This is a genomic window from Achromobacter sp. D10 (genome assembly GCF_035282245.1).
Lineage (GTDB): Bacteria > Pseudomonadota > Gammaproteobacteria > Burkholderiales > Burkholderiaceae_B > Achromobacter > Achromobacter insolitus.
The window spans coordinates 277,618-334,385 of sequence record NZ_JAYJLE010000004.1; the positions used below are offsets into that span (position 1 = coordinate 277,618).

Below are 56,768 nucleotides of genomic sequence, written 5' to 3' on the forward strand. Positions count from 1 at the left end.
GCAAATCTGCACAACGCGCGCCGCGCCCGGACTCCCATCGTCAACATCATCGGCGACCACGCCAGCTGGCATCTGGAGTGCGACGCGCCCCTGACATCGGATATCGAATCGCTGGCGCGCCCGGTGTCGGGGTGGGTGCGGCGCATCGCGTCTGCCCAGGACGCGGCTGGCGCCGCGCGCGCCGCCGTGCAGGCCAGCCTTGCCGACGGCGGGCAGGGCGCGACCCTGATCTTTCCGGCGGATTTCCAAGCCGAGAACGTAGCGCAGGAGCCGGCCGGCGCCGCTGCATGCGACGCCGTCCCGGGCTCGGATGAGTTCGATGCCGCCGCTGCATGGCAGCAGTTGCGCCGCGCGAAAAATCCGCTGTTCCTGCTGGGTGGGGGCGGGCCGTCCAGCGGCCTGGGTGGGCGAGCCCAAATCGCCGCCGCGCGCTTGTGCGGCCTATTGGGAGGCAAGGCGTATGCCGAGACCTTCCCCGCGAGGTCGGAGCGCGGCCGCGGCCTGCCGGATTTTGACCGGCTGCCGTATTTTCCCGAACCCGCGCGCGCCGCGCTGGACGCCGCCGATCTGGTGGTGCTGGTCGGCGCCTTGCCGCCGGTGACGTATTTCGGTTATGCCGGCCATCCCAGCCGGCTGGTGCCGCAAGAGCGCTTGCTGATGCTCGCCGCGCCTGGCCAGGACGCCGCGTCGAGGCTGGAAGCGCTGGCCGAATTGGCCGGGGCGCCGGCCGCCGGTTTTGCCCCGGCGGCGCTGCCCCAAGCCGCGCCGGGCGTCTTGACGCCGCAGTCCATTGCCGCCGTGGTGGCGCGGGCCTTGCCCGAAGACGCCATCGTGTCGGTCGAGGGCGGCACTTGCGGATATCCGCTATACGCGGCGTCCGCGGGCGCGGCGCGCCACACCGTGCTGACCAATACCGGCGGCGCAATCGGCCAGGGCTTGCCGGTTGCCATGGGCGCGGCAATCGCCTGCCCGGACCGCCGCGTCGTGGCGGTGCTTTCCGACGGCAGCACGCAATACACGATCCAGACGCTGTGGTCGCTGGCGCATGAAAACCTGCCGGTCACGGTGCTGATCGCCGCCAATCACCAGTACGCCATCCTGCGCAACGAGCTGCGCCGCGGCAATGCCGTGCTGGGGGAGCGCGCCGCTGAGCTTACCGCCCTGGACCGCCCGCGTATCGACTGGGTCGGGCTGGCCTCTAGCTATGGGGTGCAAGCCAGCCGCGCCGCCACCTCGGAAGAACTGGCCGCGCAGCTGGAATCGGCGCTGCGGCAGCCGGGACCTGTCCTGATCGAGATGGCGCTGTAGGCGCGGCGATCCATCCCTCTATATATAAGGAGCATTACAGAATGGACTTGCAACTCAAGGGGAAAGTGGCTGTGGTCACCGGCGGCAGCCTGGGCATCGGACGCGCGGTTACGGAGGCCCTGGCGGCCGAAGGCGTGCGGGTGGCGATCGTGGCGCGTCGCCAGGCGCAGCTGGACGAAGTGGCGGCTGAAATCACCCGGGCCACGGGCGTGGAGGTATTGGGCGTGGCGGCCGACGTGTCGGACACGAAGCAGGTCAACGCGATGATGCAACGCGTGGCGGAGCATTTTGGCCGCGTCGACATCCTGGTCAATGGCGCGGCCCACCCCGGCGGGCTGGTGCGCAGCGAGATCGACGAGGCGGATCCCGAGGGCCTGCTGGAGGACATCAATATCAAGGTGGTGGGCTACATGCGCTGCGCCAAAGCCGCTGCGCCGCACATGCGCCGTGGCGGCTTCGGGCGCATCGTCAACATTGGCGGCCTGACCGGACGCGGCAGCAAACAGCTGTCGGGCATGCGCAACGTGGCCATTTGCCATATGACGAAGACGCTGTCGGACCAGCTCGGTCCGCACGGCATTACGGTCAACGTGATCCATCCGGGCGTGGTCGAAACGCCCCACATCCATGAACTTTACGAAAAGGAAGCCGCCAGGCAGGGGCTGAGCGCCGCCCAGGTGGAGGCCAACTATGCCAAGGCCACACCCATACGCAGGGTGCTGCAGCCGGCGGAGATCGCCGATGCGGTGCTCTTCCTGGCGTCGCCGCGGGCAGGCGCCATTACCGGCGAGTCGCTGGGGGTGGACGGGGGCATCACGCGCGGCATCTTTCTTTGAAACGCTAACCCTCTTTTCGGGGAGTCTGGATATGCAAGGCACGATACTGGTCGGTACGGCCGGCCAAGGAATTCTGCGCAGCGTCGACGATGGCGCCACCTGGCACCGCCTGGGGCTCAAGGAAGCCATCGAGTTCGACGGCACGGTCCGCAGCCTGGCCGTGGACCCGGCAGACCCGCGCCGCGTGTTCGCCGGGGCCGACGCCGGCATGTGCATCAGCACCGACGGCGGCGCGCACTTCTCGCGGGTGGACAGCCCGATGAACGGCATGACCGTCTGGGCGATCGCCATCGACGCCAAGGATCCACGGCGCCTGTACGCGGGCACCGGCGCGCCGTCGCGCGCGGCCATGTTCCGGTCGGTGGATGGCGGCGCGAGCTGGGAGCGGCTGTCGCCCGAATTGCCGGAGTTTTGCCGCGGCGTGAACCGCCCGCGCATCCTGTCCGCCTGCGTGGACCCGGATGACAGCCGCGAGGTCTGGTTCGGCGTCGAGGAAGGCGGGCTGTGGCGCAGCCGCGATGGCGGCGACACCTGGACGCGCGAGGACGAGGAGGGCAACGCCGCGGCTATCTCCAACCCCGACATCCACTGCGTCGCGGTGCTGCCGGCCACGGCCGCAGCACCCAAGACCGCCATGGTGCTGACCGTGAACTCCGTCTACCTCAGCGAAGACGGCGGCCGGCGCTGGGACGGCGTGGCGTCCAAATCGCGTTTCGACGGCATGTACTACACCCGCTCGGTGCAGGCATTGCCAGACGATCCCGACACCGTGCTGCTGGCCATAGGCGACGGCACGCCGGGCACGCGCAGCAAGATCTACCGATCGTCCGACCGGGGCCGCAGTTGGCAGCCTGCGTTACTGCATACCGCGCCGAACTCCACGTTCTGGGCCTTCGGCGTGCACGCGGCGGACCCACGGCTGGCCTTCGCCGGCACCAAGTACGGTCATCTGTTCCGCTCCACGGACGGCGGACGCAGCTGGTTCAAGGAGTGGCGCGATTTCAGTGAAATCACCGCGGTGGCCTGGACGCCATACGCCGCGCCCGTGACCGCGCATCCCCAGTCCATCAACTGATACGCACTCCGAGACCGCCATGTCCACGATCACCACGCCCGCGCCGGCCGACCGCCGCCCGCGCATCGCCCGCACCCATCTGGCCCTGTTCGTGCGGGACCCTTACGCTTCGGCGCCCTGGTACGAATCCGTGCTGGGCATGCAGGAAACCGCGCGCGGCGAGCAGTGGGTGTTCCTGTCCTTCGGACGCAAGCACCACGACATCGCCCTGATCCGCGCGGCGGACGGGGAACCGGCCCGCGGCCCTATCAACATGCAGCACTACGGCCTGGAGATCGAGGGCGACGTGGATGAGCTGCGCCGCCTCTACGGCATGTTGCTGGCCAAGGGAGTGGACGTGGTGAAGATCACCGACCACAAAGTGGGCTACGGCCTGTACTTCACGGACCCCGACGGCCACCGCTTCGAGTTCTTCTGCGAAACCGTGCACGGCGACGAAGAGGGCAAGCGGGTCCTGCACGACCACAACGCGCCCAGCGTGCCCATGACGCTGGACCCGCTTTGAGCCCTCCGGGCGCCAACCGATTCCTGATTTCCCATTGACTGGAGCATTCATGAGCAACACCAACTTTGGCCCCTACCGCATCCGCAAATGGTATTTGCAGATCGACGACACCCTGGCCACGGAAACCGGCGAGCCGGCTGACGGCGAGCCGCTGCGCAGGATCGTCATCGCGGCGGCCCTGCACAACCCCTACGCGGGTCGCTTCGAGCGCGACCTGTCGGCCTACATCGAGCCTTCGGCCATGCTGGGTGAGGAGTTCGGGCGCCGCATCATCAAGGCAGCGGGAGGCCGCCCGCTGGAAAGCTACGGTAAAGCCTGCTTGGTCGGCACGGACGGCGAGTACGAACACGGCAACGCGCTGCTGACCACCGTGTTCGCCGAACCGGTGCGCGCGGCGCTGGGCGGCGGCAAGGCCTGGGTGCCTTCGACCGGCAAGCGCGGCGGTCCCGGCACCGCGATAGACATTCCGCTCGCGCACAAGGACGCGCTCTACGTCCGTTCGCATTACGACAGCGTGACAGCGCTGTTCGGCGACGCGCCCAATCGCGACGAGGTGCTGATTGCCTTTGCCTTCGCTACCCGCGGCCGTCTGCATGCGCGCCTGGGCGGCCTGAAAGCCAGCGAGATCGCCGGCAAAGACGGACTCTGCTGAAGGAAGCCGCCATGCAACGCCGCGACACCGACATCGCCGTCAATGGCATGAGCCTGCGCCTGACCGAATGGGGCCCCGGGGAGGGGCGCCCGCTGTTCATGCTGCACGGCATCCGTGGCTACGCCGAGACCTTCGCTGGCGTCGCGCAGGCGTTGCAGCCGGACTTCCGCGTCCTGGCCTATGACCAGCGTGGCCGTGGCGCCAGCAGCTGGGATCCAGGGCGCAATTACTACACCGACGCCTATGTCGACGACCTGGCCGGCGTGGCCGACGCGCTGCGCGTGGACAGCTTCGATTTGCTCGGCCATTCGATGGGAGGCATCGCGGCCATCGTCTTTGCCGCCAGATATCCGGCGCGCGTGCGGCGCCTGATCGTGGAGGACGCCGGGCCCGCGGCCTTCGAGGGCAGCGCGGGTGCTGCGCGCATCCAGCGCGAATTGCGGGAGACGCCGCAGTCCTTTACCGACCTGACCGCGGCGCGCGCGTACCTGCGCGCCTTGCGGCCCAGCGTTACCGAAGCCGCCCGCGAGGAAAGGTTGCGCCACATGCTGAAAGAGGATGGGGCGGGCGGCTGGACCTGGCGCCATGACCATGCGGGCATCGCCGCCACTCGCCTCAACCCGGACCCGGCGCGCGTGGTGGACCTGTGGCCGCAGGTCGCGGCCTTGGCCTGTCCGACCCTGGTCGTGCGCGGCGGGCGTTCCGATTACTTGCAGGCGCAGACCGCCCGCGAGATGGCGGCGCGCAACCCCAACGTGGAATGGATCGAGATCGAGGGCGCGGGCCACTACATCCACGACGACTGCCCGGCCGTTTTTGCACAGGCCGTCGGCGGCTTTCTGCGGGGCGCCTGAGGCGCAATCCGCGGAACGACAACAAGAATCCAAGGGAGAGCCGAGATGGCGCATATCGTAGAAGTGCCGGTGCTCGTGGTGGGCGCCGGACCGGTCGGCGTGACGCTGGCCAATCTGCTGGGCAACTATGGCGTGAATACGCTGGTGCTGGAGCGCAACCAGGACGTGCTGGATTATCCGCGCGCGGTGGGCCTGGACGATGAGGCCATGCGCACCTTCCAGAGCGCAGGCCTGGCCGACGACATGCTGCGCGACATGATCCAGAACGTGCCCATGCGCATGTACACGCGGACCAAGCGCTGCTATGCCGAGATTCTGCCCGCCACGCGCGAATTCGGCTGGTATCGCCGCAATCTGTTTTCCCAGCCCTTGGGCGAGCGCACGCTGCGCGCCGGCTTGCAGCGCTTTCCCCATGTGGCATTGGAACTGGGCACCGAACTGCTGGCGCTGGACCAGGACGAGCGCGGCGTCACGGCGCGGGTCCGCGAGGCCGGCGGGGCGGAGCGCGAGATCCGCGCCCAGTATCTGCTGGCCGCCGACGGCGGGCGCAGCACCGTGCGCGAGCGGCTGCTGCAGCTGCCGTTCGACGGCAATACCCATCCACGCAAATGGGTAGTCATCGAATGCGACCAGGATCCGCTGGACGCGCCTTACACCGCGCTGCACTGCGAGCCGCGCCGGCCCTACGTCTGCCTGCGCCTGCCGTACGGCCTGCGACGCTGGGAATTCATGTTGTTTCCGGGCGAGGACGGCGAGCAGATGCTGCGTCCGGAAAAAGTGCAGGAACTGCTGCGCCACCACGTGGCCGATCCGGCCCGGCTCAATGTCATCCGCGCCCGCGTCTATACCCACAATTCACGGGTTGCGCGTACTTTCGTATCGGGCCGTGTCTGCCTGGCGGGAGACGCCGCGCACCTGACCCCGCCCTGGATCGGACAGGGCCTGAACGCCGGCCTGCGCGATGCCTTCAACCTGGCCTGGAAGGTGGCCTGGATCGTGCAAGGCCGGCTGGCTCCGGCGGCCTTGCAGAGCTATCACGACGAACGTCACCGCCACGCGCGGGCCATGATCTCGCTGGCCGACATGTTCGGCGCCATGCTGTCGCAGACCAACCCCATCCTGGCAGCGTTGCGCGACACGTTTTTCCTGTCCATCCGGAATATTCCGAAGATCCGGGACTACGTGTTGCAGATGAAGTTCAAGCCCATGCCGCGCTACAGCAGCGGGGTGGTGGGGGACAGCGCGGAGAAGGTCCAGCGCGAGTGCATCGGCCGCATGTTCATCCAGCCGCTGGTCGAATGCGAAAACGGCGCCACCCTGCGCATGGACGAGGCGTTGGGCGCGGGCTTTGCCCTGATCGGCTGGCGCCGGGATCCGCGCGCCGGGCTGCCGCCGGCCTTGCGGGCGCAGCTGGACAAGCTGGGCTGCCGCTACGTCGCCGTGCAGCGCTCGCGTAGCGGCTGTCCTCCCGAGGATCTGCAGGCAGGCGCTTTGCCTGTGCTGCAAGACACTGAAAACGCCTTGCACTTCTGGTTCCAGCGTACCCGCGCCGACTGGGTCCTGGTGCGGCCGGACCGCTATGTCACCGCGTTGGGCCGGCGCGAAGACGCCGCAGATGCCCTGGGCCGCTTTGCCGCCCGTTTCGTGCCGGGCGCGACGCCAGGCGCGAGCCAGCCGGTGGCGCACCTTGCAGACGCGGTGCATACGGCAGGCGCCTTTCTGAACGGGGCGCAGCCATGAACGCGGCCGCCCACAGCGCAAGCCCCCAGGTGCGCAATGTGTTGTTCATCATGTGCGATCAGCTGCGCGCGGACCATCTGTCCTGCTATGGCGGCGCGGGCGCTTTGCGCACGCCCAATATCGACCGGTTGGCGCGCATGGGGGTGCAGTACGACCGGGCCTACGTCACTTCCGCGGTTTGCGGCCCGTCGCGCGCGTCCTATTACACCGGACGCTATCCCTTGTCGCACCGCGTGACGTGGAACCGGGTGCCGCATCCGGTGGACGAATGGTGCCTCGGCGAATACCTGGCCCAGGCCGGGTTGCCGCTGCACTTGCTGGGCAAGACGCACTTCGTGCCGGACCGTGACGGCTTGCGTGCAAAAGGCTATGCCCCCGAAGACGAGCAACGTTTCCTGCAGGGCGGATTCGTGCCCATCGAGCGCTACGACGGCCATTTCGAGCTGTCCAAGGACAGCCCGTACCGACGCTACCTGCGCGAACGCGGCTACGACAGCGAACGGCCGTGGGAAGACTATGTGGTGGGCAGCCAGGCGGCCGACGGCAGCATCGCCAGCGGCTGGTTGATGCGCAACGCGCCGCTGCCCGCCCGGGTGGATGCCGCCGATTCGGAAACGACCTACCTCACGGACCGCGCCCTGGATTTCATGCGGGGGCAGGGCGAAAAGCCCTGGGCGCTGCATCTGTCCTATATCAAGCCGCATTGGCCCTACAAGGCGCCGGCTCCCTACCACGCGATGTTCGGGCCCGAGGACTGCGTGCCGGTGGTGCGTACACAGGCGGAGCGGGACCATCCGCATCCGGTGCACGCGGCCTACCAGCGGCTGGAGGAGTCGGTCTCTTTCGCGCGCGATGAGGTCTGGCGCGGCATCCGTCCGGTCTACATGGGACTGGTCAGGCAGATCGACGACCAGGTCGGCCGGCTGCTGGATTTCCTGGAGCGTAGCGGCCGGCTCAAGGACACCTTGATCCTGTTCACCTCCGACCATGGCGATCACCTCGGCGACCACTGGCTGGGCGAGAAGGAGTATTTCTACGACAGCGCCATGCGCGTGCCCTGCCTGGTCTACGACCCTGCGTCCTCCGCCGACGCGACCCGTGGTACCCGCAGCGACGCCTTCGTGGAGTGCATCGATATCGTTCCCACGGTGCTGGAGGCGCTGGAGCTGCCGGCCGAGACGCACCGTATCGAGGGCCGCTCGTTGCTGCCCGGGATCCGCGGCGCGTCGGACACCGGGCCACCCGCGCGCGAATATGTGGTGGGCAGCCTGGACTACGCCTACCGCGAAGCGCGCCTCTTCCTGGGGCGCGGCGTGCGCGAATGCACGGGCCTGATGCTGCGCGACGAGCGCTACAAGTACCTGCACTGGCAAGGCTACCGGGGCCAGCTATTCGACTTGCGCGACGATCCGGGCGAGCTGCGCGACCTGGGCGCCGATCCGGGCATGGCGCCCGTGCTCGATCGCATGCGGTCCGCCTTGCTGGACTGGCACCAGGGTTTGAAGCGTCGCGCCAGCGAAACCGACGCGCAGGTGCGCGAGCGCACCCATGCACACGAACGGATGATGGGCATTCTGATCGGCCGCTGGTGAAGCGCGCTGGTCCTGATCTGGATTTCCAGCCGTGCGGGGTCTTCCGACTCCAGACGGCAAATCAGTCGCCGGACCTGACCGGAACGACACATACAAGGGGAAGTACCATGGGATCGCCGTACCGTTGTTGTTTTCAACCTGTATTGTGGGCCGCGCTCGCGCTGCTGCCGGCCGGGCAGGCTGCGGCCCAGGCCTGGCCGTCGGACACGGTGAAAATCGTGGTCCCGTATCCGCCAGGGACCGAGCCCGACGTGCTGGCGCGCGATCTGGGCAACCGCCTGTTCAAGGAAAGCGGCAAGACCGTGGTGGTCGAGAACCGCCCCGGCGCCAACGCCATCATCGGCAGCGACTACGTGGCAAAGGCAGCTGGCGACGGCAATACCTTGCTGATGGTGGACCGCCTGGCGCTGGAAACCAATCCCTTCCTGTACGCCAAGGTGCCATATCGGTGGCAGGAGGATTTCAAGCCCGTCACCGACCTGGGGCAGGTCCAGCTCTATGTCGCGGTCAGCAATGCCTTCCCGGCCAAGACGTACAGGGAATTCATCGACTACGCCCGCGCCAATCCGCAACGCATCAATGTGGGCACCGGCGGCCAGGGGCACGTGAATCACCTGGGCATGGCCATGCTGGCCAGCGCCGAGGGCGTGCAATTCACCTATGTCCCGTTCAAGGGCGTGGCGCCGGCCATGACCGCGACCATGGCCGGCGATGTGGACAGCGTGATGGCGGGCGGCCTGGCCGTGTCGGAGCAATACAAGGCGGGCAAGATCCGGGTGCTGGTGGCAGGGGCGGCGCAGCGGGCCGCCATGATGCCCGATGTGCCCACCTTGCAGGAGGCCGGCGGCAAGGCAGGCAGCATACCGTCCACGGTCTTTACCCTGTTTGCCCCGGGCAAGACACCGGACGCCCTGGTGGCGCAGATCAACCGGGCGGTGACGGCGGTCACCGCCGACCCGTCGTTCCGCAAGGCTTACGAGGCTCGCGGCCTGCTAGTGCGCGGATCCAGCCCCGAAGCGACCCTGGCCGCCATGAAAGAGGAGGCAGGCCGCTACGAAAGCCTGATCAAATCCGCTGGCATCAAGCCGGATTGACGCGGCTTGCGGGCGCGGCCCTCAGTCCGGAATGACGGCGGTCACGTCGATTTCCACCAGCCATTCCGGCCGGGCCAGCGCCGACACGATAATGCCGGTGGACACTGGAAACACGCCCTTGAGCCACCGGCCCACCACCTTGTAGACATCTTCGCGATAGCGCACGTCGACGAGGTACACGGTGAGCTTGCAGATGTGCGAGAGCTCGCTGCCGCATTCCTGCAGCAGCATGGCGACGTTGGCCATGGCTTTTTCGGCCTGGGCGGCGACATCGCCCACGCCGACCGATTCCCGGGTGTCCAGGTCCTGGCCGATCTGGCCACGCAGGAAAACGGTGTTGCCGGCGATCACGGCCTGGCACAGGTCGTTGTCCAGCCGTTGTTCGGGGTAGGTGTCGCGGGTATTGAATTTGCGGATGCGGGTGTGTGCCATGTTCGGGTCCTGGTCGTGGCGGATGGGTCTGCCGGCTATCGAGCCGTTCAGTGAGGAAGAATCTTGGAAAGAAAGCGGCGCGCCTGCGGGCTGGCCGCGTCGCGGAAGAAGCGGTCCGTCGGACTGTCCTCGATGATGGCGCCGTCTTCCATGAAGACCACGCGATTGGCCACGCGGCGCGCGAAGCCCATCTCGTGCGTGACGACCATCATCGTCATGCCTTCCTCGGCCAGCTCCACCATCACGTCCAGCACCTCATTAACCATCTCGGGGTCCAGCGCGGACGTCGGTTCGTCGAACAGCATGGCCATCGGATCCATCGACAGCGCGCGCGCGATCGCCACACGCTGTTGCTGGCCACCCGACAGCTGCCCGGGATGCCTGCCCGCATGGGCGGAAAGCCCGACGCGTTCGAGCAATGCGCCGGCCTTGGCGCGGGCGGAGCCGATGTCCCGGCCCAGCACGATCTGCTGCGCCAGGGTCAGGTTGCGCATGATGTCCAGGTGCGGAAACAGCTCGAAATGCTGGAACACCATGCCGACCTTGGTCCGCAGCTTGGGCAGGTCCGTGGCCCCGGTCACCGAGGCGCCATCGATCAGGATATCGCCTGCCTGGATGGGTTCCAGCGCGTTGACGGTCTTGATAAGGGTGGATTTGCCTGAGCCGGACGGCCCGCAGACCACGACGATCTCGCCACGGTTCACGCGCGTCGAGCATTGCTTGAGCACGTGGTGGCTGCCGTAGAACTTGTCCACGCCGCGGATTTCGATGATGGGGGCGGGCGCGTTCATTTGTCGTAGTGCCCCGCGCGGATGGACGCGCCGATCAGGTTCAGGATCAGCCGGCCCGCCGTGATGCAGGAAATCTGGTTCAGATCTTTCTCGGGCTGGATTTCGACGATGTCCATGCCCACCACGCGCCCCTTGCGTACCAGGCCGTGGATCAGCTTGCGTGCCTGCACGAAGGTGACGCCCCCGGGGGCGGGGCCGGCGACAGCCGGCATGGTGGCGGGATCCATGCCGTCGGCGTCGATGGTCAGGTAGTAGTTGCCGCCATCCGGAATGCGCGCCAGCACGGCATCCATGCCGATGTCATGCAGTTCGTAGGCGGTGACCAGTTCGGCGCCATAGGCGCGGGCCGCATCAAGTTCTTCCGGGCGGCCGCTGCCCTGGGCGCGCAGGCCGATCTGGATGATGCGGTCCACGTGCGGCATTTCCGAGGCGCGCCGGATGGGGCTGGACAGCCCGTCGCGCACGCCATTGACGTCGTCGCGCCAGTCCAGGTGGGCGTCTATGTGGACCAGCGTGATGGGGCCTTTCTGGTCCAGGCCGCGCAGGATGGGCGTGGTGATGCCGTGATCTCCGCCCAGCACGATGGGGACCGCGCCGGCGGCGGCGATGCGGCGCACCGCGGCTTCGGCGCGTTCGTAGTGTTCGCCTCGGGGCCGGGCCAGGTCGGGAATGATGTCGCCGCAATCCACGAAGCGGATGTCTTCGCGGCCTTGCAGCAGCGGCCCGTCGATGTCGAAGTCGTAATGGCCCGGGCGGCGCACCACGCGATCGGTCGCCTGGCGGATGGCCGTGGGCGCATTGGTCTGGTCATTGCTGAAATCCGCGGCGGAATAGGGTGATCCATAGGGCATGCCCAGGACGGCGATATCCGCCTGCAGGTTGTCCAGGTCCAGCGCCAGCGTGGAGTACAGCAGGGTCGGATGGCCGGTGCGGGGAGGGACCGTATAGGTGCTCATGTTCTCGTTTCCTTGGTGGAGGGAGGGTCAGGCCTGGCGCGCCTTGCGGCGGACCAGGGTTTCCAGGCGGCGGCCCGCGCCGGCCATCAGCACGCTGCACACCCAGTAGAGCAGGGCGGTAGTGCCGAGCACTTCGAGGTAGGCGAAGGTGTTGGCCGTGAGCAGGTTGCTCTGGTAAGTCATTTCCGGCAGGCTCATCACCGAGAAAATCGCCGAGTCCTTGAACATCATGATGACCAGGCTGGTGGTGGGCGGGATGAGGAAGCCGAACAGTTGGGGCACGACGATGTGGCGCTGCGTCTGCCAATAGGTCATGCCCAGGGACAGGGCCGCGCTGCTTTGGCCCCGTGGCACGCTCTTGAGCGCGGCGCGCAGCACTTCGCAGAAATAGCCGCCTGTGTAGAAGGCGGTGCAACCGATGGCGACCGACATGGCGGTGGCCGGAACCCCCAGTTTGGGCAGCCCGAAGAACGACAGGTAGACGAGGATCAGGTACGGAATGTTGCGCACCAGTTCCACGTAGGCCAGCGCCACGGGCCGCAGCAGCGTGCGGGATTGCGCTGCATACGCCGCGATCGTGCCGATCAGGATGCCCAGGGGAATGCCGATGAGGCTGACCAGGGCCGTGATCCGCAAGCCCTTGAGCAGGACCGGCAAGGACTGCCCGACGAGAGAGAAATCAATGGGCATTGGGCAGCATCCTCGACACGCGGCGCTCGCACAGGCGCGAGGCGGCCGACAGGCAGAAAAGAATGATGAAGTACACGGCGGCGGTGACCGTGAACACTTGCAGCGGCAGATCGCTTTGCAGGGTGGCGTTGCGCGCGACGGTGGCCAGTTCCGGAACCGCGATGATGGACATCAGGGACGATGCCTTGAGCAAAATGGTGAGTTCGCTCGTCAGCGGCGGGATGGCGCGGTAGAACACCTGCGGCAGCAGCACGTGCCGCCAGATCTGCCGGCTGCGCATGCCCAGGGCGCGGGCGGCCGCCACCTGGCCGGGCGACAGCGTGCCCAGCGCCCCTCGCAGGATCTCCACGATGTAGGCGCTGGTGTTACAGGCCAGCGCCCCGATCCCGGCCGCAAGCGGCGACACGGAGATACCCAGCAAGGGCGGCACCACGTAATAGGCGATCAGCATATGGATGAGCGCGGGCGTGCCGCGTATGGCGCTGACCCAGAGCATGACCAGCCCCCGCAATGCCGCGTAGGGAGACAGGCGCGCCAGCAGCAGCGCGACACCCAGGCCGATCCCGATGGCGAATGCCGCCACCGACGCCGCCAGGGTGATCGCCGTGCCCGAGACGACACCGTGCAGGAACGGCGCGAGGGCGCCGTTCTGATTCAACCATTCCAGCATGGGAGGTCCGCCTAGATGGCGCCGTCAGGCAGGTAGTTTGTGCGCGGCGTATCCATGGGGGCGCCGAACCACTTCTTCTGCAGTTCCAGCAATTGATTGCTGGCGCGCAGTTCGTCAAAGGTGTCATTGATGAATTGGCGGATCTCCAGGTCCTTGGGATTGGCCACCCAGGCCAGCAGCTTGGCCTGGCCGATTTCCCCGGCGATGCGGAAAGCGCCCGGCTGCTTGCGCATCTGGACGGCCGCAATGTTCGAAGGCATCAGCGCTACGTCCACGGTCTTGTTGGCCAGCGCGTTGGAGACGTCGGGATACGCCTGGAACAGCTTGGTGTCGGCGTAGCCCTTGCCGTTCTTCTCTTTCAAGCGCTTTTCGAACTCTTCGGCCACCGGCTGGGAGGACGATCCCATCTGCGTGCCGATGATCTTGCCGGCGATGTCCATGTCCTGCTTGATGGAGGCATCGTCCACCCGCACCATCAGCACCGAACGGACCACGCCCACGGGCTGCGTGAAGGCGAAGCGCCGGGCGCGTTCGGGGGTAATGCCCACGCTGGTGGCGACGAAGTCGAACTTGCGTGACATCAGCCCGGGCAACAGGCCCTGGAATGGCAGGTTCATCTGTTCCAGCTCGACGCCGAGCTTGGCCGCCATGAGTTGGAGCACATCGTGGCCATAACCCACGACCTTGCCGTTCTCGACGAACTCGAACGGTTCGTAGGCGGCCTCGGTGCCTACGGTCAGCTTGCCGCGCTTCTTGATGTCGGCCAGCGATCCGCCTTCGGCGAATGACAGCGAGGGCAGGGCCAACGCGGCTCCGGCTGCGAGCGTGGTCGCGACAAAACGCCTTCTGGACAGGTTCTGCATGATTTTTCCCTTGTATATCGTCATGGTTCCCGCACTGGGCCGGCAGGTCTGCGCTGACGGAGCGGCCGGGGTCTACGCCCCTTGGCGCCAGTGCTGGACCCACTGTATCCGTCGGGTTGGGTTGTGAAAAATGATTTTTTTAGTGGTATGGTTTCAAAAAACGATACCTTTCAAGAGCGAGCACTGTGTCCCGTCCAGCGTTCACCGAGCGCGATCTGCGTTCCCTGCGCATCTTCTGCGCCGTGGCCCAGGCCAACGGCTTCGCTGCCGCGGAAAAACAGCTGCATATGTCCAAGGCGTCCATCAGCCGGCATGTGCGCGAGGTCGAGGAAACCCTGGGGGTGCGGCTCTGCGACCGCGGCCCCTCGGGCTTCGAACTTACCCAGGCGGGCAAGGTGGCGCTTGAACTGGCGCGCGACGCGTTGAAATCGCTGGAGCGGATCCGCCCCGAGATTGACGCGATCCGGGGGGGGCTGTCAGGCACCTTGTCCATCGGCATGGTCGAGCACGTCATCACGGACGCCGACTGCCATATCCCCGAGGCGCTGGCGGCCATGCGGGCAGAGGCGCCCGACGTGAAGGTGGAACTGACCGTCATGACCTTCAACGAGCTGGACCAGGCGCTGCGCGAGCGCCGGGTGCAGGTCGCCATCCGGGGCATGTACCGGCGCGAAAGCGGTTTCAACTACCAGCGGCTTTTCATCGAACGGCACGAGATCTTCGTGGCGCGCGGCAGCGTGCGCCAGGCCCGGGACCTGCCCTTGATATACCGGTCGCACCCCTTCGTGCACGACGCGCTGGGCGCCTATGGATTCGCGCGCGGGCCGGAGGCCACCGGGCTGGAGGCCATCGCCATGCTGGTCTCGTCCGGCCATTGCGTGGGTTTGCTGCCTGCGCACTATGCCGATTCCGTCTCGCGCCGCCATGCCCTGACGCGTCTGCCGGGCGGGCCCATCTACGAAAACACCATTTGCGCGATTACCGAGGCGTCGCGCCCGGGATCGCGCGCCGTGGAACTGTTCCTGCGCCTGCTGGAGCGTTTCCACCCGGCGCAATAGCGGGGCGCGGCCCCCAGCCCATGCCCCGTGCCGGCAGGGGCGCTAAAATACCGGCTCGCGGCTTTTTGACTGGCCATTCCGGCATTCTTTATTCTTGCGCCCGGCGCATCCATAACGATGAAAAAACTGACAGCTGTACTCCTCGCTTCCGCAACCGCGCTGCTGACCGCCTGCGGCCCCAGCGACAATGCGCCCGCCGCCGCCGGCGCGCAGGCGCCTGCCGCCGCCAAGAAGGTCGTGGTCGGCCTGGACGACAACTTCCCGCCCATGGGTTTCCGCGACGCGAACAACCAGATCGTCGGTTTTGACATCGATATGGCCAAGGAAGCCAGCAAGCGCCTGGGCCTGGAAGTGGAATTCAAGCCCATCGACTGGAGCGCCAAGGAAGCCGAGCTCAACGGCAAGCGCGTCGACGTGCTGTGGAACGGCCTGACCATCACCGAAGAGCGCAAGAAGAACATCAGCTTCACCGCGCCCTACATGGCCAACCACCAGATCATCATCGTGGGCACGGAATCGCCCGTGAAGGCCAAGGCGGATCTGGCCGGCAAGGTCGTGGGCGCCCAGGACGGCAGCAGCGCCACCGACGCCATTGCCAAGGATCCGGTCGCGGCCCAGATCAAGGAAGTCAAGAAGTTCGGGGACAACGTCACCGCGCTGATGGACCTGGCCGCCGGCCGCCTGGACGCCATCGTCGTGGACGAAGTGGTGGGCCGTTACCTGATCAGCAAGCGCGCCGGTGAATACCGCGTGCTGGACGAGAACTTCGGCACGGAAGACTACGGCGTCGGCGTGCGCAAGGACGACACCGAACTGCTGGGCAAGCTGGACAAGACCCTGGATTCGATGAAGCAGGACGGCACCGCCGGCCGCATCGCCACCCAGTGGTTCGGCGCCAACATCATCAAGTAAGGGGGCAGCGGCGCCCGCGGCCGGCCGGCCCGGGCGCCCGGCCCTGTATTCCGCAGCCCGCCGAGGCGCCGACGCGCCAGGCGGGCTTACTCATGAATCGATCTTGCCTTGGCGCCTCTTGCAGGCCCTGACGGCGCGAACCCACCGCATGGACTACGTACTCTCCCTATTGGGACCCTTGGCGCAAGGCGCAAAAGTCACCTTGACGCTGTTTTTCATCACGTTGGCGCTGGCGGTCCCGCTGGGGCTGGTGCTGGCGCTGGTACGGATCTCGAAATGGCGGCTGGCAAGCAATCTGGTCAACGGCTACATCTGGCTCATGCGCGGCACGCCGTTGATGCTGCAGATGCTGTTCATCTACTTTGCGCTGCCGTTCGTGCCCGTCATCGGCGTGCGCCTGCCGGATTTCCCGGCAGCCGTAGTGGCTTTCGCGCTGAACTATGCCGCCTATTTCGCCGAGATCTTCCGCGCGGGCATCCAGTCGGTGGACCGTGGCCAATACGAAGGCAGCAAGGTCTTGGGCATGACCTATCTGCAGACCCTGCGCCGCATCGTGCTGCCGCAGATGGTGCAGCGGGTACTGCCGCCCATGAGCAACGAGACCATCACCCTGGTCAAGGATACGTCGCTCATTTACGTGCTGGCGCTCAACGACATCCTGCGCACGGCGCGCGGCATCGTGCAGCGTGATTTCACCACCACGCCGTTCCTGGTCGCCGCCGCCTTCTATCTCATCATGACGCTGGTCCTGACGTGGTTCTTCCAGCATATGGAAAAGCGCTATGCCAAATATGACCAGTAATTCCCCGTCCACGCGCCCCGTCATGATCGAGGCGCGCGACATCATCAAGTCGTTCGGCTCCAACCGCGTGCTGGACCGGGTTTCTCTTACCCTGGGCCAAGGCGAAGTGGTCGCCGTGATCGGACCGTCCGGTTCCGGCAAGAGCACCTTCCTGCGTTGCCTGAACCACCTGGAAACCATAGACGAAGGCAGCATCGAGATCGAAGGCGAAGCCATGGCCCGGGCCGTGGCCGGCGGGCGCAGCCAGTACGCCAGCGACGCGGACGTGCGCCGCATTTGCCGCAAAATGGGCATGGTGTTCCAGTCGTTCAACCTGTTCCCGCACATGACCGTGCTGCAGAACATCATCGAAGCGCCGGTCACCGTGAAGGGCATGACGCGCGCCCAGATCATTCCCGAGGCGGAGGAACTGCTGCGCAAGGTCGGCTTGCTGAACAAGCGCGACAACTATCCGACGCGCCTGTCCGGCGGGCAGAAGCAGCGGGTGGCGATCGCCCGCGCGCTGGCCATGGAGCCCGACATCATGTTGTTCGACGAGCCTACCTCGGCGCTGGACCCCGAACTGACGGGCGAAGTCCTGCGCACCATGAAGCAGTTGGCCGACGAGCGCATGACCATGTTGGTCGTCACCCATGAAATGGGCTTCGCGCGCGAAGTCGCGCACCGGGTCATTTTCATGGACGAGGGCCGCATCATCGAGGAAGCGCCCTCGGCCGACTTCTTCCGCGCGCCGCGCGAGGCTCGCAGCCGCGAGTTCCTGGCGCACATGCTCTGAGGCGCCGGCCTTGCAGGGAACAGCCCGCTCAGGCGGGCTTTTTCATTTCACGGCCGTTCCGGTCACTACGGGACGATGCCCAAGGAAGAGCGGACCGTCTCCGCAATAAGCGGAAGAGGCAGCTTCTGGGCGCCGCGGGGGAGCTTGACGGCACTGAAGCCCTCAGCCAGCCAGCCCTGCACGACCTGGTCCGGACGCTCCTGCGGAGAGGCCGCTGCCATTGCCTTGGGTATGGAGATGGCAATCAACAAGGACTCTTTCTTCGCGTAGTACCTGGCGGTGGAGGTAAAGCCCTCTGGTCCGTAGTCGGTTATGCTGCCGCCGATCCACAATTCGACGTCGGATGCTGCGGCCGGCAGGCAGGGCGGCGTGCCGGCGGATTCCCCGATCAGTACTGCGCCCGGAGCGTCAGCATAACGTTGCGCGGCGCCCCCCACCAACCCTGGCTGAAAAAGCCGATCTGGTCGTAGTACTTCTTGTCGAACAGGTTGTTCACGTTGAGCGTGGCCGAGACTTGCTTGCTGAACTCGTACCGCGCCATCAGGTTCACGAGCATGTAGCTCCCTTGCTGGACCTCCACGTTGCCGCGCGGGCTGGGGGCGGACTGGTACATGCGGCTCTGCCAGTCCATGCCGCCGCCTACCGTCAGGCGGTTCAGGTTACCGGGCAGGCGATAGGTGCTATAGAGTTTGAAGAGGCTGCGCGGATGGCTGGTGTTGATGGCCTTGCCGTCGGCGTCCTTGGCGGTGAAGTGCGTGTAGCTGGCCGCGATGTTCCAGTTGGGCATGATCTGCCCGGTGGTTTCCAGTTCGATGCCTTCGACCTTGGCGCCAGATGCCGCGCGATAGGCCTGCGTGCCAGGCATGCCTATCACCGATACGCCGGGAATGGCCTGGGCCAGGTTGTTCTGACGCGTCTGGTACAGCGACACGGCCGCGTCCAGCAGACCGTCTAGGTAGGAAGCCTTCAGGCCGATCTCGTAACTCTTGCCGTCGATGGGCGGCAGAATGGAACCGCTGGGCGAACGCGCATTCTGCGGCTGGAAAATCTCGGTATAGCTGGCGTAGGCGGTGTACGTCTTGTCGATGTCGTAGATCAGGCCTGCGTACGGCGTGAACTGGTCGTTGATCTTGTACTGGCGCTTGGTGCCGAAGTAGGTCTGGTTCGTCTCCCAATTGCTCCAGCGTCCGCCCACGATCAGATGCAGCGGATCGGCCAGCGAAAATCGACCCACGGCGTAGGTTCCGGTCTGCTTGACCCGCATGTCGTCCGCTGGCGTCTTGCGACTGGACCAGCTCGGTTCGGCGATATGGTCCTGGCGCCAGTCGAAGAAGCTGCCGATGGCGGGCTTGGCGCCGGTCATGAGGTATTGGCCGATGTCGCTGTGGTCGTCCACGCTCATCCAGCCCAGGGCGAGTTCGTGCTTGCGGCCGAACAGCTGGAACGGGCCCGACAGTGTCAGGTTGATATCGTCGCGCGAGCGCTCTCCGTCATAGTTGTTGAAGCTGCTGCTCATGCCCGTGCCCGTGGTCCGGTCCGGATAGCCGCCGCGGTAAAGCTGCTTCATGCGGTACTCGCCGTCGTTGTGGCTATAGGCGGCGCGCGCCGTCCAGTCATTGGCGAAGCGGTGGCTCAGGTCCACGAAGGTGGTGGTCGATTCGGTATCGATGCGCGCCCAGCGCGTGTTGTTGGCCACCGACCGGTTGAAGTCGGTGCGCGAGCCATCCGAATAGAACAACGGGAAGCCGCTGCCGAAGCCGTTGCTCTGGTTGCGCATGTACTCCATGCCGACGGTGAGCTGCGTGTCGGGCGTGAGATCGGCGCTGATGACGCCGTATAGCGTGCGTTTGCGCGAATCCAGGAACGTAACGTAGCTGTCGCCCTGGCTGTAGGCGGCAACGAAGCGCGAGCGGATGCGTCCATTTTCCGTCAACGGCACAGAGAGGTCGGCGTCGCCGCGCACGTAGTCCCAACTGCCGGCGCTAGCGCTGCCCGCCAGCGTGAATTCGCGCAGGGGCTTCTTGCGGACGAAGTTGACTGCGGCGGAGGGGTTGCCCGAGCCGGTCATCAGGCCGGTGGCGCCGCGCACGATTTCCACGCGGTCGTAGATGGCGGCATCGATGTCGGTGGAACCGTAGTTCCATTGGCTGAGGATGGGCGCATTCAGGCCGTCGAACTGGAAATTGTCGATCGCGAAACCGCGCGAGGAGAAGGACAGGCGATTGCTGTCGCTGCGCGTGACGGAAATGCCGGGGGCGCTGCCCAGGATGGAACCGGTGTCCTGCAAGCCCTGGTCTTCGATCTGCTGCCGCGTCACCACGCTGACCGATTGCGGCGTTTCCCGCGGTGACAGCGTCAGGCCGGTTGCGGTGCTCATGGCCTCGGTGTTGTAGGCGTGGGTGCCTTCGGTGGTGCCAGGTAGGCCGGCGCCCCTGACCGTGACGGCTGGGAGTTCGGCGGCCTCTGGCTGGGCGGACGCGGTCTGGGCGGCCGAAGCTGCGGACTGTGCGCTGCCGGCGGTGTGGTATGTCAGCGCCGAGGACAGCAGGGAGGCCTGGAGGGCCAGGGCAAGCATATTCGCCCGGCGCATGAGCGCGCGTGGCGGGGGAGGCACAAAGGGCATGACGACGAGCTCCAGCTGAAAGATCTAGCAATGAGAATTATTGTTTTTGCTGAAGGCTTGAACGTATGCGGGAGGATGCGATGCGTATGCTGAATGCCGCCGGCGCGTGCGCGCGGCGCAACGCTGCTCAGCCCAGGTCGCTGGGAGCGACGCCATAGCGCTCGCGGAACGCCGTGGCAAAGTTGGTGGCGTGCCGGTAACCCGCGCAATGGGCCACCTGCTGCACGCTGCAGCCCCGCGCCAATTGCTCGCGGGCGACCTCCAGGCGGCGTTCGCGCAGCCAGGAAAATACGGAGCACTGATAGGCGGCGCGGAACTTGGCGCGCAGGGTGCTGGGACTCATGCAGGCGAGTTTTGCCAATTCGTCCAGCGTGTGTTCCTCGCCCGGCGCGCTGTGCAGCCGTTCGCGCACGCGCTCCAGCAAGCGGCGGTCGCGCGGCGATACCGCGCCGATTTCGGGCGTTCGCTGGTCCATCGCAGCCAATGCATGCGCGAGCAGTTGCGCGCCCACGGCCTCGCGCAACATGGCGCGCAGCGGATCGTCCCAGCGGCATTCCAGCAAGTGCTCAAGCGCCTGCGCCAGGTGCGCCTGCACCTGCCATGGCCGCAGCCGGAAGGCGGGGGTGCGCAGGGCCTTGCGGATCTGGTCGCTGATCGGATCGTCGTCCGCGTCATCTGGTTCGCGCAATGACAGGTTGACGCTGCGCAGCCGCTGCCCGGCATGATGACTGCCGTTCATGGCCACCGTATCGCCATATGCGGCGCTGACGCCGCCCTGGGCGACGAGTCGGAGGTCGTCGTGGCGCCCAACGCGCGCCCTGGCCTGTCCTTGCAGCATGACGATGGCCGAGAAGCGGGGCGTCATGATGGAGGTCGATTCGTAGTGGTGATGCACCAGCACGTCGGACAAGACCAGCGTTTGGCCCGCGCGGATCGCATGCTCCTCGACGCGGCCTTCGGCGATGCAGAAGGCTTCGGGGTCGACGCCCGCCGCATCGAACCCCGGCAGACGGTAGTGGAAACCGTTGGAACTGCCCAGGCGGTTGAAATCGGCGATCGTGAACCGTACGGCAGGGAAGGATGAATTCAAGGGCGTGGCTCGCGCTGCGGGTTGAATCCCCGAAGGTCTGGGTGCGGGGAGGAGTCACATTTTAGATGAGAATAGAACATATTCGCATTTATTTAATGCGTCGGCGCGGTCATTGTGAACGTTCATGGCGGCAAATGCCGGTCTAAGATCTGTACCCATGCCGAACATCACTACCGACGCGCACCCGTTGCTCCGGCTGCGCGGTATCTACAGCGAACGGCTGGCGCCTGCCAGCTTGGACCTAGCCCCCGGCGAGTGCGCCGCCATCATGGGGCCATCCGGATCCGGCAAATCCCTGTTCCTGCGGCAGGTCGCGGATCTGGACCCAGGGCATGGCGAGGCTTTGTTGGACGGGCGGCCGCGTTCCGGCATGCGAGGTTATGCGTGGCGCCGCAAGGTCATCTATTGCCAGGCCGAGGCGGGCTGGTGGGAGGACGCGGTGGCGCCGCATTTCGCGGACCGCGCCAAGGCGGCGGCCATCATGCAACGGCTGGGGCTGTCCGTCGATAAGCTGGACGCGCTGGTGAATGAACTGTCCACCGGAGAGCGCCAGCGCCTGGGTCTTGCGCGCGCGCTGGCGTTGGCGCCGCGCGTGCTGCTGCTGGACGAACCGACGGCCGCGCTGGACCAGGCCGCCACCGACAAGGTCGAAGCCGAGGTGCGGCGCTATCTGGACAGCGGCGCGGCGGTGCTGATGGTGACCCATAGCCCGGCCCAGGCTGAGCGCCTGGCGCGCCGTTCCTGGCGCATGGAGCAGGGCAGGCTGGAGCCGTTATGGACGTGATCAAGCTGCAGGCCTCCGATCTGGCCATCGCTTCGCTGCTGGTGCTGCTCAGCGCGGGCATTTCCTTTGCCTTGCGCCTGAACTTGCAGCGCCAGGTGCTGTGGGCGGCGGTGCGCACCGTGGTGCAACTGCTACTGGTGGGCCACATCCTGCGCATCGTGTTCGCGCACGCCGCCCCCTGGCTGACTGCGCTGGTGGTGGCGGTGATGATGGCGCTGGCGGCCAGGGAAGTGGCGGCGCGTCCCAAGGCCAGGTTGACGCAGCATGGCAATGGCTGGGTCGGCGCCATCGCGGTGGCCGGCACCACGGTCATCACCGTGCTGTTCATTCTGAGTACCGCGCTGCGTCCCGATCCCTGGTACGACCCCCGCTACACCATTGCGCTTATCGGCATCGTGCTGGGCAGCGTGCTCAACGCCGCCAGTCTGGCGCTGGACGGGGTGCTGTCCGGCGCCCGGCGCGAGAAGCTGGCGATCGAGGCGCGGCTGGCGCTGGGCGCGACCGTGCGCGAGGCGTTTTCCTCCCTGCTGAAAGAGTCCGTGCGGCGAGGGATCGTTCCCAGCATCAACCAGATGTCGGCCGCCGGCATCATCACGCTACCCGGCATCATGACCGGACAGATCATTGCCGGCATGGATCCGATAGACGCCGCGAAGTACCAGATCCTGCTGATGTTCCTGCTGTGCGGCGCCAGCGGCATGGCGGCCATGGCCGCGGCCTACGGCGCGATGCGCCGGCTGACGGACGAGCGCGGGCGGCTCAGGTTGGACCGTCTGCATCCGGCGTAGCGGCCGCGGTTTTTTGCGGAAATTTCATGAAAGCTTGACGCGCGCCTGGCGATACTGCCCGGAAATTTGCATTTTCCCGAGCTATTTCCGGATTCCCATGTCGCCCGTGTTCAGTTTTGCAGTGCCCGCCCACCCTGTGGCCAGCGTCCAGCGCCGCCTCGCGCCGCGGGAGGATCGGGCATGAGCGTTCCCATGACCGCATCCATGGCGCCGGCGGCCCGGCGCGCGGCCTGGCCCGGCTGGCTGGTGTTGGGAGGCCTGGCACTGTGGCTGGGGGCGCTGGCCTGGGCGCGCTGGCTGACCCTGCCCGACGAGGGGCGCTACGCAGGGGTAGCCTGGGAGATGCTGCGTAGCGGCTCGCCCATGGTGCCGTTGCTGGATGGCATGCCGTATTTCCACAAGCCGCCGCTGTACTACTGGCTGGCCCAGATCAGCTACGCCTTGTTCGGTGTGCACGAATTCAGCGCGCGCCTGCCGTCGCTGCTGGGCGCGTGGAGCGCGGGCGCCGGTCTATACGCATTTGTGTCGCGTTATCGCAGTACCGCGCAGGCACGCTGGGCGGTGGCGATACTGGGGCTGATGCCGCTCTTTTTCGGCGCCGCCCAGTTCGCCAACATGGACATGCTGGTGGCCAGCATGATTACGTTGTGCGTGCTGGCCGCGGCCGACACTGCCTTGCGGCGCGCCGAGGGGCGTCCGTTCCGCGCCATGTCGGTGGCGACCGGCGTACTCGCGGCGCTGGCGGTGCTGGCCAAGGGGCTGATCGGCCTGGCGCTGCCGGGCGCCATTGTGCTGGCCTGGCTGCTGCTGCGGCGCGATTGGCCCGGCGTGCGCGCCTTGCTGTGGCTGCCAGCCTTGCTGGTCTTCGCCGTAGTGGCCGTGCCCTGGTTCTGGCTGATGGAGCTGCGCTATCCCGGCTTCAACCAGTATTTCTTCGTCTATCAGCAATTCGAGCGCTTTTCGCAGGGGGGCTTCAACAACGCGCAGCCTTTCTGGTTCTACTTGCCCATTGTGGCGGGCTTGGCGCTGCCTTGGTCGATCTGGGCGGTGTCGCTGTTCAAGCCAGCGTGGTGGCGCGAGTCCGACCCGCAGGGGCTGCGTCGGCTTGCGGTCATCTGGATTGCGGTCGTGGTGGTGTTCTTTTCTATTCCGCATTCCAAGCTCATCGGCTATGTGTTGCCGGTGTTCCCGCCCTTGGCGTTCCTGATCAGCGAACGGGTCGCGCCTGCATGGGCCGCGGGCAAGCGCCGCGGCGCCGGCATCGCCGTTGGGGTGGCCGCCGTCATCTGCGTGGGGGCGATCATCGTGGCGGCAATCAATCCCCGCGGCAGCGCGGGGCCGGCAACGGCTGAGCTGCGCGCGGAGATGCGGCCGCGGGACATTCATATCGCGCTGCACAGTCTGCCCTTCGACCTGGGGTTCTATACCGGCGCGCAAGAGCCCGCCTGGATCGTCGATGATTGGCAGAATCCCGAAATACCCACGCGGGACAACTGGCGCAAGGAGCTGTACGACGCGGCGAAGTTCGATCCTGCGACCGGCAAGCGCGTGCTGATCGGTGAGCAGGACCTGCGCGTTCGCCTCTGCCAGGCCCAGGACGGAGCGCGATTCTGGATATGGGGCCAGAAGGATGACGCCACGCGTTACCCCGTTCTTGCGGGCATGGCGCCAAGGATTGCAGGCGAGAAACGGACAATATGGCGCATCGATATCGATCCGGCGTTGCGCCAGCGCATGTGCGGGGAGGGAGGCCCCGCAGCATCCGCCCCGTCGCCGCGTTGAGCTCATGAAAAAAAGGCCGGCAGCCCGAGGGTTGCCGGCCTTTTCGTAGCCGTGATGCGCGGCGGGCGCTTAGCCGATCGAGGCCAGGGCCTGGTTCAGCGTGGGGCTGGGGCGCATGGCCTGGCTGGCGCGGGCTTCGTCGGGCTGGTAGTAGCCGCCGATGTCCACGGGCTTGCCTTGGGCGGCCTTCAGTTCGGCCAGGATCTTGTCCTCGCCCTCAGCCAGCGCGCGGGCGGGCGCCGCGAACAGGGCTGCCAGCTCGGCGTCGTCCGTCTGCGCGGCCACGGCCTGCGCCCAATACATGGCCAGGTAGTAGTGGCTGCCGCGGTTGTCCAGGCCGCCGACCTTGCGCTCGGGCGACTTGTTTTCGTCCAGGAACTTGGCGGTCGCCTGGTCCAGCGTCTTGGCTAGGACCTGGGCGCGGGCGTTGCCGTAGGTGCGGCCCAGGTGGTCCAGCGATTCGGCCAGGGCCATGAACTCGCCCAGCGAGTCCCAGCGCAGGAAGCCTTCTTCCAGGAATTGCTGGACGTGCTTGGGCGCGGAACCGCCGGCGCCCGTTTCAAACAGGCCGCCGCCTGCGACCAGCGGCACGATCGACAGCATCTTGGCGCTGGTGCCCAGTTCCATGATGGGGAACAGGTCGGTCAGGTAGTCGCGCAGCACGTTGCCGGTGACCGAGATGGTGTCCAGGCCTTCGCGGATGCGCTTGAGCGAGAACTTGGTGGCTTCGACCGGGCTCAGAATGCGCAGATCCAGGCCGCTGGTGTCGTGGTCCTTCAGGTACTGCTTGACCTTGGCGATGATCTGCGCGTCGTGGGCGCGGTTCTCGTCCAGCCAGAACACTGCGGGGGTCTTGGTGGCGCGGGCGCGGGCGACGGCGAGCTTGACCCAGTCCTGGATCGCGGCGTCCTTGGTCTGGCACATGCGCCAGAGGTCGCCGGCTTCGACGGCTTGTTCCAGCAGGACCTTGCCCGAGGCGTCCGTGACGCGCACGGTACCCGCGGCGGGAATGACGAAGGTCTTGTTGTGCGAGCCGTATTCCTCGGCGGCCTGGGCCATCAGGCCGACGTTGGGCACGCTGCCCATCGTGACCGGGTTGAAGGCGCCGTTGCGCTTGCAGTCTTCGATGACGGCCTGGTAGACGCCGGCGTAGCTGCGGTCGGGGATGACGGCCTTGGCATCCTGCAGGACGCCTTCGGCGTTCCACATCTTGCCCGAATCGCGGATCATGGCGGGCATGGACGCGTCGACGATGACGTCGCTGGGCACGTGCAGGTTGGTGATGCCGCGGTCGGAATTCACCATGGCCAGCTGCGGCAGGGTCTTGTAGGCGGCGTCGATGTCGGCGGTGATCTCGGCCTGCTTGTCGGCGGGCAGGGACTGGATCTTGGCGTACAGGTCGCCGATACCGTTGTTGGGATCGAAGCCGGCTTGCTTGAGCGCGTCGGCGTGCTTGGCCAGCACGTCCTTGTAGAACACGGACACGACGTGGCCGAAGATGACCGGGTCGGAGACCTTCATCATCGTGGCCTTCAGGTGCACCGAGAACAGCACGCCGGTGGCGCGGGCGTCGTCGATCTGCGCTTGCAGGAAGGACTTCAGCTTGGCGGCCGACAGCACGGCGGCGTCGATGATTTCGCCGGCCTTGACCGGGGTCTTTTCCTTCAGGACGGTCTTGGAGCCGTCGGCGGCGGTCAGTTCGATCTTGACGTCGCCGGCATCGGCGATCAGGGCCGACTTTTCGGTGCCGTAGAAGTCGCCTTCGCTCATGTGGGCCACGTGCGACTTGGAGTCAGCCGACCAGGCGCCCATCTTGTGCGGGTGCTTGCGAGCGTAGTTCTTGACCGACAGGGGCGCGCGGCGGTCGGAGTTGCCTTCGCGCAGGACCGGGTTAACGGCGCTGCCCTTGACCTTGTCGTAGCGGGCCTTGACGTCGCGCTCGGTGTCGTTGGCGGGGGCGTCCGGGTAGTCGGGCAGCTTGTAGCCCTGTTCCTGGAGTTCCTTGATGGCGGCCTTCAGCTGCGGCATCGACGCGCTGATGTTGGGCAGCTTGATGATGTTGGCTTCGGGTTGGACGGCGAGGGCGCCGAGTTCCGACAGGGCATCGCCCAGCTTCTGGCTGTCTTCGAGGTAGTCGGGGAAGACCGAGATGATGCGGCCGGCCAGCGAGATGTCGCGGGTCTCGACCGTGATGCCTGCGGGCTTTGCGAAAGCCTGGACGATGGGCAGCAGCGAACGGGTTGCAAGCGCCGGAGCTTCATCGGTGAGGGTATAGATAATCTTCGGAGTAAGAGACATGATCCTTGAATCTGTTCGGCAGGCGCTAGGCGCAAACCCGAACATGCTATGCGGCCAGAAGCCGGTAGATGTTGTCGGAGAGTGGGTTCGTATGGGCAGGCGCGCGGACGCGTCCAAAGAGAAGGCCGGCAGGCGTCTGTCCAACATGGCCGGCGCCCGCCCTTTTTTATCTGGCCGGCCGGGGCGCGCCGGTCATGCCGGAGCGATTCTGGTCCGCCTAGGGAAGTGCGACTGCCACGAACCTTACATTGTAATACCGTGCTATGCCTGCTGCGCGGCAAAACCCGAGGATTCGGCCGGGATATGGGCACAATCGCACGCAAATTAAAGGGGGACGTATTGAGTTGGGCCGTTTTGAGCCCGCGACGCGTTTGACAAAGCGGCTCACAAGGAGGAAGCTACGTCCCCATGAATTTCCGCGCCGTCCGCATTTCGCTGATTATTACCATCATTCCTGGAATGGTGGGTTAGCGCGCGACCGCAACAGTCACAGCCACCCGCCCCACGAGGCGGGTTTTTTGTGGCCGCCTCTGCCGGGCAAGCACACCGAAGCAGAGAGCCAGATGCCCCATACCCCGCAAGTCACTCAGCAAACCGCAACCACCGCGGCCGCCTCCGCATTCCAGGACGGCAAGGCCTCGCCGATGGAATACCTGAGGCAGATCCTGACCGCCCGGATCTACGACATCGCCCGGGAAACCGAACTGGATCGCGCCCGCGGGCTGTCGGCCAGGCTGGGTAATCCGGTCTACTTCAAGCGCGAAGACAATCAGCCGGTTTTTTCCTTCAAGGTGCGCGGCGCCTACAACAAGATGCGCAACACGCCGCAGGCAGCGTTGGAGCGGGGCGTGATCACGGCCTCCGCCGGCAACCACGCGCAAGGCGTTGCAATCTCTGCCGCCAAGATGGGCGTGCGGGCCATCATTGTGGTGCCGCAGACCACGCCGCAGGTGAAAGTGGATGCGGTAAAGGCGCATGGCGGCCCCACGGTGACGGTGGTGCAGGCAGGGGATTCCTATAGCGACGCCTATGGCCACGCGCAGAAGCTGGCGAGCGCGCAGGACCTGACCTTCATTCCGGCATTCGACGATCCCTACGTGATTGCCGGTCAGGGCACGGTGGGCATGGAGATCCTGCGCCAGCATGCAGGCCCTTTGCATGCCGTCTTTGTGCCGATCGGCGGTGGCGGGCTGGCGGCGGGGGTGGCGACCTACATCAAGGCAGTGGACCCGGCCGTCAAGGTCATCGGCGTGCAGACCGAGGATTCCTGCGCCATGTCGCTGTCCATGCAGGTGGGAGAGCGGGTCAATCTGCCCGAAGTCGGCCTGTTTTCGGACGGCACGGCGGTCAAGCTGGTCGGCGAGGAAACCTTTCGGCTATGCCGGGAATATCTGGACGAGATCATTCTTGTGGATACGGACGCGGTCTGCGCGGCGATCAAGGATGTGTTCCTGGATACCCGCAGCGTGCTGGAACCGGCGGGCGCGCTGGCGGTGGCCGGGTTGAAGAAATACGTGGAGCGCGAAGGTGTGCAAGGTCTGCCCATGGTGGCGGTGACCTCCGGCGCCAATATGAACTTCGACCGCTTGCGCTTCGTTGCCGACCGTGCCGAGGTCGGCGAAGCGCGCGAGGCGGTCTTCGCCGTGACGGTGCCGGAGGAACGTGGCAGCTTCCGCCGCTTTTGCAGCGTGATCGGACAGCGTAGCGTGACCGAATTCAACTACCGCATTGCCGACGCGCGCACCGCGCACATCTTTGTCAGCATGCAGATTTCCCGGCGCGGCGACGCGGCGGAGATCATGGCGGCGTTGCAGGAGCAGGGATTCTCCGTCGGCGACCTGAGCAATAACGAAGTGTCCAAGCAGCACATCCGCTACATGGTTGGCGGGCGCTCGCCGCTGGCCGCCGGCGAACGCTTGTTCCGCTTCGAATTCCCCGAGCGCCCGGGCGCGCTGATGAAATTCCTGTCCGAAATGGCGCCCAACTGGAACATCAGCCTGTTCCACTATCGCAACCAGGGCACGGAATTCAGTTCCGCGCTGGTCGGCATCCAGGCGCCGCTGGCCGACAGCGCGGCGCTGGATGCGTTCCTGCGGCAGTTGGGCTACGCCCACACCGAGGAAACCGGCAACGAGGCGTACCGCCAGTTCCTGATCTGAAGAGGCGGTCCGCGTTCAGCCCGGTGCGCATCCGGGCTTGCGCGGCAGGCTCACGCCTGGCTGCAGGCGCAAAGCGGCGCGCCCCTGCGCCTGGGTCACCTGCAAGGTGCTGGCCCGCCATGCCGGCACCTCGTCGAACGCCACCTCGGGCGCGGCCGATGAGCGGGACAGGGCATCCGGCCGGTCGAACTGAATCGCCGGCAGCCGCAGGCAGGTGTCCTTGAAATCCAGGCGCGCGAGCTCATGGCCGTCGCTCATGCGCACCGCGCGGAACGCCAGCGGGGTGTCGACGAATTTGGTGATGGCGGGAACGATCTGCAGGTAGCCGTCCGCATCCTTGATCCGTTTGGTGGGTTCGATCTCGACCACGTCCCGGCCGGGCGGAACGGCCAGGTACGCCACGCCATCCGCCACGTCCAACAGTTTGCCCCGGCCCAGGTTCAGGGCGGCAAGCGGCGCATGGCGGATCATTACGGTTTCGTTCCAGGACGTGTATACCCGCGTCCAGCCAGGCTGCCGGGCGTCCTCGAAGCGGGTGACGGAAATCCGGTCGCGGTCGGGATCGGTGGACAGGCTCAGGCGGTTGACGCGCAGCGCGCCGTCGACCACGCGCAAGTGCGCCAGCACCGTATTGGCGCTGGAGCTGGTGAAGTAGGCAAGCACGGCATCGGTTTCCAACGCCTTGGCCGTGGATGCGCAGAAGAAGGCGCGCGCCTCGATGCGTTGCCCGCCGGGATAGAGCAGGGCGCCCACATCCTTGCCGCACAGCGGCTTGCCTTGGTATGTGATGGTGGTGCCGCGGGTGGTTTGCCGCTGGCCGGTGTTCCAGTCGTTGCGGCTGCCGTTGGCAGCTTCGACCACCAGGCCATGGTTGTCGTAGACGACGGCCGCGCCCGCAGGGGCGGCCAGCATGCAAAACAGAAACGCGAGGCTGCGACGGCTCGCCATCGGGGGCTCCCTGGTGTGGCTGGACCGGCCTATATATACCACTGCCAGGGCGCGCGCTTTACTGAGGGCCGAGCTTGCGGATCAGGGCGTCCAGCATTTCCAGTTCGTTGGCTTGCAGGTCCGTCAGGGGCGCGCGCACGGGGCCGGCATCGTGGCCGACCAGTTTGGCGCCAGCCTTGACGATGCTGACGGCATACCCGGGGACGCGGTTGCGGATTTCCAGGTAGGGCAGGAAGAAGTCATCCAGCAGGCGATTGGTGGTGTCGTGGTCGCCCGCGGCAATGGCACGGTAGAAGTCCATGGCCGTCCTGGGCACGAAATTGAAGACGGCAGATGAATAGACCGGCACGCCCAGCGCCCGGTAGGCCGCGGCATAGACCTCGGCCGTGGGCAAGCCGCCCAGGTAGGAGAACCGGTCGCCCAGCTTGCGGCGGATGCGCACCATGGCTTCGATGTCGCCCACGCCGTCCTTGAATCCCACCAGGTTGGGGCAGCGTTCGGCCAGTTGGGCCAGACTGTCGGCGGACAACCGGGATTGCGCGCGGTTGTAGACGATGACGCCGATCTTGACGGATTTGCAGACCTGTTCGACGTGTGCGGCGATGCCTTGTTGTGACGCTTCGGTCAGGTAATGGGGCAGCAGCAGGATGCCCTTGGCGCCCAGGCGCTCGGCCTCTTGCGCATAAGCGATGGCCGTGCGGGTCGGGCCGCCCGCGCCAGCCAGGATGGGGACCTTGCCTGCGCAGGTCTGCACCGCGGTGCGGATGACGTCCGCGTACTCCTCGGGCGCCAACGAAAAGAACTCTCCCGTGCCGCCTGCGGCGAACAGGGCAGTGGCGCCATAGGGGGCCAGCCATTCCAGGCGCTGCGCATAGCCTCTGGCGTTGAAGTCGCCGTTCGAGTCGAAGTCGGTGACGGGAAAGGATAGCAGTCCTTCCGAAACGATCTGCTTGAGTTCCTGCGGGGTGGTCATGTTGCGCGCATCCGTATGGTTGCCTCAATGGGCGGAATTTGCCATCTGCCTGTCACGGCTTTGGCGGGCAAGTCATCGTACAACATGAGATAAGCCGAATTCAAGCGAAATACAGCGTGTTATCAGGGGATTATAGGGGTATACCCGATAAGACAAGGGTTCTGCTTTCCAAAGATATTTTCACGGTTGTACGATGACATGCGCAGAACCGGGATCCGGTCATTGCGGGCGTGCCCAGGGATTCCCGTGGGCGGACCGCCCGCGCCGGCGCTCAGGGCCGTACGCGAAAAAATTCGAAAGGAGACTCCATGGACCTTAGCAAAAGACATTTCCTGGGCGGCGCCGCGGCGCTTTGCCTGTCGTCATGGCTGCCGGCGTGGGCACAGTCGGGCGACTGGCCGACGCGTCCGGTTCGCATCATCGTGCCGTACCCGCCCGGAGGTTCCTCGGACATCATTGCCCGCATTCTGGCGCCGCGGCTCAGCGACGCCCTGAAGCAGACCGTGGTGGTGGAGAACAAGCCCGGCGCCAACGGCAATCTTGGGGCTGGCCTGGTAGTGCAGGCCGCGCAGGAAGGCCATACGGTGCTGCTGTGCGACGTGGGCGCCCTGGCGATCAGCCCGTCCGTGTACACCAAGCTGTCGTTCGATCCCTCCAAGGATCTGCGCGCGGTAGGCATGCTGGCCTATTCGCCCCACGTGCTCGCCGTGCACCCGGACGTGCCGGCCAAGACCGTGCCGGAACTGGTGGCGCTTTCGAAGCAGCAGCGGCTGAATTTTGCTGTGACCGCCATCGGCAGCGCGCCGCACCTGGCCGCCGTGGCCGTGCAGCAGGCCACGGGGGCGCGATGGGAGTACGTGCCATACAAAGGCGGGTCGCAGGCGGTGACCGACACCATAGGCGGACAGACCCAGGTCATCATGAACGGATTGCTGGCCACGCTGCCGCATATCAAGGCGGGCAAGCTCAGGCCGATCGCCATCTCCAAGCGGGAGCGCATGCAACTGGTGCCCGACATTCCGACCATTTCCGAGCAGGGCGTGGCGGGTTTTGAATCCGGCACCTGGCAAGGCGTGATGGCGCCCGCCACCACGACCGACCCGGTTGCGCTGCGCTTGTCTGAACTGATGGCACAGATCGTCAGCCAGCCGGACGTGAAGGCGCAGCTTAACGAGCAAGGCGCTGAAATCGTCACCCGCAATCCTGTCGAGCTGGCGCAATTTTTCAACAGCGAACGCGCGCGCTGGGCCTCGGTGGTGAAAAGCGCGGACATCAGGCTGGACTGACGCGGGGCCTTTCTGGACAGCCGATGACGCTGGGGAGCACACTGGAACCGTCCCGCGCCCGCCCAGGCCCCGGCGTGGCGCGGACAGCACCCGCGGAAACCCTTACACAGGCCGCGGCGATCCAGGGGCAGGGGTTGCAGCCATGAAAACGCTATGGACGGTCGCGGTGCTGGCGTCGTTTTGGGGGCAAGCCGGCGCGCAAGGCGGCACACCCGCCGTGCCGCCACCGCCGCCATCGGCCCGCGTCATACCGGACGCCTGCGTCGGCGCGTCCTGCCCGCGGCTGGTCAATCCCGGCGCCGCCCAGGAACCGTGCCTGGGCACGGGATGCGCCACCGCGGGCAGGCCGCCCGGACCGCCAGCGCCGCCCTCCAGCGGACCCAGCCGCCAACCAGGATGGATGAGCCCCGCGCCGTCACGTCTGCCGCCCATGCCGGCGCCGCGCGGGGTTCCGGCAGGCCCCCTGACCCCGGCGCCGCCGTTGCCGGTGCCGAGGTAAGGTCAAGGGAAATTCACCCAGCCCCGCTGCACGCGCCGGTCATCCGCATGTATGAGCGATAGGGCTCTGCCCGGACCATGTCTTGCAGCAGTTCGCGCAGGATGTCCTGCACGAGCTTCACTGCCTGCGTCAACGGCCGGTTGGATGCGGTGGCCAGCATCAGGCGGGTGCACAGCGCCGGGTTGACGATTCTGCGGGCGACGAGCCGGCCGGACGCGAGTTCACCCACCACTGCGGGCAAGGCCAGCACGGTGTGGGCCAGGCCTTCCAGCACGATTTCCTTCATCAGTTCCAGCGCATCCATTTCGAATACCACGTTCAAGGGTCGGTCCGCCTGGGCGGCCGCCTGCTCCAAGGTGCGGCGCAGGCCATGGCTGCGTGTGGGCAGCGCCAGTGGCAGATCGCCCAATTGCGCGAAATCAATGGTGGACCGGGCGCGCGCGGCGGGCGACAGGTTCTGTGCCGGCGAGACCAGCGCCAGGTCCAGCTCGGCCAGGGGATCGACCACCACATGCTGCGAGCGCCGCGCGTCGTGCAGTACGGCGATGTCGACGCGGGCGTTGGCCAGCCATTCGTGCACATAGCCGCTATAGCCCGTAATGACGTTCAACTGGATGCGGGGATGGCGCTTCCATACTTCCGCCACCAGCGGCATGCCGACCATATGGGAAAGCGTGGGAGTAAGGCCCAGCGTAACCTGTCCGGAAGGGGACTTCTGCTCGTCGTGGAATTCGGTCACGACCTGCGTCATCTGTGTCAGCAAGGGGCGCAGGCGGTCCAGGAGTTTCTCGCCCTCCGGTGTCAGGGACACGCCGCGGCCGTTGCGATAGAGCAGGGCGCAGCCGCATTCGTCCTCAAGCTTTCTGACCTGGCGGCCCAGCGCGGACTGCGCAATTCCCAGCACCGACGCGGCCTTGGAGAAGCTGCCCGAATCGGCCACGTGGATCAGGTTCTCGATCTTGCGTAGGTCCATCGCGATGTCTCGCCGCCCGCGCGGGCGGACGCTCCCTGTGTGCGTTTTTTGTATATCTGATAGGCACAGTATGCCTACATGGCATCGTGCCAGCCACCCTAGAATTCCTGCGTATCCGACCCGCGCTTGTGCGCCTTTTCCTGGTTTTCGGCCATCCATGACGCCTGCTTCCGAATTGAATACGTCTTCCCACGCCTTGCTCGGGATCTTCGCCCGCGATGGCATCGATCGCGTTTTTCTCGTGCCCGGTGAAAGCTATCTGGGCGTGCTGGACGCTCTGCACGACTTTCCCGGCATCGACGTGGTGACCTGCCGGCACGAAGGCGGGGCGAGCTTCATGGCTGGTGCCGACGGCCGGCTGACGGGCCGGCCGGGCGTGGTCATGGTGTCCCGCGGCCCCGGCGCGGCCAATGCCGCCATCGGCGTCCATGCCGCGCAACAGGATGGCGTGCCGATGATCCTCCTGATCGGACAGGTGCCGCGCAAGGACCTGCGCAAGCAAGCCTTCCAGGAGATCGACTATCAGAAGATGTTCGGTTCCATCGCCAAGTGGGTGCATGAGGTGGCCGCGCCCGAAGATCTGGCCTGGGCCGCCTTCAAGGCGCTGCGGGTGGCTACCTCCGGCACGCCGGGGCCGGTCGTGCTGGTGGTGCCCGAGGACGTGCAGCAGGCGACGGCGTCCCGGCCTGAGTGGACGGCGGCGCCTTGCAGTCCAAGCCAGCCAGCGCCCGATACGCTGGAGCGGCTGCGCGCCTTGCTGCAATCCGCCAGCCGGCCGCTGATCATCGCTGGCGGGGCGTTCAATGCGCCGGGCGGCCGCGACGCCTTGCGCCTGTTGGCAGAGCGGCATGGCGTGCCGGTGGCGGTATCGTTCCGCCAGCACGACATCTTTCCGAATACGCATCCGCTGTATGCGGGCGACCTGGATCTGGCGACGCAAGCGGCCCAGGTGGCGGCCTTTGACTCCAGCGACCTGATCCTGGCCCTGGGCACGCGCCTGGGAGACATCACTACGCAGGGCTACACGTTCCCGGTCTATCCCAGGCCGTCGCAGACCTTGGTGCATTGCCACGTCGACGCGCATACCGTGAACCAGCATTTCGCGGCCGACGTAGGTCTCGTCGCAGACCCGGTCGCCACCGCGCAGGCACTGGCGGCCTTGCCGCCAACGGGCGGCGCGGCGCGCGGAGACTGGGCAGCTTCCTTGCGCGCCATCCGCGAGCGCGTGGCCGCCTGGCCGAGTCCAAAGGCGGATGATGGCGTGCCGTTCGTGTCCGTGGTGCGCGCACTGGCTGAACAGGCGCCCGCGGATCTCATGGTCTGCCTGGATGCGGGCACTTTCGCGGCCCCCGTTTACCGTCATTTTCCTTTTGCCTACCCCCAGCGGCTGATGGCGTCGCAGTCCGGCGCCATGGGCTATGGCACGCCGGCGGCGATCGCGTCGCAGCTGCGCAACCCGCAAAGCAAGGTGGTGTGCCTGGTGGGCGACGGCGGCTTCATGATGACCGGCAACGAAATGATGGCCGCGGCCGAACGCGGCTTGCCGGTGTTCTTCATCGTGTCCAACAACAACTGCTATGGGTCGATCCGCGTGCACCAGGCGCGCACCTATCCCGGACGCTACGTGGGCACCAACCTCGCCAGCCCCGATTTCACGATGATGGCCCGCGCGTTTGGCATGCAGACCGAGCATGTCACCCGCCAGGACCAGGTGGACGCGGCCATCGCCCGAGGGCTGGCCGCGACGGCCCCGTATTTCCTGGAGGTCAAGACCAGTCTTGCCGCCATCCTGCCGGACGGCGCGGACAGCGAGGCCGGCATCGACCTCCTTGGACGCGCGGCAGCGCCGACGCTTCACTCCCGGTAGCTCGGATCTTTCCTGTCCATCAGGCGCAACATGGCCGGCCATTCCAGTTCGCCGAAGGGCCGGCGCGTGGTCGGCTGGTACAGGTGCCAGGTCTTTTCGATCACTTCCGGTGGCGGCAGGCACAGTTCGCGGTTGGCGGCCAGGGCATCCACTTGCGCCTTGCATGCCATTTCCAGCCAATACAGCGTATTGAACGCCTGCGCGATGCTCGGGCCCGCCGCCAGCAGGCCATGGTTGCGCAGGATCATCGCCTCGGACTGACCCAGGTCCGCCACCAGGCGCTCGCGCTCGTCCAGGTCGATGGCCACGCTTTCGTAGTCGTGGTACGGAATCTTGGCGAAGCGCATGGCGGTCTGGGTCAGCGGCAGCAAACCGCACTTCAGCGCGGACACCGCCATGCCGGCGCGGGTGTGCGTGTGGATGACGCATTGCACATCGTGGCGCGCGCCGTGCACCGCGCTATGGATCACGTAGCCGGCTGCGTTGATGCCGTAGTCGCCCTGGTTGCCCAGCACGTTGCCGTCCAGGTCTATCTTCACCAGGCTGGACGCGGTGATTTCGTCATACATCATGCCGTAGGGGTTGATCAGGAGGTGGCCCTCGGGTCCCGGGATGCGCGCGGTGATGTGGTTGTAGATGAGATCGCTCATGCCGAAGTGGGACACCAGCCGGTAGCAGGCGGCCAGCTGGACGCGGGTGTCGCGTTCCGCAGGGCTCATGGTGGTGGAGGTATGCATCGCTCTGGTTTCCTGTTCAGTCGGTCGCTTTGACGTTGAATTCGCGGACTACCTTGCCCCACGACTCATACTCGGATTTCATCAGCGCGCCGAACTCGGCGGGCGTGGCGGTGGTGCGGACCTGGGCGCCCAGCTCTGCAAGCTTGTCTCGCACGGCCGGGTCCGCCAGCACGGTGTTGAGCTCGGCCGCCAGCTTTTGCTGGATATCGGGCGGGATGCCCGCGGGCGCGATAAGGCCCAGCCAGGCGCCCATGTCGAAACCGGGGAAGCCCTGTTCGGAGACGGTGGGCACGTCCGGCAGGGTCGCCACCCGTTGCGGTGTGCTGACGGCGATGGCCTTCAGGCGGCCGGCCTTCACCAGGGCCAGCGAGGACACCATGGTGTCGAACGTGGCGTAGGTGCGTCCTCCCACGATATCGGTCTGTGCCTGGCTGCTGCCCTTGTAAGGCACGTGGATCATGCTGGCGCCCGCCTTGGAAAGCAGGACTGAAGTTACAAGGTGGCTGGTGGTGCCCACGCCGGTGGTGGCGTAGGTGTATTGGCCAGGCTTGGCCTTTACGGCCGCGAGAAAGTCGCGCAGGTTGTTGGCCGGGTTCTCGGGGCTGACGACAAACAGATAGGGCAGCCAGGTTAAAAGCCCGATGGGCGCGAAATCCTTGCGCGCGTCGTAGTTCAGATTGGGATAGACGTGGGGGTTGATGGCCTGGGGCGCGGAAGCGCCGATCATGAGCGTGTAACCATCGGCCTTGGCTCGGGCACCCAGGCCCGCCGCGATGGAGCCGCCCGCACCCGGCTTGTTCTCGACGATGAACTGCTGGCCCAGGCGCTGGCCAAGGCGGTCGCCGACCATCCGCGCTACCGTGTCCGTTGCTGTGCCAGGGGGAAAACCGACCAGGATGGTCACCGGCTTGGAAGGATAGGGGTCTTGCGCGCACGCAGGACCCGCCGCGGCCCAGGCGCAGCCGGCCAGCAGGGCCGCCAGCATGGCCCGCCGCAATGTTGATGAGACCGTCCCGGGGGCGGATTGCATTCCGCCTCGCTTTATTGCCTTGCGCATCGTTGTCTCCAGTCATTGTTCTGATGGCGGGAGAGCGCCTGCGCCTGCCCGCAACGGCGCCCGCAGGGCAGTCCGTCGCCGTTCAAGGTCGCACAAGGACCGGCCGCCTTCAATGGCGCGCGCGGCCAAGCAGATAGCGCGAAATGGCATGGATGGCGGACGCCGCGCAGGCGTCCGCCGGGAGGGATCAAGCGGTCAGGCTGATCCAGGTGGTCTTCAAGTCGCTGTACTTGTCCAGCGCATGCAGCGATTTGTCTCGGCCGAAGCCGGACTGCTTGACGCCGCCGAACGGTACGGTGATGTCGCCGTCGGCATAGCAGTTGACCCAGACCAGGCCGGCGCGCAGGCGGCGCGAAAGACGGTGGGCGCGAGACAGGTTGGCGGTCCAGAGGCCGGCGCCCAGGCCGTAGATCGAATCGTTGGCCAGCCGCACCGCATCGTCCTCGGTGGCGAAGCGCTGCGCAGCCAGTACCGGTCCGAAGATTTCCTCGCGCACGAGGCTGCCATTCTGGTCGGCGCAATCGAAGATGGTCGGTTCGATGTAGTAGCCGCCCGTGGCGCTGCGGGCCTGGCGGCCGCCCAGCCGCAGACGGGCGCCTTCCGCGGCGCCGGCTTCGATGCGGGCGAGCACACCGCGCATCTGGCGTTCGTCCACCATGGCGCCCATCGCCGTGGCGGGGTCCAGCGGATCTCCTGGCTGCAGCGTCGCGGCGTAGTCCGCAACCTTGGCCATGAAGGCGTCGTAGATGCTGTCCTGCACGTACAGGCGCGAGCCGGCGATGCAGACTTCTCCCTGGTTGGAAAAGATGGCGAGCGCGGCGGCCTGGGCGGCACGGTCCAGGTCCGGGCAGTCTTCGAACACGATATGCGGCGACTTGCCGCCGCATTCCAGCCAGACGCGTTTCAGGTTCGATTGCCCTGAATATTCCATGAAGCGCTTGCCGGTGGCGGTGGATCCGGTGAAGGCGATGCAATCGACGTCAGGATGCAGGCCCAGCGCCTGGCCGGCTTGGGCGCCCAGGCCCGGCACCACGCTGAAGACGCCGGCAGGGATGCCGGCTTCCTCGGCCAGCGCCGCCAACCGGATCGCCGACAGTGAAGCCTGTTCGGCCGGCTTGAGGATGACGCTGTTGCCGGCGGCCAGCGCCGGCGCGACCTTCCAGGCGGCCATCATCAGGGGGTAGTTCCACGGCACCACCGCGGCCACCACGCCCAGCGCTTCGCGCGTGATGGTGGCCAGCGCGTCGGGGCCGGTGGGGGCGATCTCGTCGTAGATTTTATCGATGGCTTCGGCGTACCAGGCGTAACAACGCGCGGTTTCCGGCACGTCGAAGGCGAGCGCATCGCGTATCGGCTTGCCCATGTCCAGGGTTTCGAGCAACGCGAGTTCCTCGCGGTGCGTGTCGATCAGCGCCGCCAGGCGCAGCAGGCATTGCTTGCGCTGGCGCGGCGCCAGGCCGCTCCAGACGCCGGCTTCGAAGGCACGCCGGGCGGCCTGCACGGCGCGGTCCACGTCGGCTGCCGAGCAGGCGGCCACGTCCGCCAGCTTGCGCCCGTCGATGGGGCTGGTGGCCGGGAAGGTGGCGCCATCGGCCGCGCCGCAGTAGGCGCCGTCGATGTAGGCCTGCCCGTTGAAGGCGAGCGCGGCGGCGCGGGCATGCCAGTAGGCGGAATCTTGGATCATGGCCGGGCCTCGGGAGCGTTGGCTCGCGCCACCATGGCGTCGAGCAATACATTGCAGCCCGCTTCCAGGTCGGCGGGCTTGGCGTCCTCGATCTCGTTGTGGCTGACGCCATCCTTGCACGGCACGAAGATCATGGCGGTGGGGGTGACGGCAGCCATGTAGACCGCGTCGTGGCCGGCGCCGGTGACGATGTCCATGGCAGCCAGGCCGCGGCGGGCGGCGCCGTCGCGTACCTTGCCCACCAGGTCCGGATCGAACGGGGTAGGCGGGAAATACTGCACGTGCTTCACGTCCACGTCGACGTTGTGGCGCCGCGCGATCTCGGCGCAGGTGTCGCGCCAGCGCTGGTCCATCTGCGTGAGCGTGGCCTCGTCTTCATGGCGCAGGTCCACCGTGAAGCGCACCTGGCCCGGGATGACGTTGCGCGAACCGGGGTGCGCATGGATTTCGCCCACGGTGCCGCGGCCGTGCGGCTGGTTATCGTTGGCGATGTCCACGACCGCCTGCAACAGGTAGCTGGCGGCGTACAGCGCGTCGCGACGGATCGGCATGGGCGTGGGGCCGGCATGCATTTCCATGCCGGTCACCGTCACGTCGTACCAGCGCAGGCCCAGCGATCCGGTTACTACGCCGACGACCTTTTCTTCGTGCTCCAGGATCGGACCCTGTTCGATATGTGCCTCGAAATACGCGCCCACGGGGCGGCCGCCCACGGCGTCCGTCCCGGCATAGCCGATGGCAGCCAGTTCCTCGGCCACCGACTTGCCGTCGCGGTCGGTCGCGGACAGCGCCACTTCCAGGGGGAATTTGCCGGCGAATACGCCCGAACCCATCATCACGGGCACGAAACGCGAGCCTTCCTCGTTGGTCCAGATGGCCACTTCCAGCGGCGCTTCCGTCACCACGCCATGATCGTTCAGGGTGCGCATGACCTCCAGGCCGGCCAACACGCCATAGCAGCCGTCGAACTTGCCGCCCGTGGGCTGGGTATCGATATGGCTGCCTGTCATGACCGGCGGCAGGTCATTGTTGCGGCCCGCGCGGCGGGCGAAGATGTTGCCCACCTGGTCCACGCGCAGCGTCAGGCCTGCGTCACGCATCCAGCCGGTGACCAGGTCGCGGCCCTGGCCGTCCAGCGCGGTCAGCGCCAGGCGGCAGTTGCCGCCCTTGGGCGTCGCGCCGATGCGGGCCAGGTCCATCAGCGACTGCCAGAGCCGCTGTCCGTTGATAGAGAGTGTCGTCGTCATGGGGTTACCTATCTGTCAGTGGCCGGCAGCGGCGTTGCGGGCCAATGCCGCTTCGCGGATGCCCATCAGGGTTTCGCCCGGCGAAATGCCGTTGGCGTCGTAGCGGATTTCCAGCAGGGCGGGCAGGCTCTCGCGCTCGGCGAACGCCAGGGCGCGCTCGAACGCCGGGCCGAAGCTGGCGGTGTCTTCCACGGCTTCGCCATAACCGCCGTAGCCGCGGATGAGCTGGGTGAAATCCGGGTTCTCGAACGACAGCGCGATGGGACGTGCGGGAAACTCGCGTTCCTGGTGCGCGCGTATCGTGCCCCAGATGCCGTTGTTGAACACCAGCACGACCACGCCCAGGCGGTACTGCAGCGCCACGCCGAGTTCCTGCATGTTCATCTGGAAGCAGCCGTCGCCGGCGTAGCAGACCACCGTGCGCTTGCGGTCTTCGAGTTTGGCCGAAATGGCCGCCGGCAGTCCGTAGCCCATGGAGCCCACGGTGGGGGTAAGGCTGGTGCCCGGTCCCGCATAGCGCCGATAGCGGTGGGGATATAGCGCATAGTTGCCCGCGCCCACGGTAATGCAGGCGTCGGCGGGAACATGCGCGTCGACGTAGGCGGCGGCCTGGTCCAGGCTCATCGGCCCGGGCGAGGGCAACGGCTGAAGGCTGTCGACCAGTTCCTGGTGCGCGGCACGCACCGCGGCGCCGCGCGCAATCTTGTGGCCGGGAAGCAGGTCCGCCACGCTGGCGGCGAAGCTGGCCACGTCGGCGACGATGGCCTGGGTCGGGGAAAACACGCGGCCCAGCTCGGCGGCATCCGGATACACGTGGATCAGCTTCTGGCGCGGCAATGGGCTTTCGATGACGGTGTAGCCTTCGGTCGTGGCCTCGCCCATGCGCGTGCCTACGGCCAGCACCAGGTCGGCGTCACGCAGGCGTTGGCGCAGCTCTGGCGTCATGGCCCAGCCGACGTGGCCGGCGGCGTTGGGGTGGCGCTGGTCGAAGCATTCCAGGCGGCGCCAGGCGGTGCCCACGGGCAGTTCGAAACGCTCGGCGAAGCCGGCGATCTGGTCCATCGCGGTCTGGTGCCAGCCATTGCCGCCCAGCAGCAGGAAGGGGCGCTCGGCGGCGTCCAGCAATTGCGTCATGCGGGCCAGATCAGCGGCGCCGGGATGGCTGTGCACGCGGGGGTAGCGCGGCAGATCGGCCACGCGGGCGCGGCCCCACAGCGTGTCTTCGGGCAAGGCCAGCACCACGGGGCCGGGACGGCCGCTGGTCGCGACCGCGAACGCGCGCGAGATGTACTCGGGAATGCGGTCGGTGCGGTCGATCTGCGCCACCCACTTGGCCATCTGGCCGAACATGCGGCGGTAGTCGATCTCCTGGAAGGCTTCGCGCTCCATGAAGTCGTTGCCCACCTGGCCCACGAACAGGATCATCGGGGTGGAGTCCTGGAAGGCGGTGTGCACGCCGATGCTGGCGTTGGTGGCGCCCGGACCGCGCGTGACGAAACAGATGCCGGGTTCGCCCGTCAGCTTGCCATAGGCCTCGGCCATGTAGGCAGCGCCGCTTTCCTGGCGGCAGACGATGGCTTCGATGGCATCGGTATGGTCGTTCAGCGCGTCGATGCAGGGCAGGTAGCTTTCGCCGGGAATCATGAACACGCGGCGCGCGCCATGGATGCGCAATTGCTGCATCAGGATTTGCCCGCCATTGCGTTCGGGAATTGCTGCTGACGTCATGCGGAGTCTCCTTGTTGCGGGACGGCCTGCGCGCGGCGCTCGGCGGCCCATCGTTCGAATTGGTGATGGCGCGCCAGCAGGCGGCGCGCGGTGTTGTAGACAGGCGGATCGATGCGCTCGGCATCGTGGCGGCCGGCGCGCTGGGCTTCATAGCGGGCGACGCAGTCATGCGCGGCCGCGACTTCGTCCGGGGCTGGCGTGAACACGGCATGGATCAGCTTGACCTGGTCGGCCACGGTGGCGCACTTGGACTTCAAACCGAGGCGGCGAGCCCAGCGCACGTCGGCTTCCAGCGCCGGCATGTCGCGGTAGTTGAAGGGGCAATCGATGGGCAGGCAACCCGCCGCCGTGCAGTCCAGCAGGAAGCGGGCGCGCAGATGGTGCAATTCAATGCCATCCTTGCCGCGTTCGGCCCCCAGGCTGGCGGTCAGGTCCTCGGCCGCCAGCAGGCAGGCGGACACGCGCGGGCTTGCGGTCAGGATGTCATAGGCGCGGTGCACGCCCAATGCGGATTCCAGCGTGGGCACGATCTCGGTGCTGCCGGCTGGCAGGCCAAGTTCGGCCTCCAGCGCGGTGATTGCCTGGTCCAGCGCGGCGATCTGCGCCGGGCTTTCGGCATGCGGCAGGAACACCGCATCGGGCGCGCCGGGCATCACGCCGCGCAGGTCCGCCATGCCGTCGTCCTCCAACTTGTTGATACGGACGGCGGCTACCACGCCTTGGGCGCGGCAGCTGGCGAACAGTTCGGCGATGCGCGGGCGCGCGGCAGGGCGGTCCACCGCGGCGGTGAACTCTTCCAGGTCAGCCACCAGGGCGTCGGCGCCGCTGGCCAGGCCGTCGGCCTGCGCGGCAGCGTCCAGGCCGGGAACGAACATCCAGCTGCGGCGCAGGAAGGGGGGACGGCGGGAGGGAGTGATAGGAGTCATTGCACGTGCCTCGGCAGGAACAGCACCAGTTCGGGTACGAAAGTCAGCAGCAGCATGACCGCGGTCATGGCCAGCATCATCCAGGACAGCGGACGCAAGGTCTGCATCATGTTGATGCCGCCGATCTTGCACGCGGCCATCAGGTCGACGCCGACGGGAGGCGTGTTGGCGCCGATGGCCATGTTGATCGACAGGAGGATGCCGAAGTGCACCGGATCGATGTTGTAGTGCGCCAGCACCGGCATGACGACCGGGGCCACGATGATGATGACCGGGATCGCTTCCATGAAGGTGCCCAGGAGCAACAGCACCACGGTCAGCAACAGCAGGACGGCGATCTTGCTGTCGGTCCAGTCCACCAGCAGTGTCGACAGCGCCTGCGGCACCTGTTCGGCCACCAGCACCCAGGCGAACAGGCCCGATGCGCCGATGATGAGCAGGATGGACGCGCTGCTTTCACCGGTGGACTTCAGGTTGTCCCACAGAGACTTCAGGCTCAGCGTGCGGTACCAGAAGAAACCGATCAGCAAGGCATAGATGATGGCGCTGGATGCAGCCTCGGTGGCGGTGAAGATGCCGAACCGGATACCGCCGATGATCAGCACGGGAACCATCAGGGCGGGCAGCGCATCGACAGCGGCGGCGCGCAGCTCGGGCCAGCTGAATGGCTGGCCGCCAGCCCAGTTGTGCTTGCGCGATTGCCAGATGGCCACGCCGATCAGCGACAGCCCAAGCAGAATGCCTGGAATGATGCCGGCCACGAACAGCTTGCCCACCGACGTGTCGGTGATGGTGCCGTAGACGATCAGCACAATGCTGGGCGGGATGATGGTGGAGGTGGCGCCGGCGCTGCCGACCAGGGCGCAGGAAAAGCCCTTGTCGTAGCCGCTGCGGGCCATGGCGGGCAGCAGCAGGCTGCCGATGGCCACCACGTCGGCCACGCCCGAGCCGGACAGCGCGCCGAACATCAGGCAGGCCAGCACCGCCACCACGGCCAGGCCGCCCTTGATGTCGCCAACGATGGCGGCGCACAGACGCACGATGCGCTGCGTCAGGCCGGCGCCGTTCATCAGCTGCGCGGCCAGGATGAAGAGCGGAATCGCCAGCAGCGTGAAGCTGTCCAGCCCCACCACGTACTGTTGCGCCGCCACCATCATGGGCGCGGAATCATAGACCGCCAGATAGGCCAGGCAGGAAAGCACCAGGCCGAAAGCGATGGGCATGTCGATCACCACCGTGACCGCGAACACGCCCATCAGGAAGAGAGCACCCGTAGACATCGTGTTAATCCTTTACAGCGGCGGGAGCGGGGGAGAACAACTGCGCCAGGTGCACCACGATGGTGATGGCGCACGCGAAGGGCAGTGCCAGGTACACCGTGCCGGCCGACACGTCCAGCGCGGGCAGCGTCTGGTCCATGGTCAGCTCGGCCAGTTGCCAGCCGGCGTAGCCCAGGGCCGCCAGGCCGACGATGATGAGAGCCTGGTTGACGCGCTCCACCGCGTTCAGGACTCGCGGGTTGCGCACGACAAAGGGCAGCAGCCCGGCCATCAGGTGCGAGCGCTCGTAGCTGCACGTGACGCCGCCAATGAAGGCCGACCACACCAGCACCAGGCGCGGCAATTCCTCCGCCCAATGCGGCGTGGTGTGCGTGACGAAGCGGGCGAACACCACATAGGAGATCAGGATCGCCAGCAAGGCCACCGCCAGGGCGGCGAAGGCCTTGCTGATGCCCGACAGGATCGCGGACAGTCGATTGAGCATTACTTGGCCTCGCGGTACTTCTGGACCAGCGCCATCAGCTCGGGACCGTAGGTGACCGAGTAGGTCTTCCAGACCGGCTCGACCGCGGCGGCAAAGGCGGGCTTGTCGACCTCGTTGACCTGCATGCCCTTTTCTTTCAACTGGGCGATGAACTGCTGGTCGCCGTCAGTGATCATCTTGCGCTGGGCGTCGCGCCACTTGTCGGCGGCAGCCTGCACGATCTTCTTGTCATCCGCCGAGATGCGGTTCCACACCGGCTTGGAGATGATCAGGTTGGCGGGACCCCAGACGTGGCCGGTCAGCGACAGGTACTTCTGCACTTCGAAGAAGGACGAGGTGTAGATGATGGACAGCGGGTTTTCCTGGGCGTCGAACACCTTCTGCTGCAGTGCCGAATACAGCTCGCCAAAAGCCAGGGGCGCGGGATTGGCGCCCAGGGCGGTGAACGTGTCCAGGCGCATCTTGTCGGGAGTGACGCGGGTCTTCAGCCCGGCCAGGTCGGCGGGTTTGGCGACGGCGCCGCGGTTGTTGGTGACGTGGCGAAAGCCGTTCTCCCACCAGGAGATGATGGTCAGGTTTTTCTTGTCGGCCAGCTTGGCCAGCGCCTCGCCCAGTTCTCCGTCGTACGCCTTGTAGGCTTGCTGGGACGTGGACCAGGTGTAGGGCAGTTCCACCACGCCGAACTTGGGCTCGATGGGCTGCAGCGAGCCCGAGCCGATGATGGCCGCGCCCTGGCTGCCGATCTGCAGGCCTTCCAGCATGGTCTTTTCGTTCCCCAGCTGGCCGCTGGGGAACAACACGAAATTGACGCGGCCGGCGGTCTTTTCCTTGACTTCGGCGGCGAAGCCCTCGGCGGCCTTGTTCCAGCTGTGGCTGGGCGCCAGCACGTGGCCCAGCTTGATGTCCAGGGCGTGGGCCGACAAGGGCGCCAATCCGGCCAGGCAGAGCACGGCGGCGGCGAGCAGGGTCTGTTTCTTTTGAGGAGCGGTGGTCATGGTGGAACTCCGGGAGCAGGGGTAGGGTGGGTTCGGGTGGGCAGGGCGGGTCAATAGGACTGGGCGCGCATCGAGGCGGGCCGTCCGGGCAGGGAAATGCGGGTGCCGGTGTCGGTCAGGCCGGCGTCGTCGACGGCGAGCACCTGCATCTCGGCATCCAGGAAATTGCCGACATACAGGTAGCGGCTGTCGGGGCTGAAGGCCAGGCCTTCGGGCAGCGCGCCGACTTCGATGGCGCCGGCCCGGGTCACGGACTGGCCGGAAATGCGCAGCAGCACGATCTGGCCGCGCGGGTGGTGGAACCATGCGCTGGACGGATTGTTGGAGCCCTGCACGATGGCGACCGCCGCGTAGCGGCCGTCGGGACTGATGGCGATGCCTTCCGGGCCGTCCTCGACCATCACGCGGTCGATCACGCGGGGCGGGTCGGCGCGCAAGTCCACCACGCTGACCGAGTCCGCGTGTCCGTCGGACGCGGTCGGGCTGCCCATGTCCACCACCAGCGCCAAAGCGCCATCGGGGGAGACCACCAGGTTGAACGGCACCAGACCCGTGGTCAGGTCCTCGGCGGGGTCGTGGCTCACGCGCGGAATTGCGCCGTGCTCGTCAATATGCAGCACGCCGAGGCGATGGCTGTCGGTCTTGACCACAAAGGCGCGGCGGCCGTCGGCGGCAAAGGACACGGCCACCACGGGCGTGCCCATGTCCACCTCGCCGCAAAACTCGACATGCTTGCCGTCGATGCGCAGCACCGATACGGAGCAGCCGGCTTTGTTGGCCACCAGCGCCAGCGTGCCGGCGCGGTTGATCGACAGCCCCGAAGGCTGCAGCCCCAGGTCCAGGCGCTGCAGGATGGTCGGCGGACTGGCTTCCAGGTCGATCACGTACAGGCCGCGGCCCGGCTCGGGCTGCCAGCCGCCGTCAGCGCGCTCGCGCCAGTCCATGGAGTCCGCGACCAGGCCCAGGCGCTGGTCGGGAGTCACGGCCAGGTTGACGGGAGGGCCGAACAGCGAATTGGGCAGGGGCAAGGTGGCGACGAGCCTCGGCGCCGCGGGATCGGCTCCCGCGTCATAGACGCAAAGGCTGTCGTTGCCGGGCGCCAGGAACTGGATCCGGCCGTCGTTCCAGGTGACTTTCTGGTCATTGCCGACCAGCAGGAAATGGCGCGCGCCTTGCGGGGTCATGCCGCGAGCTCCTGCGCCTGCGGCACCGCCAGGGTGGCGCCGATCAACTGCCGCGTATAGGGATGGACGGGTTCGAAGTACACCTGGGCGGCGGGTCCGCGCTCCACCACGCGGCCGCCTTGCAGCACCACGATCTCGTCGGCGATGTGCTGCACCACTGCCAGGTTGTGGCTGATGAACAGATAGCCCAGGCCGCGTTCGCGCTGCAGCTCCATCAGGAGGTTCAGGATCTGGGCCTGCACCGATACGTCCAGCGCTGAAGTGGGTTCGTCGCAGATCAGCAGCTGCGGTTCCAGCATCAGCGCGCGGGCAATGGCCACGCGCTGGCGCTGGCCGCCCGAGAGCTCCCGGGGGTAGCGGGCCGCGAAGGCGGGCACCAGGCCCACCGCGTCCATCATCCGGCGCACCGAGGCGGCCTGCGACGCGGCATTGCCGATGCCGTGCACGCGCAGCGGGGCGGTCAGGATCTCGTTGATGGTGCGGCGCGGGTTGAGCGAGGAATAGGGGTCCTGAAACACCATCTGGATGCGGCGGGCGCGGGCGCGCGCCGGCATTGCAGCCAGTGGCTTGCCGTCCAGCAGGGCTTCGCCCTGCGTGGGCGCCAGCAGTCCCAGCATCAGCTTGGCGATGGTGGACTTGCCGCTGCCGGATTCCCCCACCAGACCGATGGTCTGGCCGGCGGGCACGTGCAGGTCTATGTCGTGCAGGATGCGCGGGGCGGGCCGGCGAGAAAACAGGCCGGCGCGGCCGTATTGGAAGTTCAGCCCGTTCAGGCTGATGCTGGCGGCGGGCATCGTTCTGCTGCTCATGCCATGACTCCTGGGCGCAAGGCGCCGGGTTTGATGCAGAGGCAGCGGTGTTGGCCCTGCACGCGCGCGGGGAAAGGCTGGGCGCAGCGGGGCTCGGCCGCCGGGCAGCGTTCGCGGAAGGCGCAGCCGACGATGGCCGTGTCCAGCGAGGGCACGGCGCCCGCGATGGTGGGCAGTTCGGCGCGCGGCGCCGTGTGTCCGGGCTGAGGAATGCAGTTCAGCAGCATGGCGGTATAGGGATGGCTGGGATGCTCCAGCACCTCGCGCACGCTGCCGCCCTCGACGATGTCGCCCGCATACATGACGATGACGTGATCCGCAATGCGTGCCACCAGGCCCATGTCGTGCGAAATGAACACCATCCCCAGGCCGAACTCGGCCTGGATGTCGCGCAACAGGTCCAGCAGCTCGGCCTGCACCGTCACGTCCAGCGCCGTGGTCGGTTCGTCGGCGATCAGCAGCTCCGGACCGCACATCAGCGCCATCGCGATCATCACGCGCTGGCGCAGTCCGCCGGACAGCTCGAAGGGATACTGCCGCATGCGTTCACGCGGGTTGGTGATGCCGACGCGGCGCAGCAGGTACTCCGCGCGCTCCTCGGCCGCCCGGCGGCTGACGCGCTTGTGGCGGCGGAGCACGTCCACGAGCTGGGTCCCGATGGGAAACACCGGATTCAGCGAAGTCATCGGATCCTGGAAGATCATGGCGATGCGCGCACCGCGCAGTTGCGCCAGGGCTGCCGGCGAAAGCGAGGCCAGGTCCTGGCCCGCGAACTCCAGCCGGGCTACGCGGCGGCGCGCGGCCGCGGGCAGCAAGTCCAGCAGGGCCAGCGCCGTCAGCGACTTGCCGCAGCCCGATTCGCCGACGATGCAGAGCGTCTTGCCGCGTTCCAGGCTGAAGTCCACCGCGCGCACCACGTGCTTGACGTGCGTGGGCGTGTGGATATCGATGTGCAGGTCCTGGACCCGCAGCAGGGGATGGCTGTGGTCGGTCATGGGTTCAGCCCTTCTTCATTTGCACGGCGCGCAGCGATTCGCCCGCGCGGTTCACGCACAGCACCAGCACGAACAGCACCACGCTCGGAATCACGACCAGCGAGGGCTGGAACAGCATGTTTTCCTTGCCCTCGGCAATCATCAGGCCCAGAGACGGCATGGGCGCCGGTACGCCCAGGCCCAGGAAAGACAGCGAGGCTTCCAGCGTGATGGCCATGGCGGCGTCCACCGTGCCGATGATGAGCAGGTTGCCTACCAGGTTGGGCAGGATGTCGCGCCAGATGATCTGCAAGTGGGTGCAGCCCTGCAGGCGGGAGGCCGTGACGAATTCCGCGTTGCGCAGGCCGGCAGCCATGGTCCGGGCCACGAGCGCATAGCGTTCCCACAGCAGCAGCCCCAGCACCAGCACGACTACAGTGAGCGAGGCGCCCACCACGGACACCACGGCCAACGCCACCAGGATGATGGGCAGCGCCAGGCGCGCGGTGATCAGGAAGGACACGGCGCGGTCCACCGCGCCGCCGAAGTACCCCGCGGCCACGCCCAGCGTGGTGCCGATCAGGCCGCCCATCAGCGCGACCGACAAACCGATCAGCGCCGACACGCGCACACCATAGAGCGTGCGCGCCAGGACGTCGCGGCCCAGCTGGTCGGTGCCCAGGATGTGGTTCCAGCTGCCGTCTTCACCCCAGACGGGTTCCTGCAGCCGGGCCAGCAGGTCCTGCGTGTACGGATCGTGCGGAACCAGGTAGGGGCCCAGCAGGCCGGCCAGCACCAGCAGCGCCAGCACGGCCAATCCGAAGCCGCGGCCGAGGCGCGCTGCGCGTTCGCCGCGCGAGCGGACGGGAAAAGAGGAGGCGATGACGCTGCTCATGAGGAAACTCGCACGCGGGGGTCCAGCCAACCGTTGATCAGGTCGGCGACCAGGGTCAGGACGATGTAGATCAGGGCGAAGATCAGGATCAGCGCCTGCATCGTGGGAAAGTCGCCGCGCAGGATCGAGGTCCAGGCCAGCAGGCCCGCGCCGTTGATCGCGAACACGGTCTCGATGACGACGGAGCCGGCCAGCAGCGTGCCCATTTGCGCGGCCGCCAATGACACCAGCGGCCGCAAGGCGTTGCGCAGCGCATACTTCAGCACCACGCTTGGGCCTCCCAGCCCCATGGCGCGGGCGGTGCGGATGTAGTCGGTGGCCAGGACGGTTTCCATTTCGGACTTCATCAGCCGCAGCATTGCCGGCATGGCGAACAGGCCCAGCGCGGTCACCGGCATCACGTAGTGCTTCCAGCTGTCGAAGCCGGACGCGGGCAGCCATTGGTTGCGCACACTGAAGATGATGATGAGCAGGAAGGCCAGGCAGAACGGCGGCATGGCCTGGGCGCAGGCCGAGAGCAGCATGGTGGCGCGGTCGATCAGCGAACCCTTGCGCAGCCCGGCCAGCACGCCCAGCGGTATCGCCAGCAGCAGCGCGAACAGCATCGCGGCCAGGCCCAGCTTGGCGGTGGCGGGGAAATGCTGGGTCAGCAATTCGGCCACGGGACGGCTGAAGTACAGGCTGTCGCCGAAGTCGCCACGGGCGACGCCAGCCAGCCAACGGCCGTACTGCACGAGGATGGGGTCATCGAAGCCGTGCAGCTGCGCCAGCCGCGCCGCGTCGGCGGCGCTGCCTTCGCCGGCCAGGCGCGCCGCCGGATTGCCCGAGGCGAACACCAGCGAGAAGCTGATCAGCGAGACGAACACCACCAGCAGCGCGGACACCACCAGGCGGCGGAACAGGAATGTAATCATGGGGCTACCTATGACGGTGTGCGCCGCAACGGCCGCCGCTCCCGCCCGCTGGGGGCTGGGATAGCGGCCATGCTGGCGCGGCGGTCAGTTCCAGCGAGCCTTGTAGAAGCGCGGGAACTCGTCGCCGTCGACCGAGAAATTCAGGTCCTTGGACTGCACGGCGTTGAGCGAGTGGTTCCACAGCGGCACCCAGTACGCCTGCTCCGCCACGATCTTCTGGGCGGCGGCGTAGTTCTTGGCGCGCAGGTCGCGGTCCACGGAGGTGTCTGCGGCTTCCAGGTATTTGATGACTTCGGGGTTGCGCGCCTGGTCGTCCGGCCCGCCGCGGAAGAAGTTGCTGGTCGACAACGCCGCGTCGGCAATGCCGTAGGACCCCCAGTTGGACGACAGCATGGCAATCTTGCCCTCGCGCCAATTGGTCATGGCGGTGCCGTATTGCTGCTCGACCAGGTTCAGTTTGATGCCGGCCTGCGCCATCTGCGCGGCGGCCGCGTCCAGGATGGCGCGCGGCGGCGCCGAGATCACCAGGTCCAGCGTCACGCCGTTGGGGTAGCCGGCCTGGGCCAGCAACTGCTTGGCGCGGGCGGGGTCGAACTTGTAGGTCTGCACATCGGCCGCGCAGCCGAACTGCGCCGGATTGCAGGCTGCGTTGATCACCTTGGATGCGCCGCCGACCAGTGCCTTGCGGATGGCTTCACGGTCGATGGCGTAGTTGATGGCCTGGCGCACTTCCTGTTTGGCCAGCGGCGACTTGCCGTCGTCCGCGCGCGGGTTCAGCGAGATGTAGCTGATGCGCATGATGCTGCTGCTCTTGACCGTGACGGCGGGCTGCTTCTCCATGCGCTTGGCCACGTCCGGCGGCACGCGCCAGATCCAGTCCAGGCCGCCGGAAAGCAGCTCGGCGTATTGCGTGTTGGCGTCGGGCAGCACGCGCACCACCAGCTTCTGCACGGCAGGCTTGGGGCCGAAGTAATCCTCGAAGCGCTCATACACGTAGCGGCTGCCCGGCTGGCTCTCGACCAGGCGATACGGGCCGGTGCCAATGGGCTTGGCGCCCATGTCGGACTGGTTGGCCTCGTAATACTTGCGCGGGTAGATCGGCAGGTTTTCCGACAGCATCTCCAGCGCCAGCGGGTAGGGCGTCTTCATCTTGATGCGCACGGTGTCGTCGGAAGCCTTTTCGGCGCTGGCGATCCAGGCGACCTGGTTCTGGAAGCGCGCCTTGTAGCCTTCGGAAGACACCAGGTTCAGCGTGTACAGCACGTCGTCCATGGTCAGCAGCGAGCCGTCATGGAACTTCACGTCTTTGCGGATCGGCAGTTCGATAGTGGTGTCGTCCACGAACTTGTAGCCGGTGGCGATGGCGGGGCCGAACTCGCCCGTATCCTGGTTTTTCTGCAGCAGCCCCGAGAAGACCATGCGCGCCAGCGCCAGGCCGGGACGGTCCGATTCCTTATAGGCGTCCAGCGTGGCGGGCGCCGCGTCGAAGGCGATGTTGAGGGAGTTGTCAGCCTTGTTGGCCTGGGCGGCGTGGGCGCCAAGCGCCAATAGCGCCGCGCTCAATAGCTTCACGGTACGGGTCAGCTGCATGTTTTCACCTTGATATGTTTTAGGTATTTGACTTACGGGCACTGCGGGTCTTGCGGGTCTTGCAGGGGACTGCGGAACTACGGTTTGCGTTGCGGCGGGCAAGCCGCTCCCCTTGCCGCAGGCGGCGCGCTGTCGCGCCGGCGGTGCTTCGCTAGGTCGGTAAGGGAAGGGGCCTGGGCGTCAGGCCAGGGTTCAGGCGTTAATCAAATCATCGGATCCCAGCGCTGCCGAAGTCTTCCCGCAAGCGGGCCAGGATGCCGACCAGATGGTCGTGCATGGCATGGCGCGCGCGGATGGGATCGCGGTCGGAAATGGCCGCGAGGATGCGTTCGTGTTCCTGCTGGGCTTCGCTCCACACCTTGGTGGTCACGAAGTGCTCTTCAAGGCGGTTGAACACCGGGCTCAGCGTGCTGAGGTGCCAGATATGGGAGATCGCCGCGGCCAGCGCCGCGTTGCCGCAGGCCGCGCCGATCGCGCTGTGAAAGGCGCGGTCATGCACGCTGGGCGACTCGGTCAGGGACATGCTTTCGTGTGCCGCGCGGATTGCCGCGATCTGGGCCGGCGAGGCCTTTTGCGCCGCCAGGGCCGCGCACTCGGGCTCCAGCAGCAGGCGGGTTTCCAGCAGGTCGAAGGGGCCGATGTCGGTGACTTCGACGCCATTGGCAGCGACCGGCGCCTGCTGCGGCTCCTGGTACTGGCCGTCTTCGCGCGCCTGGTTCACGAATACGCCCGTGCCCACGCGCACTTCCACATAGCCTTCGATTTCCAGCGCGATCAGGGCTTCGCGCACGGAGGCGCGACTGACCTGCAACTGCTCGGCCAGTTCGCGCTCGGCCGGCAGCCGGCCGCCCGCGGGGAAGTCGCCCGCCTTGATGCGCGTGGCGATCTGGTCGGCAATCATGCGGTAGAGGCGGGTGGAGGCGACGGCCTGGAGAGAAGTCATTGTTGCGATCGGGTGGATGGTCGGGATGTAGAGGGTAATGGGTCTGCCCAGGCTTGTCTTGCATCGCACCCCCGGGATGGTTCGGGAGTGTCCGGATATCTGGTGGCCCAGTGGTCAGGCCACTGGACGAAATGTACCGGAGGCAATCCGGCTTGTGAACCGGCCTTTACGATTTCTAGGGAAAACCACTAGCGCAGATCAGGGCGCCGGCCGGCACAACGCCCGGCAGGCGCCCGAAGGGTGCCGGCCAGGAACGGAATCAGAACGGGATCAGGCCGAGGCCAGTCCGCCGAAGAAGCGCGAGGCGTTCGACTCCAGGCCTTCGATGTAGTAGCCGCCTTCCTGCACGATCAAGGTCGGTAGCGCGAGGCCGCCGACTTCGCGGCCCAGCCGCTCGAAGCCGTTTTCGCTGACCGCGACCATGGCTTGGGGATCTTTTTCGAAGATGTCGAAACCCAGGGACAGCACCAGGGCATCGGGCTGGAAAAGTTCGATGGCGCGGCGCGCCTCTCCCAGCTTGTCGAAGAACACGGATTCCGGCGAGCCGTGCGGCATGGGCAGGTTGATGTTGTACCCATAGCCGGCGCCGGCGCCGCGCTCGTCCTCATAGCCGGCGACCACGGGATAGAAGTTCTCGGGGTCGCCATGGATGGATACGTACAGCACGTCGCTGCGTTCGTAGAAGATTTCCTGGATACCCTGGCCATGATGCATGTCCGTGTCCAGAATGGCCACGCGCGGAAAGCGTGATATCAGGCGCTGCGCGGCGATGGCCGCATTGTTCAGGTAGCAGAAGCCTCCCGCCGCGTCGCGCCGGGCATGGTGGCCCGGCGGACGGCAGATGGCATAGGCGTGGCGGTCGCCCGCCAGCAGCGCGTCGGCCCCCGCTATGGCGCATTGCGCCGACCAGTAGGCCGAATGCCAGGTATGCGGTCCTACCGGGCAACTGCCATCGGCCAGGTATCGCGCGGCCTGGGCCAGCACGCCGCGCAGGGCATTGGGTTCACGCACGAAGACATTGGAGACGACCTCGTCGCCCCAGTCTTCGGGCAGCTTTTTCCAGGCGGCGTGCGCGCCTTGCAGAAAGCGCAGGTAATCCAGCGTGTGGACCGCCGAAATCGCGCCTGCGCCCTGGTCGGATGGCGCCTGCACCGCGAAGCCGAGGTTGCGCGCGGCCTGCGCCAGCGCGTCCAGGCGCGAGGGCACTTCCTGTGGCGTGCGCATCTTGCCGCGCGAGAAATAGGTCTGCGGATGGTGCAGCTTCTGGTCGTCGTGGAAGTATGCCTTCATGCGGAATGACACCTGGTTGGGTTGAGGGCGCGCGCGCCCTGGCGCGCCGGCCTGGAAGGAGACCAAGACGACGTTATACGTCGGCCGCGCCTGGAACGAAAGCCGCCGGCTGCCATTTCCGCGCGGCGCTCAGGGCCGGGCGCCCGTCATAACCACCAACACCGCCAGGCACAGCAGCACGCCGAACGCCGCCAGCGCAAAAGGCAGCAACTGCGCGTACACGCCGCGTTCTTCGCCGCGGCCATGGGCCAGGCCCGCGGCGATCGACATCCGCACGGGCGAGAATATTCCCATCGACGTGCCGGACACGTGCAGCAGCGCCGCCGCGGCCGGCACGCTCATGCCGGCGTTCAGGGCCAGCGAGAGTTGCGCAGGCATGAACAGGCTGTTGGGCGCGTTGCCGCTATTGGCCAGTATGCCGAACACGCCGGCCAGCACGGGCGTGATCAGGATGGTCCAGTCTTGCAGGGCAGCGAACAGGCCGTCCGCGTAGGCTTGCGAGATGCCGGCCCCGGCGAGCACTTCGGCCATCATGGCGAACAGGAACACCGAATAGACCGCATGGCGCCCGGTGCTCCAGGCCGCGCGCGCCTGTGTCTGGAGCAGGCCGCGTTGCCGGCTTGCGGCTGCCATCAGCACGGCCCCGACGATCAGCCAACTGCCGGCATGCAGGAACGGCATCCAGCCGGGCAGGTCCGCAAACGGATTGAACGCGGCCAGTCTGGTCAAGCCGTGGTTCAGGTCGGGGAGCAACCGGGTGGCCACCAACCAGGCAATCATGACGATGTAGGGCAAGGCCGTGCGTGCCGCGGCGGCCATGCGGAGCCGGTCCGGGCGGCGGTCCAGCAAGTAGCGCAGCACGATGAGCGGGCCGTAGGCAGAGAGCAATGCGGTCTCCGGTCCCAGCAGCGCGGTTGCGGCGGTGAGCGCGGCCAGGCTCGCGATCATCCAGGCGGCCTCGCGCGCATGTTCCGACGGCGCGGCCTTGAGGCCCGCGCGCCGCGCGGTGCGCCAGTAGAGCAGCAGCCACAGCACCATCAGCAGGGCCACCGGCACCATGCTGTACAGGGCCAGCTGCGATGCCGGGACGCGTGCGTAAGCGGAGGCCAGCAGCGTGCCGCTGCCCATCGCACCCCACGGGATCAGGGTCTGGCTCAACAGCGCGAACACCATGGTTTCGCGCGGCTTCAGGTCCAGCGGGCGGATCAGCAGCACCGTTCCCAGCATGCCCACGCCGAAGCCGGTTGCCGATTCGGCGAACGGCCCCACGAGGAAGCAGGCGAAGAACAGCAGTCGGCGGCGCGCCAAGGGATGGGCCAATGCGGACTTGCCGCTGTCCGCGGCTTGCCGTGGCGCGCGGGTTTGCGCGGCCATGTTCCAGAACAATAGCCCGCCGAGGATGTAGGGCGTGATGATCCAGCCTATCCAGAGTCCGCGTTCCAGGGCCAGCCCGAGCAGGCTTGCGGTGTAGGGAACGGGCGCCGTGAGCAGCGCTATGGGCGCGGCGGCGAGCAGGCCGAGGACGGCTGCGGCCGTGGTGTTCAAGCGCCCGCTGGCGATGGCGCCGATGACCGCAAGCGCGGGTAGGGACCACAGGAGGTACATCATGGATTGAACATCTGCATGGGAGGATCCGGGGCGTGGCGTCGCGCGTAGCAGTGTATGCCGAGAGCGCATGCCCACCGGTCCATGCCTGCCCGATTGCAGGGTCTTGCAGATGGCGCGGTGCCCCCGGTCCTGTCATCGCGCCCGACACGCCCGTATGCCTATGCAAATAGGTTTGGTGCCTCAATGCGCGGCGTTGGCCACCGCTTCGACGGTGATGCGCAGTTGCACCTCGTCGCTTACGTCCGGTGCAAATGCGTCGACGCCGAAGTCGCTGCGCTTGAGAACAGTCGTGGCGTCAAAGCCGATGGCTGGCCGCTGCGCCATGGGATGCATGCCTTGCCGGTTCTTGCGCGCTTGCAGCACCACGGGTTTTTCGATGTTCTTGATGCGCAGAATGCCGCTGATGCGCAGATTCCCATCTCCCTGGTCGGCTACCGAGGTGCTCTTGAATTGGATATCCGGGTACTTGGTTGCCTGGAAGAAATCGGTGCCTTGCAGCATTTCGTCCAGCTTGGGCACGTGCGACGTCAGGCGCGGCACGGGCACGCTCAAGGTGACCGACGATTTTGCGGGTTGGGCGGCGTCATAGCTGAGCACGCCAGTCACGCCGCCCGCATGAGCCGTGGGATTGGAATAGCCCAGGTGGCTCCAGGTGACCACGATTTCCGTGTGCTCGGGATCGATCTGGTAGTCCACGGGGGCGGCGTGGGTCGGCAGGGTGCTCAGGGCCAGGAATGTTGTGGCAAGA

50 protein-coding genes (2 of these 50 only partly in view) are annotated in these 56,768 nt (G+C 66.6%); 19 read left to right on the plus strand and 31 right to left on the minus strand.

The features are described 5' to 3' along the window. From VCS63_RS13625 to VCS63_RS13665, 9 genes are all read left to right on the plus strand, one after another. Positions 1–1,308, plus strand: the 3' portion of a protein-coding gene (locus tag VCS63_RS13625; RefSeq protein WP_323880058.1) for an acetolactate synthase large subunit. Its footprint begins 240 nt before the window's first position; the window shows 1,308 of its 1,548 coding nt (coding positions 241–1,548); the start codon falls outside the window, past its left edge; its stop codon occupies positions 1,306–1,308. Between the two features lie 41 nt (positions 1,309–1,349). Next, positions 1,350–2,144 (plus strand): SDR family NAD(P)-dependent oxidoreductase, encoded by a 795-nt coding sequence (locus VCS63_RS13630; protein WP_149064600.1) that lies wholly within the window; start codon positions 1,350–1,352, stop codon positions 2,142–2,144. Between the two features lie 31 nt (positions 2,145–2,175). After that, on the plus strand, positions 2,176–3,219 hold the full coding sequence (locus tag VCS63_RS13635) for a WD40/YVTN/BNR-like repeat-containing protein (RefSeq protein ID WP_323880060.1): 1,044 nt from the start codon (positions 2,176–2,178) through the stop codon (positions 3,217–3,219). A gap of 19 nt (positions 3,220–3,238) precedes the next feature. Beyond that, positions 3,239–3,724, plus strand: coding sequence for a VOC family protein (locus VCS63_RS13640; RefSeq protein ID WP_042793508.1), 486 nt, complete (start codon positions 3,239–3,241; stop codon positions 3,722–3,724). Positions 3,725–3,773: 49 nt separating this feature from the next. Then, a complete protein-coding gene (locus VCS63_RS13645) occupies positions 3,774–4,376 on the plus strand; it encodes an amino acid synthesis family protein (protein ID WP_323880062.1) in 603 nt (200 codons plus the stop codon). Between the two features lie 11 nt (positions 4,377–4,387). Then, positions 4,388–5,230 (plus strand): alpha/beta hydrolase, encoded by an 843-nt coding sequence (locus VCS63_RS13650; RefSeq protein WP_323880063.1) that lies wholly within the window; start codon positions 4,388–4,390, stop codon positions 5,228–5,230. 45 nt (positions 5,231–5,275) lie between these two features. Further along, positions 5,276–6,970, plus strand: coding sequence for a bifunctional 3-(3-hydroxy-phenyl)propionate/3-hydroxycinnamic acid hydroxylase (locus VCS63_RS13655; protein ID WP_323880064.1), 1,695 nt, complete (start codon positions 5,276–5,278; stop codon positions 6,968–6,970). Next, on the plus strand, positions 6,967–8,562 hold the full coding sequence (locus tag VCS63_RS13660; RefSeq protein WP_323880065.1) for a sulfatase-like hydrolase/transferase: 1,596 nt from the start codon (positions 6,967–6,969) through the stop codon (positions 8,560–8,562). Before VCS63_RS13655 ends, VCS63_RS13660 begins: the two co-directional genes overlap by 4 nt. A gap of 107 nt (positions 8,563–8,669) precedes the next feature. Beyond that, positions 8,670–9,656 carry a Bug family tripartite tricarboxylate transporter substrate binding protein gene (locus VCS63_RS13665; protein WP_042793513.1) on the plus strand — a complete coding sequence of 329 codons (987 nt, stop codon included), beginning with the start codon at positions 8,670–8,672 and terminating at the stop codon, positions 9,654–9,656. Positions 9,657–9,677: 21 nt separating this feature from the next. On the opposite strand, the gene VCS63_RS13670 is transcribed toward VCS63_RS13665, so the two are convergent. From VCS63_RS13670 to VCS63_RS13695, 6 genes are read right to left on the minus strand one after another with little or no spacing between them, the layout of a single operon-like run. Then, positions 9,678–10,088, minus strand: a complete 411-nt coding sequence (locus VCS63_RS13670; RefSeq protein ID WP_323880067.1) for a RidA family protein — start codon at positions 10,086–10,088, stop codon at positions 9,678–9,680. 47 nt (positions 10,089–10,135) lie between these two features. After that, complete coding sequence (locus tag VCS63_RS13675; protein WP_416379190.1) at positions 10,136–10,879, minus strand: amino acid ABC transporter ATP-binding protein; 744 nt, start codon at positions 10,877–10,879, stop codon at positions 10,136–10,138. Beyond that, complete coding sequence (locus VCS63_RS13680) at positions 10,876–11,835, minus strand: agmatinase (protein ID WP_112965530.1); 960 nt, start codon at positions 11,833–11,835, stop codon at positions 10,876–10,878. The genes VCS63_RS13675 and VCS63_RS13680 overlap by 4 nt, the downstream gene beginning before the upstream one ends. Before the next feature lie 27 nt (positions 11,836–11,862). Beyond that, on the minus strand, positions 11,863–12,525 hold the full coding sequence (locus tag VCS63_RS13685) for an amino acid ABC transporter permease (RefSeq protein ID WP_042793515.1): 663 nt from the start codon (positions 12,523–12,525) through the stop codon (positions 11,863–11,865). Beyond that, positions 12,515–13,195, minus strand: a complete 681-nt coding sequence (locus VCS63_RS13690; protein WP_082884597.1) for an amino acid ABC transporter permease — start codon at positions 13,193–13,195, stop codon at positions 12,515–12,517. Before VCS63_RS13690 ends, VCS63_RS13685 begins: the two co-directional genes overlap by 11 nt. Positions 13,196–13,206: 11 nt before the next feature. Further along, positions 13,207–14,058, minus strand: coding sequence for a transporter substrate-binding domain-containing protein (locus tag VCS63_RS13695; RefSeq protein WP_063640910.1), 852 nt, complete (start codon positions 14,056–14,058; stop codon positions 13,207–13,209). 185 nt (positions 14,059–14,243) lie between these two features. Here VCS63_RS13695 and VCS63_RS13700 point away from each other — a divergent pair, with 185 nt between their 5' ends. From VCS63_RS13700 to VCS63_RS13715, 4 genes are all read left to right on the plus strand, one after another. Then, complete coding sequence (locus tag VCS63_RS13700; protein ID WP_323880069.1) at positions 14,244–15,116, plus strand: LysR family transcriptional regulator; 873 nt, start codon at positions 14,244–14,246, stop codon at positions 15,114–15,116. Between the two features lie 117 nt (positions 15,117–15,233). Further along, entirely contained in the window at positions 15,234–16,028 is a 795-nt protein-coding gene (locus VCS63_RS13705) for an amino acid ABC transporter substrate-binding protein (RefSeq protein WP_063640684.1), read from the plus strand. 148 nt (positions 16,029–16,176) lie between these two features. After that, entirely contained in the window at positions 16,177–16,830 is a 654-nt protein-coding gene (locus VCS63_RS13710) for an amino acid ABC transporter permease (RefSeq protein ID WP_042797018.1), read from the plus strand. Between the two features lie 22 nt (positions 16,831–16,852). After that, positions 16,853–17,605, plus strand: coding sequence for an amino acid ABC transporter ATP-binding protein (locus VCS63_RS13715; RefSeq protein ID WP_323880322.1), 753 nt, complete (start codon positions 16,853–16,855; stop codon positions 17,603–17,605). A gap of 388 nt (positions 17,606–17,993) precedes the next feature. Here VCS63_RS13715 and VCS63_RS13720 read toward each other — a convergent pair whose 3' ends face one another. Both VCS63_RS13720 and VCS63_RS13725 read right to left on the minus strand, forming a co-directional pair. Then, positions 17,994–20,195 (minus strand): TonB-dependent siderophore receptor, encoded by a 2,202-nt coding sequence (locus VCS63_RS13720; protein ID WP_376785042.1) that lies wholly within the window; start codon positions 20,193–20,195, stop codon positions 17,994–17,996. A gap of 160 nt (positions 20,196–20,355) precedes the next feature. Beyond that, complete coding sequence (locus VCS63_RS13725) at positions 20,356–21,318, minus strand: helix-turn-helix transcriptional regulator (RefSeq protein ID WP_042793516.1); 963 nt, start codon at positions 21,316–21,318, stop codon at positions 20,356–20,358. Positions 21,319–21,475: 157 nt separating this feature from the next. On the opposite strand from VCS63_RS13725, the gene VCS63_RS13730 reads away from it, so the two are divergent. From VCS63_RS13730 to VCS63_RS13740, 3 genes are all read left to right on the plus strand, one after another. Then, positions 21,476–22,102, plus strand: coding sequence for an ABC transporter ATP-binding protein (locus VCS63_RS13730; protein ID WP_175199019.1), 627 nt, complete (start codon positions 21,476–21,478; stop codon positions 22,100–22,102). Then, a complete protein-coding gene (locus VCS63_RS13735; RefSeq protein ID WP_323880071.1) occupies positions 22,093–22,890 on the plus strand; it encodes an ABC transporter permease in 798 nt (265 codons plus the stop codon). The genes VCS63_RS13730 and VCS63_RS13735 overlap by 10 nt, the downstream gene beginning before the upstream one ends. A 180-nt stretch (positions 22,891–23,070) precedes the next feature. Beyond that, positions 23,071–24,672 (plus strand): glycosyltransferase family 39 protein, encoded by a 1,602-nt coding sequence (locus VCS63_RS13740; protein ID WP_323880073.1) that lies wholly within the window; start codon positions 23,071–23,073, stop codon positions 24,670–24,672. A gap of 69 nt (positions 24,673–24,741) precedes the next feature. Here VCS63_RS13740 and VCS63_RS13745 read toward each other — a convergent pair whose 3' ends face one another. Beyond that, positions 24,742–26,970 (minus strand): NADP-dependent isocitrate dehydrogenase, encoded by a 2,229-nt coding sequence (locus VCS63_RS13745; RefSeq protein WP_063640680.1) that lies wholly within the window; start codon positions 26,968–26,970, stop codon positions 24,742–24,744. A gap of 644 nt (positions 26,971–27,614) precedes the next feature. Here VCS63_RS13745 and ilvA point away from each other — a divergent pair. After that, positions 27,615–29,129, plus strand: a complete 1,515-nt coding sequence (gene ilvA / locus VCS63_RS13750; protein WP_063640906.1) for a threonine ammonia-lyase, biosynthetic — start codon at positions 27,615–27,617, stop codon at positions 29,127–29,129. 15 nt (positions 29,130–29,144) lie between these two features. On the opposite strand, the gene VCS63_RS13755 is transcribed toward ilvA, so the two are convergent. Further along, positions 29,145–30,077, minus strand: a complete 933-nt coding sequence (locus VCS63_RS13755) for a hypothetical protein (RefSeq protein ID WP_323880076.1) — start codon at positions 30,075–30,077, stop codon at positions 29,145–29,147. A 58-nt stretch (positions 30,078–30,135) separates the two neighbouring features. Beyond that, positions 30,136–31,050, minus strand: coding sequence for a 5-dehydro-4-deoxyglucarate dehydratase (kdgD, locus tag VCS63_RS13760; protein WP_063640678.1), 915 nt, complete (start codon positions 31,048–31,050; stop codon positions 30,136–30,138). A gap of 308 nt (positions 31,051–31,358) precedes the next feature. On the opposite strand from kdgD, the gene VCS63_RS13765 reads away from it, so the two are divergent. Continuing rightward, complete coding sequence (locus VCS63_RS13765; protein WP_112965533.1) at positions 31,359–32,336, plus strand: Bug family tripartite tricarboxylate transporter substrate binding protein; 978 nt, start codon at positions 31,359–31,361, stop codon at positions 32,334–32,336. A gap of 512 nt (positions 32,337–32,848) precedes the next feature. Here VCS63_RS13765 and VCS63_RS13770 read toward each other — a convergent pair. Next, positions 32,849–33,808 (minus strand): LysR family transcriptional regulator, encoded by a 960-nt coding sequence (locus tag VCS63_RS13770; RefSeq protein WP_076813423.1) that lies wholly within the window; start codon positions 33,806–33,808, stop codon positions 32,849–32,851. 157 nt (positions 33,809–33,965) lie between these two features. On the opposite strand from VCS63_RS13770, the gene VCS63_RS13775 reads away from it, so the two are divergent. Further along, positions 33,966–35,675: a thiamine pyrophosphate-binding protein gene (locus VCS63_RS13775; protein WP_323880078.1), complete on the plus strand. Its 1,710-nt coding sequence runs from the start codon at positions 33,966–33,968 to the stop codon at positions 35,673–35,675. On the opposite strand, the gene VCS63_RS13780 is transcribed toward VCS63_RS13775, so the two are convergent. The 19 genes from VCS63_RS13780 to VCS63_RS13870 all read right to left on the minus strand — a co-directional run. After that, the gene (locus tag VCS63_RS13780; protein ID WP_063640675.1) at positions 35,663–36,412 is read right to left on the minus strand and encodes a class II aldolase/adducin family protein; all 750 of its coding nucleotides are present in this window, start codon (positions 36,410–36,412) and stop codon (positions 35,663–35,665) included. The two genes, VCS63_RS13775 and VCS63_RS13780, sit on opposite strands and share 13 nt — an antisense overlap. 16 nt (positions 36,413–36,428) lie before the next feature. Then, on the minus strand, positions 36,429–37,442 hold the full coding sequence (locus VCS63_RS13785; protein ID WP_323880079.1) for a tripartite tricarboxylate transporter substrate binding protein: 1,014 nt from the start codon (positions 37,440–37,442) through the stop codon (positions 36,429–36,431). A 214-nt stretch (positions 37,443–37,656) separates the two neighbouring features. Continuing rightward, positions 37,657–39,153 carry an aldehyde dehydrogenase gene (locus tag VCS63_RS13790; protein WP_323880082.1) on the minus strand — a complete coding sequence of 499 codons (1,497 nt, stop codon included), beginning with the start codon at positions 39,151–39,153 and terminating at the stop codon, positions 37,657–37,659. Further along, positions 39,150–40,400: a Zn-dependent hydrolase gene (locus VCS63_RS13795; RefSeq protein WP_112965538.1), complete on the minus strand. Its 1,251-nt coding sequence runs from the start codon at positions 40,398–40,400 to the stop codon at positions 39,150–39,152. Before VCS63_RS13795 ends, VCS63_RS13790 begins: the two co-directional genes overlap by 4 nt. Before the next feature lie 15 nt (positions 40,401–40,415). Next, positions 40,416–42,128: a thiamine pyrophosphate-binding protein gene (locus VCS63_RS13800; RefSeq protein WP_063640672.1), complete on the minus strand. Its 1,713-nt coding sequence runs from the start codon at positions 42,126–42,128 to the stop codon at positions 40,416–40,418. After that, positions 42,125–43,054, minus strand: coding sequence for an HpcH/HpaI aldolase/citrate lyase family protein (locus VCS63_RS13805; RefSeq protein ID WP_063961504.1), 930 nt, complete (start codon positions 43,052–43,054; stop codon positions 42,125–42,127). The genes VCS63_RS13800 and VCS63_RS13805 overlap by 4 nt, the downstream gene beginning before the upstream one ends. After that, positions 43,051–44,334 carry a TRAP transporter large permease gene (locus tag VCS63_RS13810; RefSeq protein WP_042793527.1) on the minus strand — a complete coding sequence of 428 codons (1,284 nt, stop codon included), beginning with the start codon at positions 44,332–44,334 and terminating at the stop codon, positions 43,051–43,053. Before VCS63_RS13810 ends, VCS63_RS13805 begins: the two co-directional genes overlap by 4 nt. 4 nt (positions 44,335–44,338) lie before the next feature. Beyond that, a complete protein-coding gene (locus VCS63_RS13815; RefSeq protein WP_042793528.1) occupies positions 44,339–44,818 on the minus strand; it encodes a TRAP transporter small permease in 480 nt (159 codons plus the stop codon). Beyond that, positions 44,818–45,813, minus strand: a complete 996-nt coding sequence (locus VCS63_RS13820) for a DctP family TRAP transporter solute-binding subunit (RefSeq protein WP_063640669.1) — start codon at positions 45,811–45,813, stop codon at positions 44,818–44,820. The genes VCS63_RS13815 and VCS63_RS13820 overlap by 1 nt, the downstream gene beginning before the upstream one ends. Before the next feature lie 50 nt (positions 45,814–45,863). Next, positions 45,864–46,997 carry a YncE family protein gene (locus tag VCS63_RS13825; protein WP_323880084.1) on the minus strand — a complete coding sequence of 378 codons (1,134 nt, stop codon included), beginning with the start codon at positions 46,995–46,997 and terminating at the stop codon, positions 45,864–45,866. Beyond that, positions 46,994–47,806 carry an ATP-binding cassette domain-containing protein gene (locus VCS63_RS13830; protein WP_063640667.1) on the minus strand — a complete coding sequence of 271 codons (813 nt, stop codon included), beginning with the start codon at positions 47,804–47,806 and terminating at the stop codon, positions 46,994–46,996. Before VCS63_RS13830 ends, VCS63_RS13825 begins: the two co-directional genes overlap by 4 nt. Next, positions 47,803–48,801, minus strand: coding sequence for an ABC transporter ATP-binding protein (locus tag VCS63_RS13835; RefSeq protein ID WP_063640666.1), 999 nt, complete (start codon positions 48,799–48,801; stop codon positions 47,803–47,805). Before VCS63_RS13835 ends, VCS63_RS13830 begins: the two co-directional genes overlap by 4 nt. A gap of 4 nt (positions 48,802–48,805) precedes the next feature. Further along, a complete protein-coding gene (locus VCS63_RS13840) occupies positions 48,806–49,675 on the minus strand; it encodes an ABC transporter permease (RefSeq protein WP_323880086.1) in 870 nt (289 codons plus the stop codon). Beyond that, a complete protein-coding gene (locus VCS63_RS13845; RefSeq protein WP_063961682.1) occupies positions 49,672–50,589 on the minus strand; it encodes an ABC transporter permease in 918 nt (305 codons plus the stop codon). Before VCS63_RS13845 ends, VCS63_RS13840 begins: the two co-directional genes overlap by 4 nt. Positions 50,590–50,673: 84 nt before the next feature. Next, a complete protein-coding gene (locus tag VCS63_RS13850; RefSeq protein ID WP_063961683.1) occupies positions 50,674–52,179 on the minus strand; it encodes an ABC transporter substrate-binding protein in 1,506 nt (501 codons plus the stop codon). Positions 52,180–52,387: 208 nt separating this feature from the next. Beyond that, a complete protein-coding gene (locus VCS63_RS13855; protein ID WP_063640663.1) occupies positions 52,388–53,122 on the minus strand; it encodes a FadR/GntR family transcriptional regulator in 735 nt (244 codons plus the stop codon). Between the two features lie 270 nt (positions 53,123–53,392). After that, positions 53,393–54,412, minus strand: coding sequence for a histone deacetylase family protein (locus VCS63_RS13860; protein ID WP_063961684.1), 1,020 nt, complete (start codon positions 54,410–54,412; stop codon positions 53,393–53,395). 129 nt (positions 54,413–54,541) lie between these two features. Next, complete coding sequence (locus VCS63_RS13865) at positions 54,542–56,020, minus strand: hypothetical protein (protein WP_112965542.1); 1,479 nt, start codon at positions 56,018–56,020, stop codon at positions 54,542–54,544. Positions 56,021–56,200: 180 nt separating this feature from the next. Continuing rightward, a protein-coding gene (locus tag VCS63_RS13870) for a YceI family protein (protein ID WP_149064579.1) crosses the window boundary here: on the minus strand, positions 56,201–56,768 show its 3' portion. It continues 23 nt past the right edge of the window; only the last 568 of its 591 coding nucleotides appear in the window; its start codon lies beyond the right edge, outside the window; its stop codon occupies positions 56,201–56,203.

What these genes read in the sequence shown, in the direction of transcription:
- VCS63_RS13630 (WP_149064600.1), top strand. Translation starts at nt 1,350, where the DNA reads ATGGACTTGCAACTCAAGGGGAAAGTGGCTGTGGTCACCGGCGGCAGC.
- VCS63_RS13635 (WP_323880060.1), top strand. Translation starts at nt 2,176, where the DNA reads ATGCAAGGCACGATACTGGTCGGTACGGCCGGCCAAGGAATTCTGCGC.
- VCS63_RS13640 (WP_042793508.1), top strand. Translation starts at nt 3,239, where the DNA reads ATGTCCACGATCACCACGCCCGCGCCGGCCGACCGCCGCCCGCGCATC.
- VCS63_RS13645 (WP_323880062.1), top strand. Translation starts at nt 3,774, where the DNA reads ATGAGCAACACCAACTTTGGCCCCTACCGCATCCGCAAATGGTATTTG.
- VCS63_RS13650 (WP_323880063.1), top strand. Translation starts at nt 4,388, where the DNA reads ATGCAACGCCGCGACACCGACATCGCCGTCAATGGCATGAGCCTGCGC.
- VCS63_RS13655 (WP_323880064.1), top strand. Translation starts at nt 5,276, where the DNA reads ATGGCGCATATCGTAGAAGTGCCGGTGCTCGTGGTGGGCGCCGGACCG.
- VCS63_RS13660 (WP_323880065.1), top strand. Translation starts at nt 6,967, where the DNA reads ATGAACGCGGCCGCCCACAGCGCAAGCCCCCAGGTGCGCAATGTGTTG.
- VCS63_RS13665 (WP_042793513.1), top strand. Translation starts at nt 8,670, where the DNA reads ATGGGATCGCCGTACCGTTGTTGTTTTCAACCTGTATTGTGGGCCGCG.
- VCS63_RS13670 (WP_323880067.1), bottom strand. Translation starts at nt 10,088, where the DNA reads ATGGCACACACCCGCATCCGCAAATTCAATACCCGCGACACCTACCCC.
- VCS63_RS13675 (WP_416379190.1), bottom strand. Translation starts at nt 10,879, where the DNA reads ATGAACGCGCCCGCCCCCATCATCGAAATCCGCGGCGTGGACAAGTTC.
- VCS63_RS13680 (WP_112965530.1), bottom strand. Translation starts at nt 11,835, where the DNA reads ATGAGCACCTATACGGTCCCTCCCCGCACCGGCCATCCGACCCTGCTG.
- VCS63_RS13685 (WP_042793515.1), bottom strand. Translation starts at nt 12,525, where the DNA reads ATGCCCATTGATTTCTCTCTCGTCGGGCAGTCCTTGCCGGTCCTGCTC.
- VCS63_RS13690 (WP_082884597.1), bottom strand. Translation starts at nt 13,195, where the DNA reads ATGCTGGAATGGTTGAATCAGAACGGCGCCCTCGCGCCGTTCCTGCAC.
- VCS63_RS13695 (WP_063640910.1), bottom strand. Translation starts at nt 14,058, where the DNA reads ATGCAGAACCTGTCCAGAAGGCGTTTTGTCGCGACCACGCTCGCAGCC.
- VCS63_RS13705 (WP_063640684.1), top strand. Translation starts at nt 15,234, where the DNA reads ATGAAAAAACTGACAGCTGTACTCCTCGCTTCCGCAACCGCGCTGCTG.
- VCS63_RS13710 (WP_042797018.1), top strand. Translation starts at nt 16,177, where the DNA reads ATGGACTACGTACTCTCCCTATTGGGACCCTTGGCGCAAGGCGCAAAA.
- VCS63_RS13715 (WP_323880322.1), top strand. Translation starts at nt 16,853, where the DNA reads ATGATCGAGGCGCGCGACATCATCAAGTCGTTCGGCTCCAACCGCGTG.
- VCS63_RS13720 (WP_376785042.1), bottom strand. Translation starts at nt 20,195, where the DNA reads ATGCGCCGGGCGAATATGCTTGCCCTGGCCCTCCAGGCCTCCCTGCTG.
- VCS63_RS13730 (WP_175199019.1), top strand. Translation starts at nt 21,476, where the DNA reads ATGCCGAACATCACTACCGACGCGCACCCGTTGCTCCGGCTGCGCGGT.
- VCS63_RS13735 (WP_323880071.1), top strand. Translation starts at nt 22,093, where the DNA reads ATGGACGTGATCAAGCTGCAGGCCTCCGATCTGGCCATCGCTTCGCTG.
- VCS63_RS13740 (WP_323880073.1), top strand. Translation starts at nt 23,071, where the DNA reads ATGAGCGTTCCCATGACCGCATCCATGGCGCCGGCGGCCCGGCGCGCG.
- VCS63_RS13745 (WP_063640680.1), bottom strand. Translation starts at nt 26,970, where the DNA reads ATGTCTCTTACTCCGAAGATTATCTATACCCTCACCGATGAAGCTCCG.
- ilvA (WP_063640906.1), top strand. Translation starts at nt 27,615, where the DNA reads ATGGAATACCTGAGGCAGATCCTGACCGCCCGGATCTACGACATCGCC.
- VCS63_RS13755 (WP_323880076.1), bottom strand. Translation starts at nt 30,077, where the DNA reads ATGGCGAGCCGTCGCAGCCTCGCGTTTCTGTTTTGCATGCTGGCCGCC.
- kdgD (WP_063640678.1), bottom strand. Translation starts at nt 31,050, where the DNA reads ATGACCACCCCGCAGGAACTCAAGCAGATCGTTTCGGAAGGACTGCTA.
- VCS63_RS13765 (WP_112965533.1), top strand. Translation starts at nt 31,359, where the DNA reads ATGGACCTTAGCAAAAGACATTTCCTGGGCGGCGCCGCGGCGCTTTGC.
- VCS63_RS13770 (WP_076813423.1), bottom strand. Translation starts at nt 33,808, where the DNA reads ATGGACCTACGCAAGATCGAGAACCTGATCCACGTGGCCGATTCGGGC.
- VCS63_RS13775 (WP_323880078.1), top strand. Translation starts at nt 33,966, where the DNA reads ATGACGCCTGCTTCCGAATTGAATACGTCTTCCCACGCCTTGCTCGGG.
- VCS63_RS13780 (WP_063640675.1), bottom strand. Translation starts at nt 36,412, where the DNA reads ATGCATACCTCCACCACCATGAGCCCTGCGGAACGCGACACCCGCGTC.
- VCS63_RS13785 (WP_323880079.1), bottom strand. Translation starts at nt 37,442, where the DNA reads ATGCAATCCGCCCCCGGGACGGTCTCATCAACATTGCGGCGGGCCATG.
- VCS63_RS13790 (WP_323880082.1), bottom strand. Translation starts at nt 39,153, where the DNA reads ATGATCCAAGATTCCGCCTACTGGCATGCCCGCGCCGCCGCGCTCGCC.
- VCS63_RS13795 (WP_112965538.1), bottom strand. Translation starts at nt 40,400, where the DNA reads ATGACGACGACACTCTCTATCAACGGACAGCGGCTCTGGCAGTCGCTG.
- VCS63_RS13800 (WP_063640672.1), bottom strand. Translation starts at nt 42,128, where the DNA reads ATGACGTCAGCAGCAATTCCCGAACGCAATGGCGGGCAAATCCTGATG.
- VCS63_RS13805 (WP_063961504.1), bottom strand. Translation starts at nt 43,054, where the DNA reads ATGACTCCTATCACTCCCTCCCGCCGTCCCCCCTTCCTGCGCCGCAGC.
- VCS63_RS13810 (WP_042793527.1), bottom strand. Translation starts at nt 44,334, where the DNA reads ATGTCTACGGGTGCTCTCTTCCTGATGGGCGTGTTCGCGGTCACGGTG.
- VCS63_RS13815 (WP_042793528.1), bottom strand. Translation starts at nt 44,818, where the DNA reads ATGCTCAATCGACTGTCCGCGATCCTGTCGGGCATCAGCAAGGCCTTC.
- VCS63_RS13820 (WP_063640669.1), bottom strand. Translation starts at nt 45,813, where the DNA reads ATGACCACCGCTCCTCAAAAGAAACAGACCCTGCTCGCCGCCGCCGTG.
- VCS63_RS13825 (WP_323880084.1), bottom strand. Translation starts at nt 46,997, where the DNA reads ATGACCCCGCAAGGCGCGCGCCATTTCCTGCTGGTCGGCAATGACCAG.
- VCS63_RS13830 (WP_063640667.1), bottom strand. Translation starts at nt 47,806, where the DNA reads ATGAGCAGCAGAACGATGCCCGCCGCCAGCATCAGCCTGAACGGGCTG.
- VCS63_RS13835 (WP_063640666.1), bottom strand. Translation starts at nt 48,801, where the DNA reads ATGACCGACCACAGCCATCCCCTGCTGCGGGTCCAGGACCTGCACATC.
- VCS63_RS13840 (WP_323880086.1), bottom strand. Translation starts at nt 49,675, where the DNA reads ATGAGCAGCGTCATCGCCTCCTCTTTTCCCGTCCGCTCGCGCGGCGAA.
- VCS63_RS13845 (WP_063961682.1), bottom strand. Translation starts at nt 50,589, where the DNA reads ATGATTACATTCCTGTTCCGCCGCCTGGTGGTGTCCGCGCTGCTGGTG.
- VCS63_RS13850 (WP_063961683.1), bottom strand. Translation starts at nt 52,179, where the DNA reads ATGCAGCTGACCCGTACCGTGAAGCTATTGAGCGCGGCGCTATTGGCG.
- VCS63_RS13855 (WP_063640663.1), bottom strand. Translation starts at nt 53,122, where the DNA reads ATGACTTCTCTCCAGGCCGTCGCCTCCACCCGCCTCTACCGCATGATT.
- VCS63_RS13860 (WP_063961684.1), bottom strand. Translation starts at nt 54,412, where the DNA reads ATGAAGGCATACTTCCACGACGACCAGAAGCTGCACCATCCGCAGACC.
- VCS63_RS13865 (WP_112965542.1), bottom strand. Translation starts at nt 56,020, where the DNA reads ATGATGTACCTCCTGTGGTCCCTACCCGCGCTTGCGGTCATCGGCGCC.